At 69.8% G+C, this 56,373-nt stretch carries 50 protein-coding genes, 3 pseudogenes and 1 other annotated feature (1 of these 54 only partly in view); of the genes and pseudogenes, 16 read left to right on the top strand and 37 right to left on the bottom strand.

Annotated features, from left to right (window positions below):
* Positions 1-628, top strand: partial view of a VOC family protein gene (locus BN1197_RS04745; protein WP_052466022.1) — the 3' portion only. Its footprint begins 137 nt before the window's first position; 628 of the gene's 765 nt are visible here — the last part of the coding sequence; its start codon lies off the left edge, out of view; the stop codon is at positions 626-628.
* A 92-nt stretch (positions 629-720) separates the two neighbouring features.
* Here BN1197_RS04745 and BN1197_RS04740 read toward each other — a convergent pair whose 3' ends face one another.
* Positions 721-2,559, bottom strand: a complete 1,839-nt coding sequence (locus tag BN1197_RS04740; protein WP_082043639.1) for a bifunctional metallophosphatase/5'-nucleotidase — start codon at positions 2,557-2,559, stop codon at positions 721-723.
* 207 nt (positions 2,560-2,766) lie between these two features.
* Between BN1197_RS04740 and BN1197_RS17670 the strand changes: the two are divergent.
* Together BN1197_RS17670 and BN1197_RS04730 are read left to right on the top strand one after the other, a co-directional pair.
* A pseudogene (locus BN1197_RS17670) lies at positions 2,767-3,426 on the top strand (MarC family protein).
* A gap of 29 nt (positions 3,427-3,455) precedes the next feature.
* Positions 3,456-3,806: a DUF488 domain-containing protein gene (locus BN1197_RS04730; RefSeq protein ID WP_052466021.1), complete on the top strand. Its 351-nt coding sequence runs from the start codon at positions 3,456-3,458 to the stop codon at positions 3,804-3,806.
* Positions 3,807-3,848: 42 nt separating this feature from the next.
* Here the strand turns inward: BN1197_RS04730 and BN1197_RS04725 are convergent, their stop codons facing one another.
* The 11 genes from BN1197_RS04725 to BN1197_RS18095 form a co-directional block, all read right to left on the bottom strand.
* Positions 3,849-4,826 (bottom strand): aldo/keto reductase, encoded by a 978-nt coding sequence (locus BN1197_RS04725; protein ID WP_040156813.1) that lies wholly within the window; start codon positions 4,824-4,826, stop codon positions 3,849-3,851.
* 57 nt (positions 4,827-4,883) lie between these two features.
* Positions 4,884-5,858 (bottom strand): magnesium/cobalt transporter CorA, encoded by a 975-nt coding sequence (gene corA, locus BN1197_RS04720; RefSeq protein ID WP_040157172.1) that lies wholly within the window; start codon positions 5,856-5,858, stop codon positions 4,884-4,886.
* A gap of 106 nt (positions 5,859-5,964) precedes the next feature.
* Positions 5,965-6,723 carry a hypothetical protein gene (locus BN1197_RS04715; protein ID WP_052466020.1) on the bottom strand — a complete coding sequence of 253 codons (759 nt, stop codon included), beginning with the start codon at positions 6,721-6,723 and terminating at the stop codon, positions 5,965-5,967.
* 190 nt (positions 6,724-6,913) lie between these two features.
* Positions 6,914-7,825: a sulfite exporter TauE/SafE family protein gene (locus BN1197_RS04710; protein ID WP_040156810.1), complete on the bottom strand. Its 912-nt coding sequence runs from the start codon at positions 7,823-7,825 to the stop codon at positions 6,914-6,916.
* Positions 7,826-7,926: 101 nt separating this feature from the next.
* The gene (locus tag BN1197_RS04705) at positions 7,927-8,676 is read right to left on the bottom strand and encodes a sirohydrochlorin chelatase (protein WP_040156807.1); all 750 of its coding nucleotides are present in this window, start codon (positions 8,674-8,676) and stop codon (positions 7,927-7,929) included.
* Between the two features lie 2 nt (positions 8,677-8,678).
* Positions 8,679-10,067, bottom strand: coding sequence for a sulfate adenylyltransferase subunit 1 (locus BN1197_RS04700; RefSeq protein WP_052466019.1), 1,389 nt, complete (start codon positions 10,065-10,067; stop codon positions 8,679-8,681).
* Entirely contained in the window at positions 10,067-11,008 is a 942-nt protein-coding gene (gene cysD, locus BN1197_RS04695) for a sulfate adenylyltransferase subunit CysD (protein ID WP_040156805.1), read from the bottom strand. The genes BN1197_RS04700 and cysD overlap by 1 nt, the downstream gene beginning before the upstream one ends.
* Entirely contained in the window at positions 11,005-11,586 is a 582-nt protein-coding gene (cysC, locus tag BN1197_RS04690) for an adenylyl-sulfate kinase (protein ID WP_052466018.1), read from the bottom strand. The genes cysD and cysC overlap by 4 nt, the downstream gene beginning before the upstream one ends.
* Positions 11,583-12,395: a phosphoadenylyl-sulfate reductase gene (locus BN1197_RS04685; RefSeq protein ID WP_082043638.1), complete on the bottom strand. Its 813-nt coding sequence runs from the start codon at positions 12,393-12,395 to the stop codon at positions 11,583-11,585. Before BN1197_RS04685 ends, cysC begins: the two co-directional genes overlap by 4 nt.
* Entirely contained in the window at positions 12,392-14,098 is a 1,707-nt protein-coding gene (locus BN1197_RS04680; RefSeq protein ID WP_040156802.1) for a nitrite/sulfite reductase, read from the bottom strand. The genes BN1197_RS04685 and BN1197_RS04680 overlap by 4 nt, the downstream gene beginning before the upstream one ends.
* Before the next feature lie 102 nt (positions 14,099-14,200).
* Positions 14,201-14,281 (bottom strand): putative leader peptide, encoded by an 81-nt coding sequence (locus BN1197_RS18095; protein ID WP_390622702.1) that lies wholly within the window; start codon positions 14,279-14,281, stop codon positions 14,201-14,203.
* A 252-nt stretch (positions 14,282-14,533) separates the two neighbouring features.
* On the opposite strand from BN1197_RS18095, the gene BN1197_RS04675 reads away from it, so the two are divergent.
* Positions 14,534-15,928, top strand: a complete 1,395-nt coding sequence (locus tag BN1197_RS04675; RefSeq protein WP_040156800.1) for a sugar porter family MFS transporter — start codon at positions 14,534-14,536, stop codon at positions 15,926-15,928.
* A 34-nt stretch (positions 15,929-15,962) separates the two neighbouring features.
* Here the strand turns inward: BN1197_RS04675 and BN1197_RS04670 are convergent, their stop codons facing one another.
* Positions 15,963-16,406, bottom strand: coding sequence for a MarR family winged helix-turn-helix transcriptional regulator (locus tag BN1197_RS04670; RefSeq protein WP_040156798.1), 444 nt, complete (start codon positions 16,404-16,406; stop codon positions 15,963-15,965).
* Between the two features lie 75 nt (positions 16,407-16,481).
* Here BN1197_RS04670 and BN1197_RS04665 point away from each other — a divergent pair, with 75 nt between their 5' ends.
* Positions 16,482-18,308, top strand: coding sequence for an ABC transporter ATP-binding protein (locus BN1197_RS04665; protein ID WP_040157163.1), 1,827 nt, complete (start codon positions 16,482-16,484; stop codon positions 18,306-18,308).
* Between the two features lie 47 nt (positions 18,309-18,355).
* Here the strand turns inward: BN1197_RS04665 and BN1197_RS04660 are convergent, their stop codons facing one another.
* Entirely contained in the window at positions 18,356-19,051 is a 696-nt protein-coding gene (locus BN1197_RS04660) for an FAD-binding protein (protein ID WP_082043637.1), read from the bottom strand.
* A 139-nt stretch (positions 19,052-19,190) separates the two neighbouring features.
* Complete coding sequence (locus tag BN1197_RS04655) at positions 19,191-19,577, bottom strand: cupin domain-containing protein (protein WP_040156797.1); 387 nt, start codon at positions 19,575-19,577, stop codon at positions 19,191-19,193.
* Between the two features lie 82 nt (positions 19,578-19,659).
* Between BN1197_RS04655 and BN1197_RS04650 the strand changes: the two genes are divergently transcribed.
* On the top strand, positions 19,660-20,301 hold the full coding sequence (locus BN1197_RS04650; RefSeq protein ID WP_245851828.1) for a cation efflux transmembrane domain-containing protein: 642 nt from the start codon (positions 19,660-19,662) through the stop codon (positions 20,299-20,301).
* A gap of 444 nt (positions 20,302-20,745) precedes the next feature.
* On the opposite strand, the gene BN1197_RS04645 is transcribed toward BN1197_RS04650, so the two are convergent.
* Positions 20,746-22,119 (bottom strand): threonine/serine exporter family protein, encoded by a 1,374-nt coding sequence (locus tag BN1197_RS04645; RefSeq protein WP_040156796.1) that lies wholly within the window; start codon positions 22,117-22,119, stop codon positions 20,746-20,748.
* A gap of 253 nt (positions 22,120-22,372) precedes the next feature.
* Between BN1197_RS04645 and BN1197_RS04640 the strand changes: the two genes are divergently transcribed.
* A complete protein-coding gene (locus BN1197_RS04640) occupies positions 22,373-24,283 on the top strand; it encodes a methyl-accepting chemotaxis protein (RefSeq protein ID WP_040156794.1) in 1,911 nt (636 codons plus the stop codon).
* A 9-nt stretch (positions 24,284-24,292) separates the two neighbouring features.
* Here BN1197_RS04640 and BN1197_RS04635 read toward each other — a convergent pair whose 3' ends face one another.
* The gene (locus BN1197_RS04635; protein WP_052466016.1) at positions 24,293-24,853 is read right to left on the bottom strand and encodes a DUF4334 domain-containing protein; all 561 of its coding nucleotides are present in this window, start codon (positions 24,851-24,853) and stop codon (positions 24,293-24,295) included.
* A gap of 323 nt (positions 24,854-25,176) precedes the next feature.
* Positions 25,177-25,521, bottom strand: coding sequence for a hypothetical protein (locus BN1197_RS04630; protein ID WP_040156793.1), 345 nt, complete (start codon positions 25,519-25,521; stop codon positions 25,177-25,179).
* Between the two features lie 656 nt (positions 25,522-26,177).
* Between BN1197_RS04630 and BN1197_RS04620 the strand changes: the two genes are divergently transcribed.
* On the top strand, positions 26,178-26,882 hold the full coding sequence (locus BN1197_RS04620) for a 2OG-Fe(II) oxygenase (RefSeq protein ID WP_040157155.1): 705 nt from the start codon (positions 26,178-26,180) through the stop codon (positions 26,880-26,882).
* 218 nt (positions 26,883-27,100) lie between these two features.
* Here BN1197_RS04620 and BN1197_RS04615 read toward each other — a convergent pair whose 3' ends face one another.
* Together BN1197_RS04615 and BN1197_RS04610 are read right to left on the bottom strand one after the other, a co-directional pair.
* On the bottom strand, positions 27,101-27,985 hold the full coding sequence (locus BN1197_RS04615; protein WP_040156790.1) for a hypothetical protein: 885 nt from the start codon (positions 27,983-27,985) through the stop codon (positions 27,101-27,103).
* Positions 27,982-29,238, bottom strand: a complete 1,257-nt coding sequence (locus BN1197_RS04610; RefSeq protein ID WP_040156788.1) for a homogentisate 1,2-dioxygenase — start codon at positions 29,236-29,238, stop codon at positions 27,982-27,984. Before BN1197_RS04610 ends, BN1197_RS04615 begins: the two co-directional genes overlap by 4 nt.
* A gap of 83 nt (positions 29,239-29,321) precedes the next feature.
* Here BN1197_RS04610 and BN1197_RS04605 point away from each other — a divergent pair, with 83 nt between their 5' ends.
* Positions 29,322-29,855 (top strand): MarR family winged helix-turn-helix transcriptional regulator, encoded by a 534-nt coding sequence (locus tag BN1197_RS04605; RefSeq protein WP_040156786.1) that lies wholly within the window; start codon positions 29,322-29,324, stop codon positions 29,853-29,855.
* A 195-nt stretch (positions 29,856-30,050) separates the two neighbouring features.
* Here the strand turns inward: BN1197_RS04605 and BN1197_RS04600 are convergent.
* A pseudogene (locus tag BN1197_RS04600) lies at positions 30,051-31,670 on the bottom strand (FAD-dependent monooxygenase); the annotation flags it as partial.
* Between the two features lie 28 nt (positions 31,671-31,698).
* Positions 31,699-32,658 (bottom strand): MBL fold metallo-hydrolase, encoded by a 960-nt coding sequence (locus BN1197_RS04595; RefSeq protein WP_040156782.1) that lies wholly within the window; start codon positions 32,656-32,658, stop codon positions 31,699-31,701.
* A 148-nt stretch (positions 32,659-32,806) separates the two neighbouring features.
* Between BN1197_RS04595 and BN1197_RS04590 the strand changes: the two genes are divergently transcribed.
* Positions 32,807-33,478: an IclR family transcriptional regulator gene (locus BN1197_RS04590; RefSeq protein ID WP_040156780.1), complete on the top strand. Its 672-nt coding sequence runs from the start codon at positions 32,807-32,809 to the stop codon at positions 33,476-33,478.
* Positions 33,479-33,544: 66 nt separating this feature from the next.
* Here BN1197_RS04590 and BN1197_RS04585 read toward each other — a convergent pair whose 3' ends face one another.
* From BN1197_RS04585 to BN1197_RS04555, 7 genes and pseudogenes are all read right to left on the bottom strand, one after another.
* Positions 33,545-34,897 carry an MFS transporter gene (locus tag BN1197_RS04585; RefSeq protein WP_082043635.1) on the bottom strand — a complete coding sequence of 451 codons (1,353 nt, stop codon included), beginning with the start codon at positions 34,895-34,897 and terminating at the stop codon, positions 33,545-33,547.
* Between the two features lie 221 nt (positions 34,898-35,118).
* Positions 35,119-36,321 carry an FAD-dependent monooxygenase gene (locus tag BN1197_RS04580; RefSeq protein ID WP_040156779.1) on the bottom strand — a complete coding sequence of 401 codons (1,203 nt, stop codon included), beginning with the start codon at positions 36,319-36,321 and terminating at the stop codon, positions 35,119-35,121.
* Positions 36,322-36,416: 95 nt separating this feature from the next.
* Positions 36,417-37,127, bottom strand: a complete 711-nt coding sequence (locus BN1197_RS04575) for a TetR/AcrR family transcriptional regulator (protein ID WP_082043633.1) — start codon at positions 37,125-37,127, stop codon at positions 36,417-36,419.
* 115 nt (positions 37,128-37,242) lie between these two features.
* Positions 37,243-37,500 (bottom strand): annotated as a pseudogene (locus tag BN1197_RS04570) (GNAT family N-acetyltransferase); the annotation flags it as partial.
* A 213-nt stretch (positions 37,501-37,713) separates the two neighbouring features.
* Positions 37,714-38,628, bottom strand: coding sequence for an alpha/beta fold hydrolase (locus BN1197_RS04565; RefSeq protein WP_052466014.1), 915 nt, complete (start codon positions 38,626-38,628; stop codon positions 37,714-37,716).
* A gap of 63 nt (positions 38,629-38,691) precedes the next feature.
* Complete coding sequence (locus BN1197_RS04560; protein ID WP_040156777.1) at positions 38,692-39,279, bottom strand: TetR/AcrR family transcriptional regulator; 588 nt, start codon at positions 39,277-39,279, stop codon at positions 38,692-38,694.
* A 21-nt stretch (positions 39,280-39,300) separates the two neighbouring features.
* The gene (locus BN1197_RS04555) at positions 39,301-39,759 is read right to left on the bottom strand and encodes a DUF6326 family protein (RefSeq protein ID WP_040156774.1); all 459 of its coding nucleotides are present in this window, start codon (positions 39,757-39,759) and stop codon (positions 39,301-39,303) included.
* Positions 39,760-40,011: 252 nt separating this feature from the next.
* On the opposite strand from BN1197_RS04555, the gene BN1197_RS04550 reads away from it, so the two are divergent.
* The 3 genes from BN1197_RS04550 to BN1197_RS04540 all read left to right on the top strand — a co-directional run bounded on the left by BN1197_RS04550 (position 40,012) and on the right by BN1197_RS04540 (position 43,532).
* Positions 40,012-41,076: a sensor histidine kinase gene (locus BN1197_RS04550; protein ID WP_245851826.1), complete on the top strand. Its 1,065-nt coding sequence runs from the start codon at positions 40,012-40,014 to the stop codon at positions 41,074-41,076.
* Positions 41,073-41,720, top strand: a complete 648-nt coding sequence (locus BN1197_RS04545) for a response regulator (RefSeq protein ID WP_040156770.1) — start codon at positions 41,073-41,075, stop codon at positions 41,718-41,720. Before BN1197_RS04550 ends, BN1197_RS04545 begins: the two co-directional genes overlap by 4 nt.
* A 192-nt stretch (positions 41,721-41,912) precedes the next feature.
* Entirely contained in the window at positions 41,913-43,532 is a 1,620-nt protein-coding gene (locus BN1197_RS04540) for a methyl-accepting chemotaxis protein (RefSeq protein ID WP_040156768.1), read from the top strand.
* Positions 43,533-43,672: 140 nt separating this feature from the next.
* On the opposite strand, the gene BN1197_RS04535 is transcribed toward BN1197_RS04540, so the two are convergent.
* The gene (locus tag BN1197_RS04535) at positions 43,673-44,452 is read right to left on the bottom strand and encodes a hypothetical protein (RefSeq protein ID WP_052466012.1); all 780 of its coding nucleotides are present in this window, start codon (positions 44,450-44,452) and stop codon (positions 43,673-43,675) included.
* A gap of 779 nt (positions 44,453-45,231) precedes the next feature.
* Between BN1197_RS04535 and BN1197_RS04525 the strand changes: the two genes are divergently transcribed.
* Together BN1197_RS04525 and BN1197_RS04520 are read left to right on the top strand one after the other, a co-directional pair.
* Positions 45,232-45,771 (top strand): RNA polymerase sigma factor, encoded by a 540-nt coding sequence (locus BN1197_RS04525; RefSeq protein ID WP_040156764.1) that lies wholly within the window; start codon positions 45,232-45,234, stop codon positions 45,769-45,771.
* Between the two features lie 388 nt (positions 45,772-46,159).
* Complete coding sequence (locus BN1197_RS04520; protein ID WP_141397214.1) at positions 46,160-47,065, top strand: hypothetical protein; 906 nt, start codon at positions 46,160-46,162, stop codon at positions 47,063-47,065.
* 159 nt (positions 47,066-47,224) lie between these two features.
* On the opposite strand, the gene BN1197_RS04515 is transcribed toward BN1197_RS04520, so the two are convergent.
* On the bottom strand, positions 47,225-47,764 hold the full coding sequence (locus tag BN1197_RS04515; protein WP_040156761.1) for a TetR/AcrR family transcriptional regulator: 540 nt from the start codon (positions 47,762-47,764) through the stop codon (positions 47,225-47,227).
* A gap of 53 nt (positions 47,765-47,817) precedes the next feature.
* Here BN1197_RS04515 and BN1197_RS04510 point away from each other — a divergent pair, with 53 nt between their 5' ends.
* Positions 47,818-48,852: an FAD-dependent monooxygenase gene (locus tag BN1197_RS04510; protein ID WP_052466010.1), complete on the top strand. Its 1,035-nt coding sequence runs from the start codon at positions 47,818-47,820 to the stop codon at positions 48,850-48,852.
* A gap of 275 nt (positions 48,853-49,127) precedes the next feature.
* Here BN1197_RS04510 and BN1197_RS04500 read toward each other — a convergent pair whose 3' ends face one another.
* The 6 genes from BN1197_RS04500 to BN1197_RS04475 form a co-directional block, all read right to left on the bottom strand.
* Positions 49,128-49,703 carry a GNAT family N-acetyltransferase gene (locus BN1197_RS04500; protein ID WP_040156757.1) on the bottom strand — a complete coding sequence of 192 codons (576 nt, stop codon included), beginning with the start codon at positions 49,701-49,703 and terminating at the stop codon, positions 49,128-49,130.
* A gap of 206 nt (positions 49,704-49,909) precedes the next feature.
* A complete protein-coding gene (locus BN1197_RS04495; RefSeq protein ID WP_052466009.1) occupies positions 49,910-51,532 on the bottom strand; it encodes a methyl-accepting chemotaxis protein in 1,623 nt (540 codons plus the stop codon).
* 377 nt (positions 51,533-51,909) lie between these two features.
* Positions 51,910-52,650, bottom strand: a complete 741-nt coding sequence (locus BN1197_RS04490; protein ID WP_040156756.1) for an SDR family oxidoreductase — start codon at positions 52,648-52,650, stop codon at positions 51,910-51,912.
* A 207-nt stretch (positions 52,651-52,857) separates the two neighbouring features.
* A complete protein-coding gene (locus BN1197_RS04485) occupies positions 52,858-53,502 on the bottom strand; it encodes a DsbA family oxidoreductase (RefSeq protein WP_052466008.1) in 645 nt (214 codons plus the stop codon).
* 654 nt (positions 53,503-54,156) lie between these two features.
* Entirely contained in the window at positions 54,157-54,864 is a 708-nt protein-coding gene (locus BN1197_RS04480) for a multicopper oxidase domain-containing protein (RefSeq protein WP_245851825.1), read from the bottom strand.
* Between the two features lie 189 nt (positions 54,865-55,053).
* A protein-coding gene (locus BN1197_RS04475) for an IS3 family transposase (RefSeq protein WP_095999816.1) occupies positions 55,054-56,321 on the bottom strand; the annotation gives its coding sequence in 2 pieces (ribosomal slippage) (positions 55,054-56,024 and positions 56,024-56,321; 1,269 coding nt in all).
* Positions 55,906-56,037: a sequence feature (AL1L pseudoknot), on the bottom strand. Its footprint overlaps the gene before it by 132 nt.
* Positions 56,322-56,373 lie beyond the last annotated feature (52 nt).

Raw genomic sequence — 56,373 nt, 5'->3', positions numbered from 1 at the left:
CGGCTACACCGTGGCCCAGAAGGACGACCGCTACGTCTTCGGCATCGGCCCGGCCATGCCCGAGGCACACCACGACGAGGCCGCGATGTACTTCGCCACCGACGACATCGACGCCACGCTCGCGAGGATTCCCGAGCTCGGCGGCCGGGTCGTCATGGAGCGCACCGAGATCCCCGACACCGGCGCGATGGCCGTCGCCGTCGACCCGGCGGGCGTGATGTTCGCGCCCTGGCAGGCGGGTGGCACGGTGGGCTACGGCGCGGTCGACGAGCCGGGCTTCCCGTGCTGGCAGGACTGCATCACCAGCAACATCGAGAAGTCCTCGACGTTCTACGGCGAGCTGTTCGGGTTCACCTTCGAGCCGATGGGCCCCGGTGGCGTGGTTCTCGCCAAGCTCGGTGACGACGGTCATTTCACCGTCGGCCAGTGCCCCGACCAGGGCGAACCTCACTGGGTCACCTACCTGCTCGTCGATGACGTCGACGCGATGACCACCAAGGCCGCCGGGCTCGGAGCCTCGGTCGACACGCAGCCGACCGACCTCCCCTTCGGCCGGTTCGCGCACCTGAGCACGCCGGGCGGTGCGCCGTTCGGGCTCTTCACCGGCAACGACGAGCAGGGCTCCTGAGGCGCCCGTTCGGCACGGCCGACGCTTATCACGAGCACTTCCACATGACGACGCCCCGCACCCGAAGGTGCGGGGCGTCTCGTCTCAGCAGGTCACTTCTTGACGATGCGCTGCTCGGTCACCGGCGCGTACGGGCTGTGCGCGCCGAGGTAGGCAGTGAAGGCGTCGATGTCGAGACCACCGGTCACCTTGTTCTTCGCGCCCTTGAACGCGATGAACCCGTCACCACCGTCGGCGAGGAACGAGTTGGCGACGACCCGGTACGTCGCCTTCTCGTCGATGGCCTTGCCGTCGAGCTTGACCGAGCCGGGCACGATCGTGCCCTTGCCGGCCGCGTCGGTCGTGTACTCGTACGTGAATCCCTTGCTGACCTGCAGCACCTTGGGGTAAGAGCCCGACCACTGCTGACCGAGGATCGAGTAGATCTGCGCGCCGGTGAGATCCATCGACGTGTCGTAGTTGCCGAACGGCTGCACCGAGAACGCCTCCTGGTAGGTGACGACGCCGTCGCCCTCGCCCATCGAGGCCTTGTGCGTGAGGTCGGCACGAATACCGCCGGGGTTCATGAACGCGATGACGGGCTTGCCCTTGCTCGCGACGCTCGGGTCGGCGAGTTGCGCGTCGGCGATGAGGTTGCCCAGGGCGGTGGAACCGGTGGCGGCGCGATTGGCGGTGACGTCGGCGGTGATCGTGCCGACCTTCTTGCTCGCGATCGGCCCCACCTTCTTGGTGTACGCCGCGATGAGGGCCGTCATCGCCCGATCCTTGGGCACCGTGCGGGTGACGACGTGGTTGGCGGCCTTCGTGTTCTTGCGGTCGAAGTCCCGGGTACGCGGGTCGTAGGCGGCGTCGATCTGCGTGAACAGTTTGCCGTAGTTCGCGCCCTGGGTGACCGTGCGCCACTTGCCCGCCGGGTCCTTGATCGAGCACACGTAGGCCTGGTGGGAGTGCGACGACATGACGAGGTCGATGTCGGCGCTGAGGCCCTTGGCGATCGGCACGATGTCGCCGCTGATCGTCGAGCCGTTGCCGCAGCGGTAGTCCCACGGGCTCTTCTCGGGAGCCTGACCACCCTGGTGCACGAGCGCGACCATCGCCTTGACGCCCTTGCGCCGGAGCATGGCCGCGGTGCGGTTGCCGGCGGCGACCTCGTCCTCGAACGTCAGGGTCTTGATGCCGGAGGCCGAGACGATGTCGGGCGTCCCGCGCAGCGTGAGACCGATGAAGGCCACCCTGGCGCCCTTGTACGTGCGGATCGTGTACGGCGCGAGGTTCCTGCGCTTGGAGTCCTTGATGTTCGCGGCGAGGTAGGGGAACTTCGCGCCCCGGTACCGGTGCAGGGCGCACGACTGCTTGGCGCTGCCTTTCTCCTTCGGCGCGCAGCCGCCGCGCTGCATCCGCCACAGCTCTGTCCATCCGTGGTCGAGCTCGTGGTTGCCGACGGCCGATGCCGTGACACCCATCGCGTTGAGCGCCTCGACCGTGGGCTCGTCGTAGAAGGCCTGCGAGAGGAACGGCGAACCGCCGATGTTGTCACCCACCGACACCGTCCAGCTCGAGCCCTTGGCCGTGGCCCGGGCCCGCTTGAGGTGGGTGGCCAGGTACTCGGCACCGCCGGCCTCGATGGCCTTGCCGGCCTTGTCGTAGACCGTGCCGCCACTGCCGGCCGGAGGCTCGAGGTTGCCGTGGAAGTCGTTGATGCCGAGCAGCTGGATCGGGATGCGGGCGGACCGGCGCGATCGCGGACTCCGATCCGCGGCGGCCGGCTGCGCCGTCGACGCGGAGACGGAGGACGCCGAAGCGGGGGTGGGCGCCGCGTCGACCGAACCCGCGCCGGTTGGCGCGGCGATCGCCGGGGCGGCCGTGAGAGCGAGGGTCGTGGCGGCGGCGAGACCGCAGACGACGGCGGCGCGAGAGACGTGTGACGACATGGGTCCTCCGGTGCTGGGATCGAAGTCCGCTCCCGCTGCCACGCCGTGCCGGCCCGACCGGGGAACAGGGCTCTGGTGACGCTAGGCCTCGTGGTCGGTGCGTGGGTGACGTCATCGTGAACAGTCGGGCGACGGTGGGAGACACCTCGACCACCCGGCGTGGCCGGTCAGCGCGTGACCGTCTCGACATGCCGCCGCCGGATCCCGATGCCTAGGGTTGCGGCCATGGACGTCGCCATGCTCATCAAGGCGCTCGGCGGGTTCTTCGCCATCATGAACCCGTTCGTCGCCCTCCCGATGTTCCTCTCGCTCACCGAGGGCTACTCCCAGGCGCGGCAGCGCTCGATAGCCGTGCGGGTGGGCCTGTACTGCGCGGTCATGGCCGCGGTGATCTTCGTGACGGGCACGACGATCCTCCAGTTCTTCGGTCTCGACGTGAACGACTTCCGTGTCGCGGGCGGCCTCATCCTGCTGCTGATCGGGCTCGGGATGCTCAACGGCAACGAAAGGTCACAGGGCGGCACCGATGCCTAGCACGAACACCAGAGGACCCAGGCCGCGCGGGGTGACGTGTCGTTCTACCCGTTGACCTTTCCGATGCTGCTCGGGCCGGGCACGATCACGACGATCGTCGCGTTCACGGGTCAGGCGAACGGCGTCTCTCAGATGGTCGGCGTCGCCGTGGCCTTCGTGCTCGTCCTCGCGTTGCTGTTCGCCGTGCTGTGGTTCGCTCCGAACATCGGCAAGCACATGAGCCAGACGCTGCAGACGATCATGACCCGCCTCATGGGCATGATCCTCGCCGCCATCGCGATGGACATGATGATCGTGGGTCTGACCAATCTCATTCCGGCACTGCAGAACTGAGCGACGAGAACACCGACGGGAGGACAACCATGACGATCCGCGTCAAGAACGTCCGCGAGGAGAAGGCGAAGGCCGACGGCTACCGCGTCCTCGTCGACCGCATCTGGCCGCGAGGCATCAGCAAGGAGGATCTCGCGGCCGACCTCTGGCTCAAGGAGGTCGCTCCGAGCACCGAACTACGCAAGTGGTTCGGCCACGATCCCGACAAGTTCGACGAGTTCGCCCGCCGCTATCGCGCGGAGCTCGACGACAACGACGCCGTCGCCGAGCTGCGAAAGGTCGTCGATGATCACTCGACCGTCACCCTGCTCGAAGGCGCGCACGACCGCGAGCACAACCAGGCCGTCGTCCTGCGCGACTACCTCTCGGATTCCCGCTGACGCTCGTGCGGGTCTCGGTTGCCTTGTGGCTGAGCTCGCCGGTCAGAACCCCTGCGGCTCGCGCGGCGTGTAGGAGGCCTCGAGCGTGGCGAGTTCGTCGTCGGTGAGGTGGACCTCGAGTGAGGCGACCGCGTCGTCGAGGTGCGAGCGCTTGGTGACGCCGACGATGGGTGCGGTGACGGCCGGCTGCTGCCGCACCCATGCGAGCGCGACCTGGGCCCGCGAGACTCCCTGTTCGTCGGCGACGTGCGCGACGGCCTCGACGATCGCGCGGTTGGAGTCCTCCTCGTCGCGGTAGAGACCCGCGCCGAACTCGTCGTTCTGCGAGCGCGTCGTCGTCTGCTCCCAGTCGCGGGTGAGGCGGCCGCGGGCCAGCGGCGACCACGGCAGCACCCCGACCCCCTCGTCGAGGCAGAACGGGTGCATCTCCCGTTCCTCCTCGCGCTGCAGGAGGTTGTACTGGTCCTGCATGGCGACGAAGCGGGTCCATCCGTGCAGGTCGGCGGTGTACTGGGCCTGCGCGAACTGCCAGGTCCACATCGACGAGGCGCCGATGTACCGCGCCTTGCCCGCCTTGACCACGTCGTGGAGCGCCTCCATCGTCTCCTCGATCGGCGTGTGCGGGTCCCACCGGTGGATCTGGTAGAGGTCGACGTGATCGGTGCCGAGGCGGCGGAGGCTGTCGTCGATGGCCGCCATGATGTGCACCCGTGAGAGGCCCTGCTGGTTGGCGCCCGGCCCCATGCGTCCGTTGACCTTGGTGAGGATCTCGATCTCGTCGCGCCTCGCGATGTCGCCGAGCACCCGGCCGACGATCTCCTCACTCGTGCCGTCGGAGTAGATGTCGGCGGTGTCGAACGTCGTGATGCCCGCCTCGAGGGCTGCCTCGATGAACGGGCGGCTCTCCTCGGCCGGCATCGACCACGGGTGACCGCCACGGTCGGGCTCACCGAAACTCATGCAGCCCAACACGATCGGTGAGATGCGCAGTCCACTGGCGCCGAGACGAACAGGGTCCATGGTGTTCTCCTTCGGGCGGGGTACGCGCCGGCACCATTCCTGCCGACGAGGCGGGAGTCAGAGCCAGTCGGCGCGCCGAAACAGGGTGTACAGGCCGACGCAAGCGGTGACGATGACGCCGATGACGACGAAGTAACCGTACTTCCAATGCAACTCGGGCATGTTGTCGAAGTTCATGCCGTAGATGCCGGCGATCATCGTCGGCAGCGCCGCGATGGCGACCCACGCCGAGATCTTGCGCATGTCCTCGTTCTGCTGCACCGAGATCTGCGACAGGTACGCCGAGAGGATGTCGGAGAGCAGTTTGTCGTACCCCTCGGCGTGCTCCACGACCTGCATCAGGTGGTCGAGCACGTCGGCGAAGAAGGGCCGCAGCTTCTTGGGAACGAGCGAGCGGGTGTCACCCGAGACGAGCCGTCGCAACGGCAGCACGAGCGGCACCGCACCGCGCTTGAACTCGAGCACCTCGCGCTTGAGCTTGTAGATGTCGGTGCTCTGCACGTCACGATCGCCGTCGAACACGGCCTCCTCGATGTCGCTGAGGTCGGCCGCGAGGTCGGTGTCGATGCGCAGGTAGGTGTCGACGATGAGGTCGAGCACGGCGTGCATGACGGCGAGCGGACCGAGCCGCAGCCGCTCCGGGCGCCGTTCGAGCGTAGCGCGCAGACCGGCGAGCGGATTGGCCTCGCCGTTGCGAACCGTCAGCACGAACCGGTCGCCGACGAACATCATGAGCTCGCCGGTCTCGACGTCACTCGTGGCCTCGACGTACCGCATCGTCTTGAGCGAGACGAAGATCGACTCCTCGTACACGTCGATCTTGGGCCGCTGGTTGCCGGTGAGGGCGTCCTCGACCGCGAGCGGGTGGAGGTGCAACTCGTCGTCGAGCTCGGCGAACTCCTCGTGCGTGGGGTCCTTCACCCCGATCCAGAGGAACCCGTTGCCCTGCTCGCGCAGCTTCTCGAGCTCCTCGCTGGGGTCGTTGCACGAGTAGCGGACACCCTCGAGGTACACGGCCTTGTCGACGATCACGAGGCTCATTGTGGTCCGGATCGGCCCTGCGTGCCGCATCGTCGTCGGGTCGACGACGATCCATGACGAGGTGCGCGTGACAAGGTCGCCGCCAGTGAGATCGAGCTCAGGATGCGCCGATCTCGGCGTCCTCGCCGCCCAGACCCGAGGGGGCGACGAGGCCGGCCGCGCGCAGCCGCGATCGGACGAGTTCGCGCAAGCTCTCATCCCGCGCGAGCCGTCGCATCACCCGTTGCAAGTCGTGACCACGAGAATCACTCGTCATGTATTGATACAACAGCGGCAACACCTCGTCCTGCGTGGTGAGCGGCGTCGGGTGCCGCCCGTCCAACGCGAGCAGGCCGCGACGGGAGACGTAGAGGGCGTAGACGGCCGGAGCCTTCGCGCGATCGAGGGTGAGGCGCGACCGGTCGCGCTCCATTTCCACCCGGGTGTACGTGGGCTCGGTCTCGTCGAGGGCCCGCAGTTGAGCACGGTCGAGCAAGGACGCGACGACGGGAGTGCACGATCCCGGCGAGTGGAACGGTGCTGCCGGGACGTAGCCGGGGCGACTGACGTGCGCGCTGTGGCCGACCGCGATGTTCGTCACCGTGCCGGTGAGGAACGGGATCGTCGTCGAGACCGATCGGGTCGAGAACTTGCGATGCATGACCGCCGGCGAGGCATTGGAGCCGATCGCGACGACGATCGTGCGCCGTGACAGCGGCGCCTCACCGGTCCCGCGGAGGACGGCCTCGAGCCCGTCGGGGGAGGCGTCGAGCGCGACGAACCGGTCACCGGTCAGCACCCCGCTCGTGTGCGCGGGGCGGCCGGGGTACAGCCAGGGGCTGACGCCGAAGTCGTCGTCGGTCGGATCGAAGGACATCGGTGCCATGATGCGCGCGCTCGGGGACACGGTCCAGGAGCAGAGGGCGAACCGGCTCGCTACCGCCTCAGGGGTATGCGCCGTCGCAGCGCGGGCCGATGAGGACGGGCATGAGGACGAGTCTCGTGGCGGCCGGGGAGGCGGGGAGGTCGTGGTGGGCGCGCGCGGCATGACGCCGGGACAACCGGGATCAACCCTCGTTCACGGAGGCAGGTTGGAGGGTGGCGGTCGGGATCGTCCGGCTCTTGAGGTGGGCGCGGACGGAGTAGGCGACCGCGGCGATCCACAGGACGGCGATCACCCCGAGGACCGTGGGGAGAACGCCGGGCACGGCGCTCACGACATCGCTCTCGAGGATCGTGCGGGCGTTGGTGAGGACGATGACGCCGCCGACCGCCGATCCCAACACCCGCGGAGGGACGAGGCGCACGAGCCAGGCCGCGATCGGGGCGGCGACGAGTCCACCGGCCAGAAGCGCGAGGGCCATGCCCGGCACGACGACCTGGTGTCCGATGCCGACGAGGAACCCGGCGCTCGCCGCGACGGAGACGAGGAACTCGCTCGTGTCGATCGAGCCGACGACCTTGCGGGGCTCCATGCGTCCGCTGGCGAGGATCGCGGGAGTTCCGATCGGCCCCCAGCCACCGCCGCCGGTGGCGTCGACGAATCCGCCGACGAGGCCGAGCGGCGAGAGGAACCGGCGCCCGAGCGGCCGTCCCTCGCGGTGCCGTGGCAGGTCGAGGAACGTGAAGCGTGCCAGCACGTAGAGGCCGAGGGCGAGCAGGATGCCCGACATGATCGGCGCGGCGGCCTCCGTCGACACCCACGACAGAAACGTCGCGCCCGCGAACGCACCGACTGCCCCGGGCACACCGATGCGGCGCACGACCCGCCAGTCGACGTTGCCGAACCGGTGATGGGAGACCCCGGAGGCCAGTGTCGTGCCGACCTCGGCGAGGTGCACGGTGGCCGACGCCGCTGCGGGGTTGGTGCCCGCGGCCAGCAGCAACGTCGTCGACGTGACGCCGTAGGCCATGCCGAGACTGCCGTCGACGAGTTGGGCTCCGAAGCCCACGAGGGCCAGGACGATGAGAGAACGCATGAGCACCTTCTCTGAACGGGAAACGGGAGGTGGGGGAAACGGGAACGGGAGGCGGGATCGGGGGGCGGGTCGGGTGGAGGCGCCTGTTTGAGCGGTGGGGGTCAGGCGGCGGCGGTGAGGCCTCGGGTGTCGTGGGCTCGGTCGAGCACGAGTGAGGCGAGCGACGGGTCGTCGGCGAGTGGCCGCGCGACGTCGGTGACACCCGCGTCGGCGGCCTGCGAACAGCCGGCGTCCAGCAGACGACCGGGAGCGAGGAACCACGGGACGACGCCGACACTCCGTGCCCCGGCGGTGCGCAGCCGGGCGAGCGCCTCGTCCAGCGTGCGTCGTCCGGCACCTCGCGTGACCGCCGCCGCGGCGACCGGAACGCCGAGACGGTGCCCGACGCGAGTCGCGACGTCGTCGACCTCGGCGTTGGCGCGCCGCCGTGACGAGCCGGTTGCGAGCACGACGAGCCCGTCGCGTCCGCGGCCGAGCAACTCCGCGCCACGACGGGCGACGGCGGCGTCGAGCAGCGGCGACGGCCCGAGCACGGGAGTGGTCGTGAAGTGCACGTCGCTCCGGGCGTCCTGCACGGCGGCGAGGCGGCCGGGCAGGTCGAACCGGGCGTGGAACGCCTCGGCGAGCAGCAGCGGGACGACGACGACCTCGCCCCGCAGATCCGCGGTCACGTCCTCGAGCACCGGGGACGAGAACTCGAGGAACGCGAGCTCCACCCGATCCCAGAGCGGCGGTTCTCCGTTCGACGGCACCGACGCGACCCGTGATCGGACCGCGTCGGCCAATCCGCGCAGCGCTCGGGCCGAGCGCGGGTCACGGCTGCCGTGCGCGACGAGCAGCAGGGTCGACATCGTCAGATCCTCGGATCGAAGCTGCGCAGCAGCGGGTTGCCGGTCATCCCGGCGGCGAGCGTGGCGCCGGAGCTCGGGTCGATGACGAGGAATCCGCCGGTGCGGGGATCGTCGACGTAGTCGTCCACGGCGACCGACTCGGCGAGCCGGATGCCGACGCGGACGATGTCGTTGAGCTGTGCCTGTTCGGTGGTCTCGGTCCAGGTCTGCTCGTCGACGTCCCATCGCAGCCCGGTGGTGGTGAGCATCCCGCGCGCCACCTTGGTACCGGCTTTGATCAGCACCCGCTGGTTCGGTGACGAGGGACGCTCGGCGAGCCAGCACACGACCCCGTCGATCTCCGAGACGACCTGCGGCGCGGACGCGGGATGGGCGAGCACCTCGCCGCGTCCGATGTCGAACTCGTCGGCGAGCAGTACCGTCACCGACTCCCCCGCCGTGGCCTGCTCGACCGGACCGCCCGGCGAGTCGATGCCCGTGACGGTCGAGGTGACCCCGCTGGGCAGGGCGACGACGACGTCGCCGACGGAGAGGGTGCCGGTCGCGATCCGGCCGGCGAGGCCGCGGTAGTCGGGGTGCTCGGGCGTCCGGGGCCGGATGACGAGTTGCACCGGCATGCGGAACGGCGCCGCGGCCGTGCGCGGCGTGGCGTCGACCGCCTCGAGCACATCGAGGAGGGCGGGCCCGGTGTACCACGCACCGGCGGGGTCGTCGGCCTCGTCGGAGTCGACGACGTTCTGCCCGGTCAGCGCGCTGACGGGCAGCACCTCGACGTCGGCCAGGCCGACGTTGCGCGCGACCCGGCGGGCGTCGGCCGCGACCTCGTCGAAGCGCTCCTGCGACCACCCGACGGCGTCCATCTTGTTGACGGCGATGACCACGGCGGGCACCTTGAGCAGAGCCATCACCGCGAGGTGGCGTCGTGTTTGTACCGATACACCGTTGCGCACGTCGACGAGCACGACCGCGGCCTGGGCCGTCGACGCTCCCGTGACCGTGTTGCGCGTGTACTGGGTGTGACCCGGGGTGTCGGCCAGCACGTAGCTGCGCGTGGGGGTCTGGAAGTAGCGGTAGGCCACGTCGATCGTGATGCCCTGCTCGCGCTCCGCGCGCAGCCCGTCGGTGAGCAGCGCGAGATCGACCTGTTCGGAGCCGCGGCGACGGCTCGCGTCGGTGATCGAGTCGAACGTGTCGGCGAGGATCGACTTGGTGTCGAACAGCAGCCGTCCGACGAGCGTGGACTTTCCGTCGTCGACGCTGCCGGCGACGACGAACCGCAGGTGGGTGCGCGGCGACTCGAGGAGCTCCGTCGCGTCGGCCGCCTCGACGGAGGCGTCGACCGTGGTCGGCTCGCCGGTGGCGACACCGGCGTGGGTCTCGGTGGTGCTCATCAGAAGTAGCCCTCCTTCTTGCGGTCCTCCATGGCGGCCTCCGACAGGCGGTCGTCGGCGCGGGTCGCACCACGCTCGGTGAGGCGACTGACGCTGATCTCGGCGATGACGGCCTCGATCGTCGTCGCGGTCGAGTCGACGGCTCCGGTGCACGAGCCGTCGCCTACGGTGCGGTACCGCACGGTGCGGGTCTCGAGGTGCTCGTCCTCCTTGGGGCTGCCCCAGGGGCCGGGCGTCATCCACATGCCGTCGCGGCGCCAGACGGGTCGCTCGTGGGCGTAGTAGATGCTCGGCAGCGCGACGTCCTCGGCAGCGATGTAGCGCCAGATGTCGAGCTCGGTCCAGTTGCTCAGCGGGAACACGCGGGTGTGCTCACCGGGAGCGTGTCGCCCGTTGTAGAGCGTCCAGAGCTCCGGTCGCTGGGTGCGCGGATCCCAGCCGCCGAACGCGTCGCGGATCGAGAAGATCCGCTCCTTGGCTCGGGCACGGTCCTCGTCGCGACGTGCTCCGCCGAGGACGGCGTCGAATCGCCGCTCGTTGATCGTGTCGAGCAGCGGGACCGTCTGCAGCGGGTTGCGGGTGCCGTCGGGGCGTTCGGTGAGACGCCCGTCGGCGATCCAGTCCTCGACCGCGGCGACGACGAGCTCGTGCCTGCCGTCGGCCACGACCCGGTCGCGGAACTCGATGACCTCGGGCAGGTTGTGGCCGGTGTCGACGTGGAGCAGCGTGATCGGCAGCGGCGCGGGCGCGAGCGCCTTGCGGGCCACGTGCAGGAGCACCGCGGAGTCCTTGCCGCCGCTGAACAACAGTGCGGGGCGGTCGAACTCGGCGACGACCTCGCGCACGATCTGGATGGCCTCGGCCTCCAGGGCACGCAGGCTCGCGTCCATGAGGCGGTCGTTGTCACGAACTTGTGTCGATACATCTGTGAGCGTGGTCATCGCAGTCCCTTCTCGTGCAGCAGGGTGAGCACCGCCTCGACGTCGGCGGCCAGGTCGGTGCCGCTCGTGTCGAGCCGGAGGTCGGGGGCGGAGGGGTCCTCGTAGGGGTCGTCGACGCCGGTGAGGTGGGCGATCTCGCCCGCGGCCTGCCGGGCGTAGAGACCCTTGACGTCGCGGCGGGCGCACTCGCTCACCGGCGTCGAGACGTGGATCTCGACGTACGGCACCCCGGCACGCTCGTGGGCGGTACGCACGGCCTCCCGCGTCGAGCGGTAGGGGGCGATGACGGGCACGATCGCGAGCACGCCGTGCCGGGCCAGGGTGCGGGCGAGGTAGCCGACCCGGGTGACGTGCGCATCGCGGTCGGCCCGCGAGAACCCGAGCCCCGGTGAGAGGTTCTCGCGCAGCTCGTCGCCGTCGAGCACCTCGACGGGCCGCCCGTTGTCGAGAATGCGAGCGAGGGCCGTCGCGATGGTGGACTTGCCCGCTCCGGACAATCCGGTCAACCACACGGTGGCGCCGGGAGCAGCAGCGTGGTGAAGCCGCGGGGGAAGGATCTCGGTGGTCGTGGCGGTCATGCCGTCCTCTCGGTTCGCAGGGCGTGCACGGGCCGCGGCTCGCTCACGTTGATTCCGCATTCGGTCTTGGCCGTGCCGCTCCAGCGGCCGGCCCGGGGGTCCTCTCCGGGGAGCACCTTGCGAGTGCACGTGGCGCAGCCGATGGAGGGATAGCCCTGGTCGAGCAGCGGATTGCGGATGACGTCGTGCTCGTCGGCGTATCGCTCGACGTCGGCGTCGCTCCACGCCGCGAGCGGAGCGAGACGCACGCGCTGCCGGCGTTCGTCGAACGCGATCTGCCGGGTGCCGGCACGTGTCGGCGACTCGGTGCGTCGTGCCCCCGTCGCCCACGCCTCGTATCGGTACAAGGCCTCCTCGAGCGGGGTCTCCTTGCGCAGCAGGCAGCACAGGTCGGGGTTGGATCGGTACAAGTCCACCCCGTACGCCTCGTCCTGCTCGGCCGGGCTCTGATCGGGACGCAGATCGTGAACGACGAGGTCATAGCGCTCGCGCACCGCGTCCCGTGTCGCCAGGGTCTGCGCGAAGTGGTAGCCGGTCTCGAGGAACAACAGGTCCGTGCCCGGCGCCACCTGTGAGACCAGATGCGCCAGCACCGTGTCCTGCATCGACGCCGTGATCGCCCACCGCGGACCGAACGTCTCGGCCGCCCATGCGATCACCGCGCGAGCGTCCACGTCGCCACCGAAGCGACGCGCGCCCTCGACCGCGAGCGCCCGCAACTCCTCGACGTCCCGCACGGACTCCCGGTCGGCCACCAGGGTCAGCCCCGGTCGCGCGCCGCGGGGCTCCTCATTGTGCTCGGTGCTCATCGCAGGACGTCCTCGTCGCTCCTCGCCACCCACTGCGCGAACCGTTCGCCGTCGCGACGGTCGCGGTCGTAGGCGCGCACGAGGCGCTCGACGTAGTCGCCGAGTTCGGCCGAGGTGACCTTGTGCCCGCGCAGCTTGCGGCCGTAGCCGGCGTCGGGGCCGAGCTCCCCGCCGAGGTGCGCCTGGAAGCCCTCGACCTGGTTGCCGTCGGCGTCCTGCACGATCTGGCCCTTGAGTCCGATGTCGGCGACCTGGATGCGCGCGCACGAGTTCGGGCATCCGTTGATGTTGATCGCGATGGGATGCTCGAGATCGATGTCGGCGAGCCGACGCTCGAGGTCGGCGACGAGCTCGTGGGCGCGGCCCTTGGTCTCGACGATGGCGAGCTTGCAGTACTCCAGACCCGTGCACGCGATCGTGCCGCGACGCCACGTGCTCGCGCGAGCGAACAGGCCGTGCGGCTCGAGCGCCTCGACCAGCGCGTCGACACGCTCGGGCTGGACGTCGAGCACGACGAGCTTCTGCAACGGGGTGAACGCCACGTGCCCCGATCCCGCCACGCGAGCCGCGTCGGCCACCGCCTGCAGCGCGCTGCCGCTGACCCGCCCGGCGATCGGGGCGAACCCCACCGCCACCCGGCCGTCCTGCTGTTCGGTGACGCCGACGTAGTCGATCGGGTGCTCCGGCGCCTGGGCCGGCGGACCGTCGAGGAGTCGCCGGTGGAGGAACTGGGTCTCGAGCACCTCCCGCACCTTCTCGGGCCCCCAGTCGGCGACGAGGTACTTGAGGCGTGCCTTGTTGCGCAGACGCCGGTATCCCCAGTCGCGGAACAGCTCGACGACGGCGTGCCACACCTCCGGCACCTCCGCCAGCGGCACCCACGCGCCGAGCCGCGGCGCGAGGTGAGCGCTCGTGGAGAGTCCGCCGCCGACGAGCACGTCGAATCCCGGCCCGTACTCGGGGTGCTCGACCCCCACGAACGAGACGTCGTTGATCTCGGGCACGGCGTCCCACGCCCACGACACCGAGGTCTTGAACTTACGCGGCAGGTTGGCCAGCGAGGGGTCCTCGCGCAGCATCTGCTTGATCTGCTCGACGGCCGGCGTCGGGTCGAGGATCTCGGTCGCGCTGCGCCCGGCCAGCGGCGAACCGATGACGACGCGCGGGCAGTCGCCGCACGCCTCCTGCGTCCACAACCCCACCGATTCGAGCCGTTCCCAGATCGCGGGGACGTCCTCGATCTCGACCCAGTGGAGCTGGATGTTCTGCCGGTCGGTGATGTCGGCCGAATCCCGCGCGTACCGCGTCGACACGTCGGCGATCGCGTCGAGCTGGTCGATGGAGACGACCCCGCCGTCGACCCGGATCCGCATCATGAAGTGCCGGGCGTCGAGCTCCTCCGGGGGCACCTGGGCGGTGCGTCCGCCGTCGATGCCCGGCGCCCGCTGGGTGTACAGGCCCATCCAGCGAAACCGGCCCCGCAGGTCGTCGGGCGCGATCGAGTCGTAGCCCTGAACGGCGTACGTGGAGACGATGCGTTCGCGGACGTTGAGGGGGTTGTCGGCCGCCTTGAACTCCTCGTTGTGGTTGAGGGGCTCACGGTCGCCGGCCGCCCACTGGCCCTCGCTCCTGCGGGGCTTTTCGGGCTTTCCGGACTTTTCGCCGCGGTTGGAGGGTGAGGTGCGTTCGCGCGTGATGGTCATGGTGCTCCCGGGGTCGGGACGCCGCCGGCGCGAGGGCAGGCGTCGTCGAGCCCGCGGAGCCGGGGCGCCGGACGTGAATGAGGTCGGTGTCGGCGCGTCTGCTCAGCGGCAGACGTATGCGCTCGCGACGCGCATGAGATCGACGTGGCGGCGGGCCACGAGACGCGCGGATCGACCTGTCATGCCTCGACCATGGCATGGCACCCTCCGCGATGCACGCCTCGAGCCATGACATCTCGAATAACGAGATGTTTTGCAGGTACTGGGGTGGAGTTATGTGTCGTGGCGGTCCGAGAGCCGGGCGCCGGCGACGATCACGTCGCGTCAGAGCGAACGGGTACACCACCCGTCCCGACCCGAGTCTGCTTTGCGCAAGCCGAGATTCGCGCGTCGCTCGACCCCCCACGAACGCCGTCCCGGGTCTAGCGTGCCGCCATGAAAGCCCTCGTCGTCCGCAGCGCGATCGTCGCGTCCCTCGGTGGTCTGATCTTCGGATTCGACACCGCCGTCATCTCCGGCGCGGAGGAGGCGATCCAACAACAGTTCGGCCTGTCGGACGGCATGTTGGGCTTCACCGTCACGACCGCCTTGCTCGGCACGATCCTCGGGGCGCTCAGCGCGGGGCGCCCGGCCGACGCGCTGGGGCGCAAGAAGGTGCTGGTCATCATCGGCGTCCTCTACGTCGTCGGCGCCGTCGGCTCGGCACTGGCGCCCAACGTGTGGCTGCTGCAGCTCTTCCGGTTCCTCGGCGGTATCGGCGTCGGCGCCTCCTCGGTCGTCGCCCCGATCTACACCGCGGAGGTCGCACCGCCCGCACACCGCGGCCGGCTCGTCGGGCTCGTGCAGTTCAACATCGTCCTCGGCATCCTCGTGGCGTACGCCTCCAACGCCGTGATCCGCGGTCTCATCGACGGCGAGCACGCGTGGCGCTGGATGCTCGGCGTCATGACCGCGCCGGCGGTCGTGTTCCTGCTGCTGCTCTTCACCGTGCCCGAGACGCCGCGGTGGCTCATGTCGGTACGACGCGGCGAGGAGGCCCGCGCCACCTCGCTGAGGCTGTGCACCACCGAGGCCGAGGCCGACACGCAGATCGACGAGATCCGCTCCTCGATCGCCGCCGACGAGCAGGCGCTCAAGGTGCCGTTCTTCACCCGGGATCACCGTCGGGTCATCCTGCTCGCGGTCGCCATCGCGTTCTTCAACCAGATGTCGGGCATCAACGCGATCCTCTACTACGCCCCACGGGTGATGCAGCAGGCCGGCGCGACGACGAACACGGCGTTCATCATGAGCGTCGGCGTGGGCCTGATGAACCTCGTCGCCACGATGGCCGCCCTCACCGTCATCGACCGGCTCGGCCGGCGCCGGCTCATGCTCGTCGGTTCGATCGGGTACCTGCTCAGCCTCGGGTTCCTCGCGGCCGTGATGTTCTACTACGAGAGCCGCGGGTTCACCGGCACCTCCGCGACGCTCGTCCTCGTCGGCCTCATGGCGTTCATCGCCTCCCACGCCTTCGGCCAGGGGTCGGTGATCTGGGTGTTCATCTCCGAGATCTTCCCCAACCGGCTGCGCGGTCGCGGCCAGTCCCTCGGCTCGCTCACGCACTGGGTGTTCGCGGCGGCGACGTCGTGGGCGTTCCCACCGATCGTCGGCGCCCTCGGTGGCGGTGTCGCGTTCTCGATCTTCTTCGTGTTCATGGTCGGCCAGCTCGTCTGGGTACTCAAGGTCATGCCCGAGACCAAGGGCGTGCCGCTGGAGGAGATGGAGGCCCGGCTCGGCGTCCACTACGACCGAGGCGACACGGCCGGCGAGGCTGCGGGCGGACGCTGAGGCCCGAGGGGGCACCGCCCGCTCGGTGTCGCGTTCAGGACTCCAGCAGCAGGTCGAGAAGCCGACCGAGTTCGGCGCGGTCAGGGTCGCTCAGCGCGCCGAACACCTCGCTCGCATGATCGGCACGCGCCCGCTCGGCGACGGCCGCGAGCTCGTGCCCGGCCTCGGTGGCGACGACGATCGTCGCGCGGCGGTCACCCGGGTCGGGCTCACGACGCACCCGCCCGTCGGCCTCGAGCGCGTCGACGACATCGGTGGCCGAGCGCGGGGCCACGTGCAGGATGTCGGCGAGCGCGCCGATGCGGACTCCGTTCTCCCGCACGATGATCCGCAGCGCCCGCGCATGGTGGGGCGTGATGCCCCACGGCTCGAGCGCGGCGAGCCAACCGCGGCGCAGCCGCCGGCTCACGGCCAGTACGCGATCGGCGAGCGCGGCCCCCTCGGGGGTTTGACCGGGGCTGAGCGGTGTCGGGGGCATGAGGGAACAGTACCGGCTCTCCTGGTGTTCACCTCATTGTGAGGTAACCACATCAACCAGGAAGGGGTGCTGCGCATGACAGTCACCACCCCCGCACCCACCGGGACGCGCGGCACCGGAGGCGGACGAGCCCAGCGGATCGATCCGCGCGACCGCGCCCAACTCGCCGCCGCCCCCGTGCCCCTACGCCGTCTCGCGCGTCTCTTCGCGCCCTACCGTCTTCGGCTCGGCGTCGTCGTCACGCTCATCGTCGCGACGTCCCTCATCTCCCTGGCCCAGCCGTTCCTCGTGCGCGAGGTCGTCGACTCGGCCATCCCGCGCCAGGACGTGCGTCTGCTCGTCCTCGTCGTCGTCGCGATGATCGCCGTCGCCGTGGTGACGTCGTTGTTCGGTGTGCTGCAGACGTGGATCTCGAGCAGCATCGGCCAACACGTCATGCACGACCTTCGCACGGCGGTGTTCGCCCACCTGCAGCGTCAATCGCTCGCGTTCTTCACGCGCACCCGCACCGGTGAGGTGCAGTCGCGCATCACCAACGACATCAACGGGATGCAGGGCGTCGTCACGACCACCGCGACCTCGATCGCGACCAACCTCACGACCACGGTCGCCACCGCCGTCGCGATGGTCGCGCTGTCGTGGCGTCTCTCCCTGTTGTCGCTGCTCGTCATGCCACCCGCGATCTGGCTGACCCGTCGCGTCGCTCTGCTTCGCCGACGGATCACCGCCGAACAACAGGCCGCTCTCGCAGATCTCGCCACGCAGATCGAGGAGGGGCTCTCGGTCAGCGGCGTGCGCCTGACCAAGACGCTCGGCACGTCGGGCCGCACCGCCGATCGGTTCACCGCGACGTCGCAGCGGCTCATCGACCTCGAGATGCGCTCGAGCCTCGCCGGTCGCTGGCGCATGGCCACGATGCAGATCATCGTCGCGACGATCCCGGCGCTCATCTACCTCGTGGCCGGGTTGCCCGCCACGTCCGGCGGAATGACCATCGGCACCCTCATCGCCTTCACGACCCTGCAGGCCACCCTGTTCCGGCCGCTGCTCGGGCTGCTCAACGTCGGCGCCCAGGTCGTCTCGTCGATGGCCCTGTTCTCGCGCGTGTTCGAGTATCTCGACCTCGTCCCGGACGTCCCCGCGCCGCAGCATCCGGTGCGTCTCGATCCCGCCCGCATTCGCGGTGACGTGGCGTTCGAGGACGTCTCGTTCCGGTACGAGGGCAGCGAGACCGACGCCCTCTCGGGCGTGAACCTCGCGGTCCCCGCGGGCGGTTCGCTCGCGCTCGTCGGCCCCACGGGCTCGGGCAAGTCCACGCTCGCCTCACTGGTCTCCCGCCTGGCCGACCCGAGTCGCGGCCGGGTGACGATCGACGGCATCGACGTGCGCGACATCGCACCCACCGACCTCGCCTCGATCGTCGGCGTGGTCTCCCAGGAGACCTACCTCGTGCACGCCTCGATCCGCGACAATCTCCTGCTCGCACGCCCGCAGGCCACCCACGCCGAACTCTGGGCAGCCCTCGCCACGGCCCAGATCGCCGACCACGTCGCCGGCCTGCCGGACGGACTCGACACCGTCGTCGGTGCCCGCGGCCATCGCTTCTCCGGTGGTGAGCAGCAGCGCCTCGCGGTCGCCCGCACGGTGCTGCGCGACCCGCGGGTGCTCGTGCTCGACGAGGCGACCTCGGCCCTCGACACCCAGACCGAACACGCGCTGCAGGAGGCCCTCGACCGCCTCAGCCACGGTCGCACCACCATCACCGTCGCCCACCGGCTCTCCACGGTGGCCGGTGCCGACGAGATCGCGGTCCTCGACCACGGCCTGGTCGTCGAATACGGTGCTCCCGCAGAGTTGCTCGACAACCGCGGCCGCTACGCCGCCCTGGCCCGAGCGGCCTGAGGCGGTTTCGACCGCCGAGCCACGTCGTGCGGACGGAGCCGCGCGGGTCAAGCGGCGGAGGAGTTCGACCGGTGCTCTCGAGCGAGGTCGGACGCGGCGGTCAACGACATGCGTTCGCCGACCTCGATGCCGGCGAGACGTGCGAGCTCCGGGTCGGTGACGGGGTCGGTGAGGTCGCCCTGCCGCAGCAGGAACGAGACGTCGAGCACCACGTACCGGCCGGAACCGTCGGGCATGCGCTGGCGCAGGAACCGGGAGCCGTCCTCACCGAAGTCGCAGTCGATCATCGCGAGCCTGCGGGCGGTGCCGCGCACCCGATCCCACGTGCGCACGGCGGCGACGGTGTCGCCGACGCTCTGCCCGAACCCGTGCAGGTTCGCGACGGTGGCCGCGCCGACCGTGCCGGCGAAGCCCGCCAGCCGCTCGATCCCGACCCATCCGCGCTCGACCGCCGTGGCGACGAACGAATCCCACTCCTCGCCGGCCGCGACCGTGACGAGCACCCCACCGCAGAACGCGAGATCGTCGTCGTCACAACCACTCTCGTCGACCGTGATGCCGTGGGTGGCCACCTGCACCACGCAGCCCTCGAAGTCGGCGACCTCCGGGGAGTCGACGGCGTCGACGACGCGCAACGGCGCACCGGAGGCGTCGACCTCACGAACGGCGTCGAGCAACTCCCGCTCGTCACGGGCGACGATGCGCTGGTCTGGCCGGGCCTGAGCCCCCATCGATGCCGACATGTTCCACCATCCTGAGCGACGTCGTGAGATTCAGATCACAGTACGCGCTCCACGGGTGCGTTGGGCAGGGGCCGGGTCGTCGGATTCGGCGGGGAACGCCCGACCGCGGTTCGGGGTTCACGCGGAGCGCGCCGCGCCCCTACGCGCGGGGCGGCAGGAGCATCGTCACGGTGAGCGTCGCCGGCTCGGTCGCCCGCACGGCGTGCCGCAGCATCGGGGTGAGGTGGACGAGCCGGCCCGGTTCGAGGACGAGTGCTCGGTTCTGCACGGTGAACTCCACCGAGCCGCGCAGCACCTGGATGATCACGGGGTGGCGCGCCGCATGCTCCGGGAGGACGTCACCGGCGGCGAAGTCGAAGGTGACGACCTTCGCGTCACCCGTGTCGAGCACCGCCCGCGCCCCTGGCCTGCCTCCGCGCGAGTGCGCGGCGGTGAAGAGGTCGTCGACGAACGTGGCGACACCTTCCTCGCCCCCGGCATCGGCGCCCTGCTCCACGTGACCGGCCGTCGGATCCTCGGTGTTCATCTGCCGCGCCTCCTCGTCGCCGCCGGCGTGCGCACGGCAATGCTCACGTGTGCACGACGGACTGCCTCATGAACGGATCTCCATGATGACCGACCCCGACGACAACCCGATCTTCGAACCCCGCGCCGTCCGACGGGCGGTGGCGATCGCGGCGGGGCTCAACTTCGGCTACTTCTGGGTGCAGGTCGTCGTCGCACTTGCGATCGGCTCGGTGGCGCTGTTCGCCGACTCCGTCGACTTTCTCGAGGACACCGCCGTCAACCTGCTGATCTTCGTGGCGCTGGGCTGGCCGCTCGCGCGCCGCGCCCTCGCCGGCCGGGTCATGGCGGCGATCATCCTCGTGCCCTCGGTCGCCGCGGCGTGGATGGCGTTCGTGCGTGCGCAGAACCCCGAGCCCCCCGACGTCCTCTCCCTCGTCGTCACGGCGGGCGGAGCCATGCTCGTCAACGCGATCTGCGCACTCGTGCTCTCACGCATTCGCGCCCACGGCGGCTCGCTCACCGCCGCCGCGTTCCTCTCTGCCCGCAACGACGTACTCGTCAACCTCACGATCATCGCGATGGCGTTCGTCACCGCCTGGACCGCCAGTGGCTGGCCCGACATCGTCCTCGGCATCGTCATCCTCGTCCTCAACGCCACCGCCGCGAAGGAGGTCTGGGAGGTCGCGACGGAGGAACGCCTCGCTGCCAAGGCCCTCGCCGACGAGGAGATCGACGACGACTGACGCGATCCGGAGCTCGGCATGAGCCCGCCGGTCTCCCCCGCTACTCCGACATACCCGGCAAACTCGGCGTTCCGGCCCGTCCACGCCCGGAAACTACGGCTGTCTCGGCGCTGTGGAAGCGGTCGCGCGCGAGGGCGTGGGAAAGTTCGCGCAACAAAGACCGGTCACCGCGTCGATGCCGCCGACCCCGTCCCGCATCGCCGCTGGTCACAGGGCTGCGCCCGCACACGGCCTTCGGAGTGACCGGTCTTTGTTGCGCGACATCGCGGACGACCTCACGCGCCGCATGCGGCGCGGACGCTATGTCGACCTGGTCGGGGTGGCAAGTAGCTCGCCGACCTCAGCGACGAGCTGCGCGGCGTCGACGGAGGCAAGGCCGGGAGCAGAGGGCGCTCGCAGAACCACACACCGCGAGGGTGCGTGCGGGGGGCCGGGATCCACCCGTCAGGTCTCCTCGGCCGCCGTCTCGGTGACCAGTGCGTCGGTGACGTAGGGCCGCCGAAAGGTGGGGGCGCTGAGCCAGCGGGCGGTCATCACGGCGTCGTCGACGTCGGGGCCGGCAAGACGGCGACCACGGATCTCCGGAGTGCGCAGATGCGCGAGGATCTGCGCGGCGAGGTACTGGCCGAGCACGGCTCCCGCGCCGGTGGACAGGGCCACGCCCGCGGCCTGTAGGAACGAGTCGGAGGCGCCGTCGCGATCCAGGGCGATCGAGACGAACCCGATGTAGACGAGCATCCCCGGCAGCAGCGGCGCGAGCACGACACCGAGTGCGCCCGCGGACGGGATCCGGGTGAAGGGGGCGACGAGCACCGTGATCGCACCGAGCGTGGTGGCGGCGGCCGCGGCGGCGACGAGGCGGCTGAAGTCGGCGATCTGAGCGCCCTGATAGATGGGGTAGACGATCGAGGTGAGGACGATCACGGCGGGGATGCGGCGCCACCGCAACTGACTGGCGATGCAGAACCCGACCGAGATGACGACGGCGGCGGTGGTGGCGTGCACCAGGCCGGGAGAACCGTCGGGCAGCCTCTCGATGTTGAGTCCGACGTCGAGCCGGTTGGCGAGGTTGGCCATGAGGATCACGCCGACGACCTGCCCGGCGGTGTTGAGCGCGAGCTCGAGAATCCGACCCGCGGCGGTGATGTACCAGCCGGTGAGCAGGTCCTGAGCGGCGCCGAAGGTGGCGGCACCCGCCAACCTGCTGACGAGGGCGGCGGTGATGACGAGGCCCGGCATCTGACCGGGCGACAGGAGTTGGGTGACGACGGCCGCCGCCACCGCGGCCGCGCCGGCGAGGACGTGACTGAAGAACCCGGGCAGTTCGGCGCGGGCGAGCCGGGCGGCGAGGAGCTCGATGACGACCGACGTGATCGAGGCCAGCACGCACGCGGTGAGGTGGCCACCGAGAAGCCAGGCGAAGCCCGCGCTCATCAGTCCCCAGCCCGCGAGTTCGATGGGTGGGGTGTGGCCGAGTCGTGTGCTCCCGATGGCCTCGAGACTCGCCAGACCGTCCTCGATGGGCAGGTCTCGCATGATGACGGCCTTGACGACCTGCTCGGTCTGCGTGACCGCCTCGAGGTTGAAGGTGGCGGCCCCGACGCTGTGCACCTGTGTGATCGGAACGGAGTCGGGCCGGGTGAGGCTGAGGCCGAGCTCCCCCATCGTCACGGTCGCGGTGGCGCCCGGGTAGCCCATCGCCCGGGTGATCGCGAGCAGGACGCTGGTGACGTTGGCGCTCGGAGAGCCGTTGCGCACCATGAGATCTCCGGCGCGCAGAGCAAACGTGAAGACGGTCTCCGCCGTGGGCGTGCTCATGGGTGAATCCCTCATGGATGAATCCGGTCGAGTGAATGTGCTGGTCGCAGTGCGTGCAGTGGCGACTGCTCGCCCCCGGCACGGTACGACCGCGACCCGGCGGGAGTCGACGCGGGACGTACCCCTGAGCAGGGCTGAGCTGCAGGCCGTCGAGGCGATCGGTTTATCGAGCACAGCAGGCCGGTTCGTTCAGACACCGGCATCCGGTGTCGATGACGCAGCCGAGATTCACTTCGACAACTAGGACTGAACCATGCCCGCAGCACCCACCTGGCTCCGCCAAGGAGTCCTCATCAAGATCATGGCGTTGTCGGTGGCGCTCGTCGTGGCCAGTGTCGTCGCGGGTCTTGTCACGAGTTCGGCCGTCGCGGAGCGTGTCACCGAGGAGGCGGAGGCGGAGATCAGCGCGATGCTCCAGTCGTGGGTGACCCAGGATCTCGAGACCCAGAGCGAGACCGCCTCGATGCTGGCGTTGCAGGCGAGTGAGAACGCGGCCGCTCGTGCGGCCTTCGCCAAGGGTGACCGTGAGGCGCTGCTGAAGATCTCGGCTCCCGGGTTCGCGCGTCTCAAGAAGGAGTTCGGCGTCTCTCAGATGCAGTACCACACTCCTGATGCGCACTCGTTCCTGCGCGTGCACAAGCCGGAGAAGTTCGGAGACGACCTGTCGGGCTTCCGCAAGATCGTCGTCGAGGACAACCAGTCGAAGAAGCTCGTCGGCGGCACCGAGGGTGGCGTGGCCGGCCTCGGCGTTCGGGCCGTCGCACCGGTCACCGAGGCGGGCAAGCACATCGGCACCGTCGAGTTCGGCCTCAACCTCGGCGAAGGGTTCGTCAAGCGCCTCACCGCTCAGATGAAGTCGCCCGTGGCGCTGTACGGCCCGCCGCAGGGCGCGGCCAAGGATGCCCCCGCCGAGGCCATCGCCTCGGCACGGCCGCCGTCGCTCAAGGTCGACGACGCGGCCGTCGCCGAGGCCATGAAGGGCAACGCGGAGCATCTCGACGAGACGGTCGACGGAGTGCCCACGCACGTCATGTACCAGCCCATCGCCAGTGCCGACGGCACCCCGGTCGCGGTGCTGATCCTCGCCAAGGACACCTCCGCACTGGCCACCGTCAAGGCCGAGGGTCAGCGCCTGGGCCTCATCGTCGGCCTCGTCGTCCTCCTTCTGGGCCTGATCGCGGCCGTGGTCGTGTCCCGCCTCATCGCCGCCTCCGTCACCCGGCCGATCCAGCAGATCAGCGACGTGCTCGACCAGGTGGGCGAGGGTGACTTCTCGGTGCGTGCCCCCATGACCGGCGACTCGACCGTGCAGGGTCTCGCGCGCCGGCTCAACGTCACGCTCGACCAGATCAGCGAGGCACTCGGCCATGTGCGCGACGCCTCTCGGCGGCTGCGTGAGGCCGTCGCGTCCGGCCGTAAGGCGGCCACGACCAGCGGCGAGAGGGTCGAGGAGCTGTTGAAGCGCGCCCAGGTCGTGCAGTCGCGGGCCGCCGAGGTCTCCGACAACATCACGGTCGTCGCCTCCGGCTCGGAGGAGATGACGGCCTCGATCCGCGAGATCGCCACCAGTGCGTCGGAGGCCGCGAGCGTCGGCGGCCAGGCGGTGGCGCAGACCGAGTCGACGAACTCGCAGGTCGCATGTCTGGGAGAGAGCTCGGAGGAGATCGGCACCGTCGTCAAGCTCATCTCGAGCATCGCCGAGCAGACCAACCTGCTGGCGCTCAACGCCACGATCGAGGCGGCTCGCGCGGGTGAGGCGGGCAAGGGGTTCGCGGTCGTCGCCGGCGAGGTCAAGGAGCTCGCCGAGCAGACGGGCTCTGCGACCGAGGACATCTCCGGTCAGGTGGCGAGGATCCAGCAGGAGGCCGAGACCGCCGTTCTCGCCATCGAGGGCATCCGGCAGGTCATCAGCCAGGTCAACGCCCACCAGACGACGATCGCGTCGGCCGTCGAGGAGCAGTCCGCTACCACCGCCGAGATCACGCGCAACGTCAGCGATGCCTCGGCCGGCGTGGACTCGATCTCGCAGAGCTCGAACGAACTGCTCGCGTCCTCACAGGCCGCCGCCGAGACGTCGGCAGCGGCAGCGGCTGCGACGCTCAACGCGGACCGCATCAGCGAAGAGGTCGAGCAGGTCCTCAGCCGGTTCCGTATCGACGCGTGACCCGGTTCGTCACCCCGGATTCGATCGGCGGAGGACGAAGAAGAAGGGTTGCGTCATCCCGCGCATGTCCATGACGCCGAGGAGCGTGTCGTCGTCGATCCGGCGAAAGTGATCATCGATCGGCTGGGTGTCGTACGTCATGGTCGCCGTCGCCACGCCCCGGTGCTCGGTCATGCGCAGTCGTGCCGTGGGGCGGGGTGTGCGCAGCAGGGGGAGGATGCCTCGAAGCACGCGTGCCGCCAGGGGGTTCTTGGCGAGCGGAGCGATGCGCAGCACCAGACCCATGGGGACGAACCGCGGGTCGAGCGCATACGTCCCGTTCCTGCCGTCCATCACGAGGGCCTCGGCGTCGTCGGCGTCATCGAACCGCTTGCCGTGCCATCCCGCGCGTTCCAGCAGTCCGTCGAATCGGTGACCCGTGGGGTAGCCGGCGCCGCGCCACGACCCCCGCATCTCGGGAATCGTGACCGCGGGCAGGGAGTCGAACCGATCCAGCGCCTCCGCCGTCGTGCACCTCGCCGAGGCAGAAGGTGCGGTGCGATCGGCTCCCTGTGAGCGGCGGATGCGCATGACGGGCTCCCTTCGGGGTGGCGGGTTCTCCGTGGCTTCTCCTCCGTCCCAGCCTGGCGGATCAACATGCGCGCTGCACCCACGTCGGCGGAGTCCGCCACCAATTCTGGGACCTCGGCGACGGCTTCCACGCACGACTGAACGTCGAGTTTCCGGTCCCCCGGACCGACGATCCCCGGTCACGAGTGGCACCTCGCCTGCAAGTTCTCGAACTGGATCGAGGCGACGGAACGGGGCTGAGGTCGCGTCTTCACCAAGAGCTGACCCACCTGCTCGATCGCGGCCCGCACGGTCGCTGTCCGGCAGATATCAGCTGATGTTCCTCACCGTCGATGCTGCTTCGACGGCTCACGCCCGGCCGCGGCAAGGACCGGCGAGACGAGGCTCAACGAGTCTCGCGACGCCCCCCGTCCGACCACCGGGCGGAGACCGATCGTGGTCAGAGTGACCGGGATGACCAGCAGCCCGGCACCACTCAACGTGGCCGGGACACCGGCCCACCCGATGATCGCTCCGCCGACGAGCATGCCGACCGCCGAGGCTCCCCCTTCGGCGATCTGATCCGCGGCGAAGGCCGCGCGGCGGCTCGGCCCCGGCGCGGGGTCGTTCGCCAGGAGGCGGTTGTGCGCGGCGAGGTCGCCGTTCTCACCGCCCGCAGCAGCGGCCAACCAACCCTCCTGGCCAGGTGCATCGCGCAGCTCTACCGCACACCGGAGGAGAGCCTCACCCCTGCGCCGTCACCCATGCGGTTCACCCTGAGCGCCGTCACGCGCACGCCGCCACCGGCGATCCTGAACACCCTCGTCCCGCAACTGGCGACCCGTATGGGCCTCATCCCTGCCGGAGGCCACACGGCACAGCCATAGACCCGCGCCACCAGAAGTTGTCGATCTCCTGTGGAACCCGTGCACGGTTGGGCAGGTGAGGGTCTGTCGCTCTAACGGTGTAAGTGGCCGGATGATCACCAGACCCGACCGCTGCCCAGCAGGTGACAGCTGAAATTCCTGACCATGGGCGCCGCTTCGAAGGTGGCTGCCAGGCGGGCCGCGGCAGCGAATCCCTCGGAGCGATGTCGCGAGTCGTCTCGAGCGCGAGACCCGCAGGTCCTTCCAGGCCTACGACACGGACGTCGAGCAGTCCCGTCTCGACCATTTCCTCCTCCAATTCCTCGGGGGTATGGAAGTGCCCGGCGGGAAACCGCACGGTGGGTGGTGGAGTGCCACGACGACGGCTGAGACGACCACCTGGCCACCCCGGCCTCACCGAGTGACGATGGGGTCATGGAGGAATGTCACACGCTTCCTGCGACGGAGGGGTCAGGGTGATGACACGAGACCGCGTGGCCGACTGCGACTGGTCGGCGGTCGCCGAGGAGCTGGATCGCTATGGCGGGGCGCTGCTCCCGCAGCTCATCGAACCCGCCGAGGCCGCGGACCTGCGGGGCCTCTACGACCGCGACGAGTTGTTCCGCAGCGCAGTCGACATGTCCCGGCACCGCTTCGGGTCGGGTGAGTACCGCTACTTCGCCGAGCCCCTGCCCGCGACCGTGGCGGAGCTCAAGCGCGCGCTGTACCCACGCCTCCTGCCCATCGCCCGGGACTGGTGGACCCGCCTCGGCCGCGAACCGCTGTGGCCCGACACCCTCGAGGAGTGGCTGGAGATGTGCCACGCCGCGGGACAGACCAAGTCCACCGCCATCCTGTTGCGGTATGAGGCCGGGGACTGGAACGCGCTGCACCGTGACCTCTACGGTGACCTCGTCTTTCCCCTGCAGGTCGTCATCAACCTCAGCACGCCCGGCGTCGACCACACCGGCGGCGAGTTCTTGCTGGTGGAGCAACGGCCGCGAGCCCAGGCCCGAGGAACCGCCACGCTCCTGCCCCACTGCCACGGCTACGTGTTCACCACGCGCGAGCGCCCCGTGCCCTCCCGGCGCAGCTGGTCGGCCGCACCGATCCGGCACGGCGTCTCCACGATCCGGTCGGGCCGGCGGTACACACTCGGGCTGGTCTTCCACGACGCTGCCTGACCACGCGGCGACAGCACGACGACCTGGGCACGGCCGCCGGTTCGCACCCGCCCCCTGGAACTGCGATGTGCCTCAGGCGACGCCCTCACGCCTCCGGACCCGCGCCGTTCGTCAATCGCGTGAGACCGTCGGTCAACCCCGGGAGTCGTAGGTGCGCCGGCGTGACACACCGCCGGGCAGATCGGCGAGCGAGTCCCCGCCGGTGGGGTGCACGCTGGTCACGCACCCTTCTCTCGCGTCGCCGTGTCGCGGTTCAGGAGACCGAGTTCGGTGAGCTCTTCGAGCGGTTCGGAGATGCTGCACGTGCCGTACGAGCGGAACGATTCGCGCACCCCGCGGGCCGCCTCCGCGTCCAGCGAACGAAGTCGCTCCGCGAGGGAGGCGCCGTCGCGCTCGGCGAGGATCTGCGCCACCTCGTCCGCCTCGGCACCGGAGCGAGCGGCGGCCGTCGCGACGAGCATGTTGACGACGCCGTGTTGTTCGAAGCCGGTCTCCGGATCGGTGTTGCGCACTGCGTGGTGCAGGCCGGCCGTCGCCTTGAACGGCAGTCCCGCCCGAACACACGCGACGATCGCCTCGGCCAGCTCGGCCTCGTCGGGATAGAGATGCGCCTCCACGCCGCCGGTGCGGAACTTGGCGCGGTACGGCGATTCCGCGAGCCGGGCCAGGAGTTCCCGGCGCCGGCCGTCACGGGGCACCTCGACGTAGACGTCGAGCCCGCCCCCGGCGACGTCCATGCCGGCGAGCGCGGTGTCGAGAGCAGGGACGACCTCCGCGGCGGCCATGTCCTGCGGCACCGCCACCTCCAGGGCGCGCAGTACCGCGGGCGGCAGCAGCGCGACCGTCGTGACGACCGCCTGCACTCCATCGGGCGCCGGCACCGTCACCGACAGCTCGAACGATCGCTGCGCCATGCCCTGCATGAGCGGAGGCAGCTCGATGAGCTTCACCGCACCGAGCACGAACGGCCCGACGAGCGCGCCGTGGGCGCTGCGCACGTGCGTGCGGTGGTCGGGGACGGCGCGATCGAGCGGCTTGTTGCCGGGCGGGAAGATCGCGGCGTCGTCGCACAGGCCGCGGAACAGCTCCGGGATCGCCGTCATGCGCCCTCACCCTTCGCATCGGCGGGACCGCCGACCCACGACCACGGGTAGACCCCGTCGTCGGAGGCGAACGCGCCCTCCCCCAGGTCCAGGGGCCGGAACGTGTCGACCATGACCGCCGTCTCGTCGAAGTACTCGGCGCCGAGGCTCGCCTCCATCGCCCCCGGCTGTGGGCCGTGGGCGTGGCCGCCCGGGTGCAGCGAGATCGAGCCGCGCCCGATACCGCTGCCCTTGCGGGCCTCGTAGTCGCCGGCCGTGTAGAACATGACCTCGTCGGAGTCGACGTTGGAGTGGTAGTAGGGCACCGGGATCGACAGCGGGTGGTAGTCGACCTTGCGGGGCACGAAGTTGCAGACGACGAAGTTGTGCCCCTCCCACACCTGGTGCGTGGGCGGGGGCTGGTGCACCCGGCCGGTGAGCGGCTCGTAGTCGTCGATGTGCATGAGGAACGGGTAGAGGCAGCCGTCCCACCCGACGACGTCGAGCGGGTGGTGCGCCTGGACGTGGACCGTGCCGCCCACGCCGCCGGAGCCGTGACCGCGGTGCTTGACGTACACCTCCGTCGGCGCGGCCGGGTCCTCCCCGACGTCCTCGGCGAGCAGCGGCTCGGTCGGCACGACGTAGTCACGCTCGCAGAACGGGCTGTGTTCGAGGAGCTGGCCGTACTTGCTCAGGTAGCGCTTCGGCGGCGTGACGTGGCTGTTCGCCTCGACGAAGTACAGGCGCAGCGGCTCGACGTAGCCCTCGTCACCCTCGACGACCGGGATCCAGCGGTGCGTCGTCGCCCGCGGGATGACGGCGTAGTGGCCCTCGCGGACCTCGAAGGCGCCGAACACCGTCTCGAGCCGGGCGTTCCCGCGCTCGACGTAGACGAGTTCGTCGCCGATGGCGTTGCGGTACCAGGGGCTCCTTTGATCCGCGGCCACGTAGGTGAGCCGCACGTCGGCGTTGCCGAGCACGAGCCGGCGACCACGTACGGCGTCGACACCCTTCTCGGAGCCGGCCGGGAACAGGTCGTGCAGCTTGAAGTGGAGTGGCTTGAGCGGGTGGTTCGGCGTCAGCGACATGTCGCCGACCTCCCACTCGCGGTAGTCGACCACGGCCGACGGGATGCCGCGGTGGTAGAGCAGCGACGAGTCGGAGGAGAAGCCCTCCTCGCCCATCAACTCCTCGTAGTAGAGGTTGCCCTCGGGGTCGCGGTGCTGCGTGTGCCGCTTCGGCGGCACGTGCCCGATGTTGCGGTAGTACGCCATGTCGGCCCTCTCGCCGTATTAGTTCACAGATGTACTATCGGAACCATAGCGAGGACGACGGCGAGAGACCAGGGGGTAATCCGATGAATCGACGAGCGGCGCAGGAGACCACCTTCTGGTCGTTCGTCGCCCGGGCACGCGAACGCCTCGCCCAGGAACACGGCTACCAGGACGTCCTGGCCACCGAGTTGCTCCTCAAGCTCAACCGGGCCTCCGGGATCGTCACCTACGACCTCGAGGCGAGCGTGCACCGACCACGAGGGCGTGCGTGGTCGGCGTTCCGGATCCTCTACGTGCTCTGGCTCGCCGGGCCACTCGAGGCGAAGAAGGCCGCCGAGCTCGCGGGGCTCAGCCGGGCCGCGCTGTCGAACCTCGTCGGGCCGCTCGTCGCCGACGGCGTCGTGCACCGCGAGCGCGACCCCGACGACGGCCGCGCCGTGCGGCTTTCCCTGACACCCGCCGGCACCGACGAGATCGCCGCAACGTTCCGCATTCAGCACGAGCGCGAGATCGCCTGGGCCGGAGCGCTGTCGCGCCAGGAACAGAAGACGCTCATCGCCCTGCTCGACAAACTCGTCGCCGATCGCGACGATCTCGGACCACGACGGCGGAGCTGAGGCGTTCGTCTTCGTCGCGATGCGCGCCTCAGGCTGGGAGCGATCAGCGGCGCAGGGCCGCACACGAGACGGTCGCCCTGCCGCGCGGTGAGACCGGCGGATGAACGAGGCGACGAGATGGTGCCGAGTCCTGACACCGCAGCGTCGCCCTGGCAGGGTGAGGGCAGGGCCCTGCACCGACGGCGTCGCCGCCGATCACGCGGCGGGAAGCAGGCGAGCGAGGGTGGGAGCCAACAACTCCACGGAGTCGAGGACGGCGGCGAGGTGCGCGTCGGGACGCAGTACGAACACCTCGCCGGGGCGCGCCTCGAGCGCAGCGGCGACGGCGCCGCGCGGGTCGACGTCGGCGAGAGCGTGGACGCCGAGCGGCATCCCAGCTTCGGTGGCCGCGCCGAGCGCCTCTCGTACCGCGGCCGGGTCGACGCCCTCGCCGCAGAGCACGGTCACGCCGCTGCGAGCCAACTCGCGCAGCCGTACCGACGCTCCGTCGACCGTCACCTGGACGTCGGGCACGAGTACACCCGGGCACACCGCCGGCGCCTCGCCCCGCGGCGGGCGGCCACCGAAGGGTCGCGTGCCGCAGGCCGTCGTCAGCGGCGAGTCGACGTACCAGAATGGCTCGGCCAGTCGCCCGGAGTCGACCCGAGCACGGGCCGAGTCCTGCGAGCCGGCGGCCTCGAGGATCTCGCGGCGCTCGCACCACTCCTGTTCGTTCTGCGGCACGAGGAAGCGCATCGTCGCCGTCGTGACCTCGATGTTCTCGGCCGCCGCGGCGTGCCGCTCGTCGTGATAGCTGTCGAGCAGCTCCTCACCCGCCCAGCCGCGCACGACGAACGCGAGCTTCCAGGCCGCGTTCTCGGCGTCCGGCACCCCGGAGTTGAGCCCCCGCGCACCGAAGGGCGACACGAGGTGCGCCGCGTCCCCGGCGAGCAGCACGCGCCCGATGCGCATGCGGTCCACCTGCCGCGAATGGAACCGGTACAGGCTCTTCCAGACGATCTCGTAGTCGCGGTCGCCGATGACGTGGCGGATCCGTTCGTCCAGGGCGCCGGAGGCCTCTTCGACCGACAGGTCGTACTCCGGCGGCACCTGCCAGTCGATGCGGAACGTCGAGTCGGGGCACGGGTGGATGAGCACCTGCCGGCCCGGGTTCCACTCGGGGTCGAAGTAGAACCGGCGTTCGAAGGCCCAGTCGGGCAGGTCGGTGCGGATGTCGCAGATGAGGAACTGGTCGGTGAACGTCTTTCCCTCGAACGTCAGCCCGAGGCAGGTGCGCAACGCCTCCGATCGCGCCCCCGAACAGACGACGGCGTAGGAGCCGCGCACCTCGGCCACGCCACCCTGCCCCTCCACCCCGGGCGCGAGTTCGCACGACACCGTGACCCCGTCGTCGTCCTGCTCCAGGCCGACGACCCGGTGCCCCCAGCGCACGTCGATGAGCGGGTGGGCCGCGATCTTCTCGTCGAGCAGCTTCTCGGTGCGGGCCTGGCTGATGTTGACGAACGGTGGGAACGGGGACTCGCCCCGGTCGACGAAGCCCTGCCGGAACAGTTCGCTGTCGCGGTAGAGCGTCACCGCCTCGGTCCAGGTCAGGCCCTCGGCGGCGATCTGGGCACCCACGCCGACGTGCTCCCAGATGTCGAGGACGTCGCGCTGCTGGCAGATGGCCTTGCTGCCGATCGGGTCTCGCTCGGGGCGCGCGTCGAGCAGGACGACGGGCACCTCCCAGGCGGCGAGGAGCAGCGCGGCGGTCTGGCCGACGGGGCCGTTGCCGATCACGAGGACCGGGCCGAGGTGGTGCGTCATGACGTCGTTGTCCTTCCGCGGTGGGAGTCGGGATCGATCAGTTCTGGAGCTGGTCCCAGACCTCGCGGTCGCGCTCGGCCGTCCACACGCGCGGCCAGTCGACGCCGTCGAGCTCGTCCCAGACGCGCTGCACGTCGAACGGCAGGCAGTGCTCGAAGATCGGCCAGTGACCGAACTGGGGAGCCAGCGCCGTGTGGGTCGCGTCGAAGGCCTCCTTGAGGGTGCCGCCACGCGCGTGGACGGCCTCGACCTCGCGGATCATGACCCTGATGAACTCGCGGGTCTGCTCGATGGCGCCGTCGACGGCCTCGCGCCCCCGCGTGACGCCGCCGCGGCCGCCGATGAGGAACTCGGCGCCGTAGTCCTTGAGGCGGTCGAGCGTCGCTCCCGACCAGTCCCAGTGGAACGCGTCGCCGGTGTAGAGCGCGGCCTCGGCCTCGACGAGGTCTCCCGCGAAGAGCACCTTCGGCTTCTCGACCCAGGCGACGATGTCGCCCGCGGTGTGGCCGCGGCCGCAGTACTCCAGCACGAGGTTCCCGCGGTCGCCACCGAGGTCGATGACGTGACGGCCCGAGAACGTCTCGGTGGGGTGCGTCAGGCCTGGGATGGACTCCGGCTCCTTGAACAGGCGCGGCATGCGGCCGAACTCGCTGTCCCAGTCCTCCTGGCCGCGCTCGTCGATGAGCTTCTTCGTCGTCTCGTGGGCGATGACGTGCTCGGCGCCGTACGCGGCGGCACCCAGCACGCGCACCGCGTGGTAGTGCGAGAGCACGAGGTGGGTGATCGGCTTGTCGGTGTGCTCGCGGAGCAGGTCGATCCACTCCTGCGCGGCGACGGGGGTCGCGAGCGCCTCGAAGCAGACGACGAAGTCCTCCCCCTCGATGGCGCCGATGTTGGGGTCGCCCTCGGCGGTCAGCGCGTACACCCCGTCCGCGAGCAGCTCGAGGGTGCGCTTCTTCTCGCCGAGGTCGGCCGAGGAGGCGAAGGGCTTGGCCATGGGGTTCACTCCGTTTCCCGCGTCGAGTTGACCACGGTGGTGGGCGATTCTATTATCGAACACTGCGTGCGATATTCGATTCGGGCGCTCACTCTATTGGCGACGGCGGAGCCGCACAAGGCCCCCGTCCACGGCGTCGAGGAGATCCATGCCGGCCAAACCCGCCCGTTCCCAGACGCTCGATCGGGGCCTCACGATCCTCGAACTGCTCGTCGAGGCCGGCCGCCCGATGACCGTCGCGCGCATCGCGGACGCCTCCGGCCTGCATCGTTCCATCGTGTACCGGTTGCTTCGCACGCTCGAGGATCACCGGCTCGTGGTGCGGGACGAGCACGACGCCTACCACCCCGGCCTGGCGCTCGCCGAGCTGTCCCGCGGCCTGACGCGGGATCTCGCCCAGATCGCCACCGCGCCCCTGCAGCGCCTCGCCGACGCGACCGACCTCGCGGCCTTCGTCGTCGTCCGCGAGGGCGGGGAGGCCGTGGTGATGCTCGTCGTCGAGCCGACCGCCCCGGGTTTCATGTTCACCCAGCGCATCGGCGTGCGGCACGACGTCCGTCTCGGCGCTCCCGGTCACGCCCTGCGGGCCTTGCAGCTCCCGGCCGCCGACGACGACTCGGACGTGGTCGAGACCCGCGAGCGAGGCTGGGCGTTCTCGACCGGGCAGGTGCTCGAGGGCGTGAGCTCGATCGCGGCTCCGCTGCGCGGCTACCGGCTCGACGCCGCCGTCGCGGTCACCTTCGTCGGCGAACGCGACACCGAGGCACTGGCAGCCACGCTCGTGCGGACGGCGAAGGACATCCACGACAAGCTGCGCTGACGACCCGAACCGGGTGACCGGGGCCGGGCCGGCGGAGTGACGACCTCCGCCGGCCGGGCCCATCGGTCAGTGACCGGACATCGTGTGCAGCGGCTCGTTCGTCCGGTCCGTGATGAGGAAGATCGAGCCCAGGCTGATGAGCGACATCACGAGCAGGTAGGGCGCCACGGCGACGACCGTGCCGAACGTCGTCGTGAGGTACTGGGCGATCATGGGCGCGAACGCCCCGCCGAAGACGGCGCCGATGGCGTACGCGAGCGAGACGCCCGAGAGGCGGATCTTCGCGGGGAACATCTCGGCGAACATCGCCGACTGCGGCCCGTACGTGAGCCCCGAGGGCACGCCCATGAGCAGCAGTCCGATGCCCGTGCCGAGCTCGGTCCCGCCTGCGATGAGCCAGAACTGGGGAAGCATGAGCACGGCCATGAGGACGTAACCGATCTTGTAGACCTTCGTGCGTCCGATCCGATCGCTCCAGATCGCGCCGATGATCGTGAAGACGAGCCACACGACCGCCGCAGCGAAGACCCACCTCAGCATGTGGTCGCGGGACAGGCCGTGCACCTTCGTCGCGTAGGCGAGCACGAAACCGCCGACGATCATGTAGCCGAGTGCGTTGTTGCCGAGAAAGCTCGCCGCGGCGGTGAACACCTCCTTGGGGTGGCGGCTCAACAGCTCACCGAGCGGTGCCTTGGAGCGTTCCGCGGCCTCCTCGAGTTCGGCGAAGACCGGCGATTCGGAGACGCGGGAGCGCACGTACTGGCCGATGAACACGAGGACGATCGAGAAGACGAACGGGATCCGCCAGCCCCAGGCGTCGAAGGCCTCCTTGCCGAGCAGGCCGTTGACGGTGCCCATCATGATCGTGGCGAGCATCATGCCCAACGGCACGCCCACCTGCGGGTACGCGCCGAAGAGGCCACGCTTTCCGCGCGGGGCGTGCTCGACGGCGAGCATCGCCGCACCGCCCCACTCGCCTCCGGCCGAGAGGCCCTGGAGGCAGCGCAGGATGATGAGCAGGATCGGGGCCGCGACGCCGATCGACGCCGCGGTCGGCAACAGGCCGACGAGCGTCGTCGCGACCCCCATGAGGCCGAGGGTGAGGACGAGCACGGCCCGTCGCCCGAACCGGTCGCCGACGTGGCCCATGACGATGGCACCGAGGGGGCGAAAGAAGAAGCTGACGCCGATCGTCGCCAGTGAGGTGAGCTGCCCGAGCTCGCCGAGGCCGCTGAAGAAGAGTTTGCCGAAGAGCAGAGCGGCGATCTGGGCGTAGATGAAGAAGTCGTACCACTCGATCGTCGTGCCGACCATGGTGGCGTAGGCGACGCGGCGGTACTCCTCGGGACTCGTGAGGGGCGCGCCGCTCTCGTCGTGGTAGACGTCCGGTCGGTCGTCGGGGATCTGGCTGCGTGACATCGTTGTCCTCGCTGTTCGCGGGCGGTCGTGCGCGCGATGCCGCTCGCGCAGGTGTTTCGTACGCCGCCGCCCTCGTCAGCCCACGATTCGAATATCGCACACGTGTTTCTCAATGCGATCCACGTAAGGTACGGAGCGGACCGCCTCCGCACAAGAGGGAGCCGCCGGATTCGCCGCTGTTCGGCGTTCGGACAGACGCTCGCGGTGTCCGACTCGGGCGTCTACGCGGCGTCGGCGGGCAACGAGAGCCGGGACGCCTTGTCCAGCCGCTTGGCGACCACGCCGAGCACCGCATCCTCCATGCGGAGGAGCCGCAGCACACGGAGGGCGAACAATGTCGCTGCGACGGCACGGCGGTGAGGCAGCACCATCCGCGTGATGTTGCTTCTCCCGAGCGACTGATTCGTCTCGACCAGCGGAGTCAACATCGCATGAGCTTCGGTGAACGCGGCCGCCGGGTCATCGGGTCGGCGGCCGAGGAGCGTCATCGTCACGTAGGCGCCGAGGAGCGCCAAGGTCGTGCCCTGCCCCGAGGCAGGGGAGGCGCAGCCCGCGGAGTCGCCGACCAGCACCACACGCCCCTCGTGCCATGCCGGCAGATTCACCTGGGTCAGGGTGTCCATGTAGAAGCCCGGGGCATCCTCGAAGGCCTGGAGAACTCGTGGCAACTGCCACACCGGGTCCGGCAAGACGCGGCGCAGCAGCGCGACCCGCCGCTCATGCACTTCGGGAAGTTCCCCGTCGAACGAGAAGAGCACCATGGCGCGGGCATCCTCCCGAACGGCGGTGCGAAACGTCATGACGGTGGCGCCGGGCCGAACGAAAGTCGTCTCCTCCCGATCCAACCCCATGGCGTCGGGCATCTGGGTGACGGCGATGGCGTACCCCATCGAAGCCAGGGGCGAGACACCACCGTCGATTCCGGCCAGGCCCCGGATTCGAGAATGCAGCCCGTCGGCTCCCACCACCACGTCATAGCGCCCCTCGGAGCCGTCCGCGAATGTGACCTTCACGCGATCCGTCTTCTGCGACAGCGATTCCACACGTCGACCGAAGTTGGCCTCTCCCGCTGCGTCGGCCAGGATGCGGACGAGATCTCCCCGCTCGATCTCGACATCCTCGCGGCCACGGCCGCCGAGCGTGTCGCCCTTCATGGCGGCGACCACACGGCCATCCGCGCCCACGACCGATCCGGCCCGCACCCCACAATCAGCGGCCCGGACGGGCTCCAGCAGACCCAGCCGGTCGATCACGTCGACGGCACTTCCTCGGATGTCCACCTTGTAACCGCCGTCGCGCAGCCCTTCGGCCTGCTCGACGACGTCGACACTCCAGCCTTGCCGACGCAGCACCAATGCGCTGGTCAGGCCCGCCACACCCGCGCCCACGATCAAGGCGCGACGATAACCGTGAACGTCGTTCATGGTTGTGAGACTAACAGTGACTGACATTCACAGTAAAGGCTTCAGCAGGCGCTCAAGGCGCCAGCAGGATCAGCACGGCAGGCCGGACCCGATCGCTACTCGACCGACGAAGACTCTGAGTCCCGGTCGACAGCCCCGTCCGCGCATCGGTCTTGCGCCGCCGTCAGACCGAGCAGCACCAGGTCCACCGCGTGGTGAAACTCGCGTGCGGGATCCGAGAAGTCCCGGCCTTCGAGCCACGGGAATCGCTCTTCGAGTAGGGCTGCCAACCAGTTGCCAACGGGCGCGGCGTCGTTCGTGCCGCTGGGGATCGCGGCGTAACTCCGCACGAGCGCCTCGAGGACGAGCGCGAGGCGCATCCCGTCGACTCCCGGAACACCGTCCACGGCTGCCACGAGGGCGTCGATCCAGGCGAGGGCGTTGGGCGTCAAGGGCATGCCGGCGGGGCGCAGATCGGCGAGCCACGGATGGGCCTCATACCGCGCGTACATGTTGCCGCACCACTCTCGGCACTTCCCTTCCCAGCCGCGGCGACGCAGCGGCGGCGGATCACCGAGGGCCCCGTCCGTCATGAACCTCTCGAGGACGTCCTTGGAGTCGATGTAGCGATACATCGCGGTCGTCGTCATGTCGAGACGTTTGGCGACGCTGGCCAGGGTGACGCCACTGATCCCGTGCTCGTCGGCAAGATCCACGGCCGCGGCCTGGACGTCGAGGACGCTCCATCGCCTCTTGGGCCCCCGCGCCCCCGGGGATTCGACCCCCCACAGGCTCCTCAGACCTCGGTCGGCGCCTTCAGTGTGCATGTGATGCACAGTAACTCGATGCCGACGGTGGACGCCGTCGACGTGATGACGACCGGGCAGCGTCGAATTCTGACCTACCTGCTCGGGCCGCCACGGAGACCCGGATGCGCGGGATTCAGTCCTTCGCGGTCGAGGGCCGTGCTCCGTAGACGAGGGGGATGTACTCGGCGTGCCGGTCGATCCAGGCCTTGATGAACGGGCAGATGGGCAACACCTTGCGGGTGGCCTGGTCGCGGACGTCGTCGAGGGCGAACCGTGCGAGCGCGCCTCCGACACCCTTGCCCTCGAACTTCGGGTCTACCTCGGTGTGGGTGAACACGATGAGTTCGTCGGTGAGCTGGTACTCGGCGAAGCCGGCCAGCTCGCCTTCGAGGTGCGCCTCGTATCACTTCTCGGCCTCGTTGTTCGTGAGTTCGATGTCGCTCATGCCTCGCTCCTGCCGTTCGACGGATCCCGGCGACCGGAGTCCGTTGCGACGTCATCAGCCGTTGCAGGGAGTCCAACACAGTTGCACCCGACCCGCGATCGGTGCGGAGCGTCGCGCAGGTCGGACGGTCGCGGAGGTCGCCAGCACCCCGACCCGAAATCACAGGGAGTTGTGTGAGTCCAAGAAGGCCAGAAGTGCCTGCCTCACCTCGTGGGGTCGCTCCAGGGGAAGCAGGTGCCCGGCGCCCGGAATGACGACGAGGTTCGCATCGACGCCGGCCAGGGAAACGGCGCGTTCCATCTCGTGCTGTTTGACCATGACGCTGTCGGCGCCGCGCAGCCACAGCGTGGGGCAGGCAAGGGCCGGGATCTGGTCGAGCAGGTTCCACGTGAGCCGCAACGGACCGACGGCGTCGGTCTGCCAGTCGTCGAGGTCGCTCTCGTGGAAGCGGGCTTTGCCGTCGACCTCGTCTTTGAGGATCCCGACGAGCCGGTCCGGTGCGGTCGGTCGGGAGCCGCCCACGTACAGGCTGCGGAGGGTCTTCATGAGCGCCGGCCGCCTCTTGCGCACGAGCCATCGGTTGAGGAGTCGGCGGGTTCCGGGGGTGCGGATCCACAGCCAGGTGAGGACGTGGCGGTCGAGCTTGTCGCCGAGCCCGCCCGGCTCGAACAGGGCAGCGCTGATGACCTGTTCCGGGTGACGGGCCGCGTACCCGATGCTCAGGCCGCCGCCCATCAACAGCCCGACGAGGTTGAAGCGCTCCAGGCCGAGCGCGAGGAAGGTCTGCTCGAGGATGCCCAGCAGTCGGTCGTTTCCGAGGTGCCCCGGCCAGGGCCTCGACCGTCCGTGCCGAGGGGCGTCGATGGCGTGGACGCGATAAGAGCCGGCGAGCTCGAAGAACACCTGGTCCCAGACGAAGCGTGCCTCGTCGTACATCGCCCCATGCAGGAGGACGACCGAGGGGTGCGACGGCGCGCCCGCCGAGTAGACGGACACGGGATTGCCGTCGACACGGATGACCCGGTGTTCGACGCCCGGGGTCGCCTCGACCCCGGGCAGTGGCTGCGGTCCCATCAGACCTCCAGGCTCGACGTTGTTGTGACCAATTCTCTCCGCTCGGTCACTACGCGGCAAGCCCTAGGGAGTCTCGAGTGCGCGCGTCAGAACCGCCAGGGCCTCCAGCGCTCCGGCGATCTCGTCGCGATCCAGCGGACCCAGCACCTTCGCAGCGGTCAACAGGCCGAGGGTCGCGGCGGAGAGCGCCAGGGCCAGGCCGGCGGCATCGACGTCCTCGGAAAGCCGCTGTTCGCCCTGCAAGGCGCGGATCCACTGCTCGAGGGCGTCATGCCGGTCGCGATACCGACCGTCGGCGATCCGGTCCACGTGGGCACCGAGAACGCCGACATCGTCGGTGTACGCCGCGCACAGCAGCGGTTCGTCGAGCAGCGTCGTGGCCCAGGCGCGATACGCCTCGCTCAGCGACACGAGCCCGTCTCCGAGTGATTCGGTCACCCGCCGTTGCAGCCGCGCGTGGGCCTGCGACAGCACCTCGCCGAGCAACGCGTCCTTGCTCGCGAACTCCCGGTAGATCGCGCCTTTGGCGATCCCCACCTCGTCGGCCAGGCGTTGCATGCTGAGGCCGTCGAATCCACGAGCCAGGAGCAGTCGCTCCGCCGCGGCCAGAAGCCGTGCACGCCGATCGGGCAGCAGGGGTCTCGGGCTCACGACGTCAGGGTAGACAGCCCGTCATCGCAGCGAGGTCGTGCGGGGCCACGTCCAGGCGGTACGCAGGACGAAGGCGAGGAGGAGCACCTCGATCCCGATGGAGAGGCCGTAGAAGTAGGTCCACGACTCGCCGACGGCGTTGAAGATCGAGAAGGGCACGTAGAGCGATGCCACGACGAGGTTGAGGATGCGGCTCGCTCGGGCCGGCAGCGCGGCCGAGAGCACGATCATGAGGCTCGGGAGCGTCAGCAGCGCGAGGAAGACGGTCATCAACGTCTGACTGATCTCGAACTCGAAGACGACGCCGGCCATGATGTCCTCGAGCGCGCCGGGCTTGTACAGCTGGAAGTGGTCGACGTAGATGTAGAGGAACATGAAGCTGGTCCAGGCGGCCGCGAGCTTCGCTCGGGCCGGCACCGGTGGGTCGTGAAGGGCTGTCGTTGCCGTGGTCGGCGTCGTGGAGCCGGTCGTGGTGTTCATGAGTCTCTCCGTTCTCAACGGTGTCGATGCGGGCTCGTCGCCCTGCCTCATGAACTCTCCCGCCCGGCGCACTCCGGCGGATCGGCATCGAGGCCCGCGTCGAGTCGCACCTGTGGCCGGTCTCGGGTCGTACTTTCGGCCGGTACGACGAGCGGCGCCGGTCTCTACGCTGGATCCGTGATCCCTGTTCGGCGCTCCATCTGGCACGAGCCCCGACCAGCCGATGCTCCCTCACCGGGGACGATCGACTGGTTGCTCGTCGGTGGCTTCGGGGCGTTGGCACTGGTCGAAGGCATCACCCGTCCGGAGGTGGCCTGGCGACCGTTCGTCACCGTGCTGACGGTGGCGCTCATGCCCGTTCTGCTCTGGCGGCGCAGGCGTCCGCTGACGGCCGTGCTGATCGGCTGGGCCGTCGCGGGTCTGCTGTCCGTTCTCCGGTTGACGCTGCACGCAGACGACCTGGGTCTCTCCTCGATGATGGTCATCCTGATCCTGCTCTACTCCCTGGTGCGTTGGGGCTCGGGGCGAGAGGCGATCCTGGGCCTGGCGTTCGTGACTGCCGTCGTGGGGCTGGGCATGTATGCCGCCTCCGCAGGCTGGGCCGACACCTTCGGGGGGAGCGCCTTCGTCCTCCTGATCGTCGCCGTCGCCGCGGCGTTCCGGTACCACGCCGACCTGTGGGATCGCCGCCGGCTCGAGACGCGCAATCAGGAACGCCTGGCACTGGCGCGTGAACTGCATGACACCGTGGCCCATCACGTGTCGGCCATCGCGGTGCAGGCGCAGGCCGGCGGCGTGATTGCGCGCCTGCAACCCGAGAAGGCGGGTGAAGTCCTCGCCGAGATCGAGTCCGAGGCATCGCGCACCCTCGCGGAGATGAGGTCCATGGTGCGAGTGCTGCGTGAGGGGGACGTCATCGAGTACACGCCGCAGCCGGGCATCACGGACCTTCTTGTTCTGGCACGCGCCGACGAGACGCCCGTCATCGAGGTGTCACTGACAGGTTCGGTGACCGGGCTACGTCGACCGGTGGACGCCGCGACCTATCGGCTCGCGCAGGAGGGCGTGACCAACGCCATCCGTCATGCGCAGGGCGCCTCCCGCATCGAGATCGACGTACGCCGAGAGGGCGACGTGGTCCGGCTACGAGTCACCGACGACGGGCGAACCGGGCCCGGAACAGGTGGGGAGCCCGGATTCGGTCTGGTGGGCATGGTCGAACGCGCCCAGCTCCTCGGCGGATCCCTGTCCGCAGGGCCGGGTCCCGACGGCGGCTGGGTGGTCGAAGCGGTCCTCCCGGCGGAAGGTCCGGCATGAGCATCCGCGTCGTGGTGGCCGATGACCAGGATCTGGTCCGGACCGGACTGGTGATGATCCTTGGTGCGCAACCCGGCCTCGAGGTGGTCGGGCAGGCCGCGGACGGACTGGCCGCTCTCGACCTGGCGACCCGGCTGCGACCCGACGTCCTCCTCGTGGACATCCGGATGCCCGGGCTCGACGGCGTCGAGGTGACGCGGCGCCTGGCGGGGCCGGACGTGGCCGACCCCATGGCGGTCGTGGTGATCACCACCTTCGACCTCGATGAATACGTCCTCGGTGCACTTCGCGCCGGCGCCCGCGGCTTCCTGCTCAAGGACGCCGGCCCCGAACTGCTCGTCCAGGCCATCCACGCGGCGGCCGACGGCGACGCGCTGATCGCCCCCAACGTCACGCGTCGGCTCCTGGCCACCTTCGCCGATCAGACGCCGGCCGCACCGACCCAACCGATCGACCCGCTCACCGATCGCGAGGAGCAGGTGCTGGCGCTGGTCGCCCGGGGTCGCACCAACGCCGAGATCGCCACCGAGCTCTTCATCGGTCTCAGCACGGTCAAGACCCATATCGCCTCGTTGATGGCCAAACTCGAGGCCCGCAACCGGGTGGAAGTCGCGATGTGGGCCTACGACACCAAGCGGGTGTGACAGGTCGGCTCGTCGATCTTCGAAGACTCCTGACGGACGACCGCGCGTCGGAACGTCACGCTCCCCGGGAATCACCGGCCGGACAGTCGGGTATCGATCTCGCCCGTAATACTCGCGGCCCGCGCGAATCAACCGATCAGGGGTCCGAGAAGTCCACGCCGAGAACGTGGGCCACCGTGAGAGGCCTCGACAATGAGCGAAACACCCACCACGTCCTCCCAGCGCTCACGCGGCAGGTCGTTGAGCACCATGGCCAAGGTGTTGGGCGTCGTCGCCCTCGTGGCCGTCACGACCTTCATCGCCGGCGTCGTGGGGGCGGCGTCGGTGCAGCGGACGGCCGGCGCAAACGAGGCGATGTTCTCCCGGGACGTCGACGGCATCGCCGAGGCGTCCGCACTGAAGGCGCAGAACCTCGCCATGCGACTGAGTTTCGCGAACGCCTCCCTGACCGCGGACCCGGTCGCCAAGGCCGAGGCCGTCAAGGCCCGGGACGCCGCGGCAGCCGAGATGGTCGCCGCCGCCGAGGCCTTTGCCCAGCGCCCCGACCTCACCGACGAGGAGAAGGCGACGGCGACGACGGTCGCGAACGACGTCAAGACCTACCTCGAGCAGGTCGGGGCGGTCATCGCACTTTTCGATCAGGGCAAGACCGCCGAGGGCAACGCGCTCGACGCTCGAACGACGTCGAAGACGGGCCCGAAGGTCTCCGAGGGCCTCGACAAGATCATCGAACTGAAGAAGCAGACGGCGGAACGCGAGAAGTCGCAGGCCGCTGCCGCCGCGGCCATCGCGACGTGGCTCATTGTTCTCGTCTCTCTCGTCGGCATCGTCGCGGCCCTTCTGCTGGGGCGGCGGATCGCGGGCGGCATGGTCCGAGGTCTGAAGGCCATCCAGCAGGTGGCGGAGAACGCCGCCCGAGGAGACCTCACCGGTCGCACCGGCGTGGCCTCCGGCGACGAGACCGGCGCGGCGGCGCGGGCCCTCGACGCTGCTCTGGGCGAACTGGGATCGATCATCGCCCAGGTCCGGCAGACGGCGGACCAGGTCGATGCCGCGGCCGACACCGCCCAGGCGGCGAACACTCAGATCCTCGACGGTGCCCGGCAGACATCCCGGGCGGTCGGAGACGTCTCCGGGTCGGCGAGCGAGGTGTCGAACAACGTCCAGACGGTGGCGGCCGGCACGGAGGAGATGACCGCCTCCATCCGGGAGATCGCCAAGAGCGCCAACGATGCCGCCGGCGTGGCCGCGTCCGCGGTGAACGTGGCCGACCAGACGAACGCCACCGTCGCCAAGCTCGGCGAGAGCTCGATGCAGATCGGCGAGGTCATCAAGGCGATCACCTCGATCGCCGAGCAGACGAACCTGCTCGCGCTCAACGCCACCATCGAGGCCGCACGCGCTGGTGAGGCGGGCAAGGGCTTCGCGGTCGTCGCCAACGAGGTCAAGGACCTCGCGCAGGAGACCTCCAAGGCGACCGAGGACATCGGCCGACGGGTCGAGGCCATCCAGGTCGACACCGAAGCCGCCGTGACGGCCATCAGCGAGATCGCCGGCATCATCTCTCAGATCAACGACACCCAGGCCACGATCGCCAGCGCCGTGGAGGAGCAGACCGCGACCACCAACGAGATGGGCCGCAACGTCAACGACGCCGCTTCATCGAGTTCGCGCATCGCCCACGGTCTGACCGACATCTCGGGCGCAACGCAGGAGTCACTGACGCTGGCCGAACGCGCGTCGTCCTCCATGGACGAGATGCGCCGGCTCAGTGCGGAGCTGCGGGAACGGACGGCCGCCTTCTCGGTCTGACGCGACCGTTCCTGGGACCGTCGAGTCCGCACACCGTCGCGGCCGCCGAACGGGTTTCCTCGGGTTCTCCCGACGTTGCCTTGCGGCAACGGGGTCATGCGCCGTGGCCGGCTGCCGCTGTCGACGTATCAGTGTTGCGTTCAGACCAGTGAGCGGCAGCGCCCGTGCTCGTCCACCACTTCCACGACAGGGTCGCCTTCCGCCGGCGCAATCAGACGGAGTCGGTCTCGCCCTTGACCGTCCCGCAGCACGATCCGCGCGGCGCCGGCGTCGTCTCGGGTGAGGAGGAGGCGTGAGCGGCGCGCCGCCCGCGGATCTCCGACGTACTGGCGGCTCACTCGGTCACGTGCGGCTTCGTCGTCACCGGCGGCCTCGTAGTCGTCGACGAAGTCGACCAGGGACCAGCTCGGTTGGTCGACGAACTCGATGAACCGCTGGGACACGCCGCCTTGTTGTGAAAGTCCCAGGCGGAAGCTCTCGTTCTGTTCGAAGTCGTCGAAGGACAGGTATCCCGTCTGTGACGCCCCGCTGTCGCCTTCTCCGGAGCGTCCTGCGAACTGGAGCCCGCCGCACTCCGTGCCCTCGTCGTTGACGAACAGCAATCCAGCACACGGATACCGCCCCGGGTGCCGACGCAGTTCTCCTCGCATGGGCGCGGTGCTGCCGTGCGTGGAATTGCCGATGATCATGCGCAGCCGGCCGTCGTCTTCGACGACGTTGATGCGCTTGACCGTGAGCTCCTCCACCACCCGGGCGCAGGGAGTCTCCGGTACGGGTGGAGCGGCGGTAGACGAGTCGGATGAGCCGGCTCCGGCCAGGCGAAGCGCCTCCTCAGCCTGCCGCACCGCCTCTTGCGCGACCCGCAGTGCCTCACGGGCGACGGTGAGCGCATCACCCTGGTCGTCGTTGCGTTCGGTCATGCACTCCACTATCTCGACGCGGCCGGGTCATCACATCAGGGTCCTCATCCGGGATCATCCGGATCGAGGGAGGTCATGCGACATTGACGGTCCGTCCGTCGGAAGCACGATCGTCTGTCTCCGCGACCTTCGAGTGGATCGGCCTCCCGCGACACGCGGTGTCCACGCCGACGGAGTCCTGAACCGTCGGCGGCGGATCCAGGTCTTCTCGGCACCGTGGTGCGTTCATGGCCTGGTCATGACACTGAAAGGGTTCCCTTGGTGGGCGCTGAGATCGCGACATCGACGCGAGAGCGAATCCTCAGGGGCCTCTTCGGCGGCGGCCCGATCCTGTGTCGTGTCGGCGGTCCGGCCACGGCCGGAGAGACCTTCTACGTGCAGAGCACCGCTGGGACGCGCGAGGCACGCGACCGCCACGCCGTCATCGTGCCCACGGCAGCAAGGGCGGGTTACGACCGGGTTCTGCGCATCGCGTGGACCGCGGCCGACCTGCGCGGCGCGGCATCACCCGAAACGGACGCCGGTGGCGGGATGCAGGTCACCGCGACCCTCATCAGCACCCACCCGCAGTCCACCGAGTACCAGGGCGAGGCCCAGCAGGTCGAGTCCATGCCTTCACCCTGGTCGACCGGCCCGTCCGACGCCAGCGTTGGGTACGAATTCGCGCGCACCACCGGCGGGGGCGCGACGCACCTGGCACGCTCGCTCACATGTCCATCGAGCCGCCCGTCCTCGTCCGCGCCTGACACACCGGCCTGGCTGCCGGACAGGTCCTGGACATGATCACCCCGACCGAACGCGAGGAGCGGTTCCGCACCGCCTATCTCGCGACCTACGACGACCTGCTGCGGTACGTGCGGCGTCGCCTCGATCGCGGCGCCGAGGACGTCGTCGCCGAGGCGATGACGATCGCGTGGCGCCGCGTCGACGATCTGCCCGCCGATCTCGGCGACGGCCGCGCGTGGATCTTCGGCATCGCCCGCAACTGCCTGCTCAACCAGCGGCGAACCCATCGGCGCACAGAGACCCTCGGCGTGCGCCTCGCCGACGCCGGGCGCACCGGTGCCACCGACGACGTGGACCTCGTCGTCTCGCGCGTCGACCTGGCCCGCGCCTGGGCAGGTCTGTCCGCCCGCGAGCAGGAGGTCCTCGCGCTGGTCGTCTTCGAGGATCTCGACTCGACCCGCGCCGGGCGAGTGCTCGGCATCTCGCCCGTCGCCGTCCGACTCCGACTCTCTCGCGCGCGTCGCGCGCTGCGGCTCCGCCTCGAGGGCGCCGCAACCGACGCCCCACCCCAGACCCAGGAGATTCGACCGTGAACGACATCCTCGACGACCGCGCCCTGGACGCGGCCCTGCGCACCCTCGACCCCGCTCCCGACCTCGTGGACGACGACGCCCGCCGACGCGACGACCTCCTCGAGGCGATCCTCACGACACCCTCGGCGGAGGACGCGCGACCCGACCGCGACCGCGGCCGCGCGGCGGTGTTCGCCCGCCGGCGGCGGGTGCGCTCACGGCGCGCGACTGTCGCGCGCTGGGCGATCCCCTCCTCGAGGCGATCCTCACGACACCCTCGGCGGAGGACGCGCGACCCGACCGCGACCGCGGCCGCGCGGCGGTGTTCGCCCGCCGGCGGCGGGTGCGCTCACGGCGCGCGACTGTCGCGCGCTGGGCGATCCCCGCGACCGCCGCGGCGGGCGTCGCGGTGGCACTCGCCGTCACGGGCCGCCCCGGCGACGACCGGCCCGCCTACGCCTCCTGGACGGCGCAGCCACAGGCCGTCGACCCGGCGGCGCTCGCGGCCGACGAGGCCGCCTGCCGCGACAGCCTCGCCGAGAGTCTGCAGCGCCTGCAGGACGGTCCCGCGAGCGAACGTCCGACGACCGACCCGTCGACCGCCCGGACCGTGGCCGCGGAGCGACGCGGTGACTTCGTCCTGCTCGCGATGGTGACCTCCGACGGCAGCACGCAGGAGTGCTTCTTCGACGCGGGTGACCCCGGACGCGTGCGGGGCTCGACCGGCGGGGTCCGCACCGCCTCCTCCCCGGCTCCGACGACTCTGGCCCCGGGCGGGCTGGACATCTCCGATGGGGGTCAGGCGTCCGGGCCCGAGGGCACGTACTCGTTCGCCGAGGGCCGGGTCGGTGCCGATGTTCGCGCCGTCACCGTGCACGCCGAAGGTCGAACCGTGCAGGCCACGGTGTCGAACGGCCATCTGCTCGCCTGGTGGCCCGCCGCGGCCACCGGACCGCTGACCTCGCAGCCGATCATCAGCTACGACGTGACCCTGCAAGACGGACGGGTCATCGCCAACGCACCGAACGCCGACGGGATCCGTCCGCCCGGCCCGCGCCAGGTCGGCGGGATCGAACAGGGCGGCGGCGCGGGCGAGGACGGCGCGGCCGTGAGCACCGTCGCCGGACACGTCGGCACCGAGGTGGTCGGCGTCGTCGTCCACGCCGGTGACCGGAGCATCCCGGCCACCGTGACCGACGGCGTCTTCCACGCGCAGTGGCCGGGCGGGTCCGCCTCCGACGAGCTCACCTACGATCTGACGCTGCGCGACGGCACCGTGCTGCCCCGCCAGAAGGCGGCGCCGTCGCGCGAGTAGGCAGGCAGGTCAGGCTTCCGCCGGTGGCGATCAGGGCGATGCGCATCAGTGTTCCTCCGCCGGGGCCGGGCCGCGAGGGGTAGACGCCCGCGGCGTGCCCCGACGCTACTCGCCGGGCGATCCCGCGGCATCCGGTCTCGATCTTCCGACCGGGCGGCCTCAGCGCAGCAGGCGCTCGAGGGCCCTCGCGAGTTCGGCGACGTCGACCCGGCGCGACGGGACCGTCACGGCGTGCACGAGAGCACCCTCGAGCAGATCGACGACCGCGCGGGAGGCCGGCGCGGGATCGGGATGGCCGGCGGCCGCGAGCTGCTCCTCGATGAGGGCGAGGAACCGGCGGTGTCCGGCCTCCAGGGCCGGGGCGGCCGTCTCGTCGAGCAGGAGAGCGAGGCGCGCTCGGGTCGCCCGCACGTGCCCGGCCGACGTCATCCGGGCGACATAGCGCGCGGCGTGGTCGACCAGCTCGGGGACGGAGACGTCGTCCGTCGGTGGCTCCTCGGCGAGGACGGCGAGGTCCAACTCCTCGAGTCGGCCGACGATCGCCTCGAGCAGCGCCGCGCGACTGCGAAAGCAGTTGGACGTGCTGCCCGCCGGAAGCCCGGCCTCGGCGTCGACCGCACGGTGGGTCAACCCTCGCAGCCCGTCCCGTGCAAGCACGGTCACGGCGGCGTCGGCGACGAGCCGGGGACGAGGAGTCACCCTCACACACTACAGGTGTTGTGGAACTACAGATGTAGTCGTAGGCTCCGGCCATGCCCACCATCACCATCGTCGGCGGCGGGGTCGCCGGGCTCGCGCTCGCGGCGACCCTCGATCCCGCGGACTTCGACGTGACGCTCATCGAGCGGAACCCGGGCTTCGGCCGAGTGCCGACGGCGTTCGGCATCTGGCCGTTCGCCCTCGCCGCGCTGGAGCGGATCGGCCTCGACGGCGAGGTACGTCGCGCCGGACTGCCGCTCACCTCGGGCGTGATCAGTGCGGGCAGCACCCACCGCCCGGTCACGATGACGAGCCGGAGCCCCGGTCTGTGGCTGCTCCCTCGGCCGTCGCTGTTGCGGGTCCTCGACGAGGCCGTGCCCGTCGGCGTCGTTCGCGAGCGCCGCGAGGTCGACGACCCGACGGCTCTCGACGGTGACCTCGTCGTCGCTGCCGACGGGGTGCGCAGCGTCGTGCGCCGCCGGATCTGGGGCGACGAGCCCCGCGACACGGGCGTCGTCGCCGTCCGAGGCGTCCTGCCGACGGCGCCCGACGGTCCGCAGGACCGGATATGCGAGTTCTGGGGCGACGGAGCGCTGTTCGGCGTCGGACCCAACCGGCTGCCCGAGGGGATCGGCACGAACTGGTACGCGTCTGCTCGTCGCCGAGAGGAGAGCCCGGAGGCGTCGCTCTCCTGGGCCCGGGAGGCGTTCGCCGACTTCCCCGAGCCGGTCCGAGCGACCCTGGGCGGCGCCGACCCGATGCGAACCGTGGTCAACACCATCCTCGAGTCGCGCCATCCGCGGCGTCTCGTGCGCGATCGCTACGTCCTCGTCGGTGATGCCGCGCACGCCATGTCGCCCAATCTCGGGCGCGGCGCGTGCGAGGCGATGGTCGACGCGATCACCCTCGGTCTGGCGCTCAACGAGCACGGACGGGACGGCCTGCGCCGCTACGAGCGCAGCCGCCTGCGGCCGGGCCAGCGCATGAGGGCGGCTTCGGCGCTCGCGCGACGGATCGCGCTCTCGGATCGGGCGGGGCGCGTCGTCGTCGGAGCGGTCGGCGCGCTCGGCCGACATCTGCCCCGCTGACAGCGGCGATGCCCGCAGGGAGTGAGTCGCGCAGGCAGACGATCGCCAACGAATGGTCGTGAACGCTCCGGGCCACGCCGAACGAGGGACCTCAGGGGGCGAGGCGCGTACGGAGCGCCTCGGCTCCGATCCCTTCGAGTCGAGTCAGCGCGGCGGCGCGGCCGGTCAGGGCGAGAGCCAACGACTCCGCCGGTCCGCGCACCACCGGGTCGCGACCGCGGGCCCAGGCGGCATCCGCAGCCTCCCGATGCAGTCCGCTCTGCCGGGGTCCACGCTCAGCCGGTATGGCGGGACCGCCACTGCGCACGGGTGATCTCGTAGATCACGTCGCCCTCTTCGGCACCGGGCAACGGCTCGTGCCTCTGTCGATGTTCGGTACGCACGTGACGCATGCCGATGGCACGCATCACTCCGCGGGACCCGGCGTTCACCGCGAGCGTCTCGGCCCAGATGCGCCTCAGCCCGACGGTGTCGAAGCCGTGGGCGAGGAGGGCGCGAGCCCCCTCGGAGGCCAGCCCTTGGCGCCACCTGCGGCGCACGACGCGCCACCCGATCTCGGTCTCATCGACGCGCGGGTCGCTGTCGGGATCGCTGTCCGAGCGCCCCAGATCCCACCAGCCGAGGAACTCGTCCCCCTCGAATCCCACCCACCAACCGAGGCCGGCCGTGTCGGCGCGGGTCTCGGCGCAGCGCGGCCCCCAGAAGTCGTCGATCTCCTGCGGAGTTCGCGCGCGCCCGAGGAGGTGGCGCATCACCGCAGGGTCGGAGTCGAGCTCGTGCAGCAGCGGCAGATGCTTCGGACGCATGGGGCGGAGTTCGATGCGCTTCGTGCGCAGAACGGGACGGGCCATGGATGTCATTCTCACGGCGCTGAACGACGGGCGCTTCTGGCCGGCCCGAGGTCGGATTCGGAAGGCGGAGGCGACGTGACGCAATGATGTCGCCGCATCTCGCAGCGGCAGGTGACCGTGCGCGATGGCTGAACGGGCGCCGCCGGCCACGGAAGCTGTTCCCCTCCGGTGACCGGCGACGCCCGTCCGACGTGCGCGAGTGAGCCTCAGACGATGAAGGCCCGTACGCTGCGGCGCAATTCGTCGCTCATCGTGCCGAGTTCGTCGAACGACACGTTCATCGTCGACACCGTGTCGTTGGACTCGCGAACCGTCGTCGCGATGCCGTCGATGCTCGTCGAGATCCGCGAGCTACCCGTCGCCGCGTCGGTGACGTTGCGGCCCATCTCATTGGTCGTGGCCGTCTGCTCCTCCACGGCGGAGGCGATGGTGGCCTGGGTGTCGTTGATCTGCGCGATGATCGTCGCGATCTCGCTGATGGCGGCGACAGCGGCCTCGGTGTCGACCTGGATCGCCTCGACGCGATGGCCGATGTCCTCGGTGGCCTTGCCGGTCTCCTGGGCGAGGTCCTTGACCTCGTTGGCGACGACGGCGAAGCCCTTGCCGGCCTCTCCCGCCCGCGCGGCCTCGATCGTCGCGTTGAGGGCGAGCAGGTTCGTCTGCTCCGCGATCGACGTGATCGTCTTGATGACGTTGCCGATCTCGACGCTCGATTCGCCGAGCTTGGCGACGGTCGCGTTCGTGCGGTCCGCAACCGTCACCGCCTGAGCGGCGACTCCGGCGGCGTCATTGGCGGACTTCGCGATCTCCCGGATCGAAGCGGTCATCTCCTCCGTGCCGGCCGCGACCGTCTGCACGTTGGTCGAGACGTCGGTGGCTGCGGACGAGATCGAGGACGCCTGGTCGGTCGCCCGCTGCGAGCCGGCCGCGACCGACTTCGCGGAGGTGTGGAGCTGATCCACCGCGTCGGCGACTCTGTCGCTCGTCGAGGACACGACTCGGATGAGGCCGCCGAGCTGTTCGAGGGAGGCGTCGAGTGCCTGGGCGGCGCGGCCGGTCTCGTCGCCCGATGTGACGCCGGTGCGCTGGGTGAGGTCGCCGCGGGAGGCTGCGGACGCCGCTTCCTCGATGCGGCGCAGACCCTTGGTGATGCCCGAGCCGACGGCGCGGGCGGCGAGCAACGCGATGATGAGGCCGATGATGCCGATCACGATGATCGAGATGATGACCGTCCGCGTCGTGCCGTGCGCGTCCTTGACGGCCTGCTGGGCCGTCTGCGTCTTGAGCTCGGAGATCTTGGCCAGGTCCTGCGTCGTCTGCTCGGAGACCGGGCCGAGGGTCTTGGCCCGCTTCTCGTTGGCCTCGGCCGCCTTACCCGCAGCGAAGAGGGCGTCGATCTCCTTGACGCTCGCGTCGTACTGCTTGATGTTCTCGGCCGCGGTCGTCGCGACCGCACGTTCGGCATCCGTCAGGTCGTCGCGCTGCTTGAACGCGTCCGCGGTCTGGATGAGCTGACTCATCAGTGCGGTGCGCTCCTCGTAGAAGGGTGTCTTCTTCGCCGGGTCCGTCTGCAGTGCGGCGCTCGCCCCGAGGTAGCGGATGCTGATGAAGTCGAATCGCATGCTCTCGGCCTGCCTGATGCCGTCGACGTCGCGGCTCGCCATCTGGTCGTTGAGCGCGGAGATCGAGTTCGCGCCCGCGACGCCGGCCGCTCCGACCCCGAGCGTCGTCAGCGCGACGAGTCCGACGACACCGGTGATCTTGGCGACGGTGCCCATCCGGGCCAGGCGGGACGGGCGCTCGGCCCGCGAGTTCTCGACGTCGGTCATGTGGTCCTCTTTCATGCAGCTCAGCAGTCGCCGGCCCATGCCTGCTCAGGGCCACCTCGCCTCCTATCGACCGAACGAGGCGACGCCTCCAGAGAATTGACCCTTCCCTCCGCCGTCGCCGGCCCCGCCCGGTCGGCTGGAGGAGTTCGAAAGTCTGCCGCGAGACGCAGCTGCTGTGCGCCATCTCGGACTCGACATCCTCCCTCGCGCGCCAGCCCTCGACACACGATCATCACCGAGAAGATGACCACCGACATTCAGACCCGTACGGCCTGATCGACACGCCCACCCGAAGGATCAATCTCGTACAACGCCCCCGCGGTCTTGACCCCGGCGGTTGGAAATGCAGGTCTCGGTGGGTCGCGTCCGTCGCAGCGTCACCGGTGCCGGTTCTCCTCGTGGGTCGCGAGCCATTCGTCGTAGGTGGGGCCGCGGCGCGGGACGTCCGCGTCGGGAAGCATCCCGCGGGCCATCATGCTCGGGCTGGCGGGCACCCCCCGCACCTCGCGCCGGTCTCCGCGGGCGGCGAGGAGGCGGCGGGCCTGATCGAGGGTCCGTTCCTCCCGCGGTCCCGCGATCTGGCTCATCGCCGGTGGCTCGGCCGCTGTCGCCGCGTCGAGCACCACCTCGGCGACGACGACCGTGTCGACGGGCTGCGACGGCGCGTCGAGGATCGACAGGCCGTCCTCGTCCTCCGTGAGCATCACTCCGACGAAGTCGTGGAACTGGGTCGACCGGACGATCACCGGCCCGGGGCACCACCGCCGCACCGCTGCCTCGTGGGCGAGCTGCGTTCGATAGAACGGGAAGTCCTGCGTGCGGTCGATGCCGACGATGGACACCGCCACCGTGCGCGCAATCCCGGCCGCGGTCGCGGCCTCACCGAGGGTGCGGGCCGCCTGCTCGTACCAGTCGGTGGCCTCTCCCTCCTCCAGCGTGGGCGGCTTGCCGCAGTCGATCACCACCTCGCACCCGGACAGGGCCTCCGTCAGGCCCTCACCCGTGAGCACGTCCACCCCGAGCGACCGCGCGATCCGGGCCACCTCGTGGCCCTGCTCCGCGCGGGCCACCACGGCGGACCCGAGGGTCCCGGTCGCTCCGACGACCGCGATCTTCATCTCGTTCCCCTTCTCTTCGTCGACATCGTCAATGGGTCGTGCTGGTCCGCGCGGACCACCGCCGCGGGTCGGCCGCTCCTGCCCGGCGTCATCACAACCCCGGCGCGGTGCATGGTCGGCCGGATCCGCGCCCCACACGTGCGCACACCGGCCGACGCCCACCGCAGATCGGGCGGTGCAGCGATGCGACTCAGGCGACGGCGTTCCTCACGAGCTCGTGGGCCCAGGAGTCGTCGTAGGCCTGCAGGCGGAGGAAGCCGGTGTCATCGTCGTTGCTCCATTCGGCCTGGACGCCGGGGTTGGCCAGGGTCGAGCCGGAGGCTTCGAGCTGGGGGCTGCCGGCGACATCGAGCTCGGGAGCCTGCTTCCAGTCGTCGAGACCTCCTGCATCCCGCGGCCCGCCGCGATGTCCTCGGCCAAGGCTTTCTCGTCGACGTGCTCGAGGCCCGCGGCCACGTCGAGGATCACCGAGGTGAGGCTGATACACCGCGATTCCGCAAAGAAGGCGCGGCGGAGGGCAGTGTCGAGTTCGTCCGCGGCGCGGTTGCCGCTGCGCGCCGCGGTGGCGCGGACGGCCGCCAAGGCGGGCAGGGAGGTCACCGGGAAGGTCGAGTCAGGAGAGGCCCACGGCTGCCAGCCGAGTCGGGTCCGCAGACCGGCGATCCCGGCCATCTCCACATCGAGCAACGGCTTCGAGGTCCCCTCCTCGTTGAACAGTTCCAGCGGGAAGCTGCGGTGCTCGATGTCGAGGCTGCAGTCGTTCTGCTCTGCGACGGCGTGCAGCGTGTCCAATGCCAGCGTTGCCCACGGGCACACGATGTCGGACCACACGCGAACGTTCAGGGTCGTCATGTCTCGCTCCTTCTGTCGATCCGTCGAGTTGTTGCAGGTTCCGGTCGCGGACTTCGGCCCCGAAACACCCCGCGTCCGCCGCCCCGGGGCGTCGGCGACGGACTGCTCATCTCGCCCCTCATGCCGGTCGCGGGTCAACCGTTCGGGGACGGCAGGTCCGGTCGGTCGCCTGCTCGGCGACCGTCTCGGGATGGCGGAGGTCGAACACCGGCAGTTCGGAGCGGTTCCGGGAACTGCGTTGAAGTTGTGATGCGCGGCGCGTAGGGAGTCGCCCACTTCAAGAGGCGCCGAAGCCCCGCGGGCCGTCGGTTGATAAGCCACATATACGCCCGAGAAGAGGTCCCCGCATCCGCTAGCGCCGCGGTCGAGGAACGGCCGGCGATTCTCAAGCGGTACCTCGAGGTCGCTGCCGGCGCGCGGCCGCACGTGGCGGTGGATCGTCGGGACCCGTTATCGACATTCCAGGCCGTCGCCGCCGTCACCCCATCTTCCGCGTCGACGGCTTCCCCCTCGCCCGACCATCAGGGCGACCGGCGAGGCCACCCCGCGTGCATGCGCGATTGGGGACCATAAGGTGCCCAGCAGACACGCCCCAGCTGCAGAGCGCCGGCTAACTCTCAGAATCGACGGACGTTCTCCTTGTCACCACTGGGCTCATTCGGGTTCGTTCCCGCTGTCCGTCCCGAGGAGGAAAGGCGTCGTCACGCCCTCGTACATCAGATGGGTCATCAACCCCTCACGGGCGTGAGGCAGGTTGTGGCAGTGGTCCATCCACACTCCTGGGTTGTCCGCGACGAACGCGACCTCGAAGCTCTCGCCGTCACGGACGTTCAACGAGTCGACGCGCCAAGGGCTTCCGGTCGAGCCGATTCCGTTGCGCGACAGGATCGTCGCGTGGTGGCCGTGCAGGTGCATGGGGTGGACGTCACCGCTGTCGTTGGTGATCCGGAAGACGACGACATCACCCTCGCGCACCACATACATCGGGACGTCAGGGACTATGCCCCCGTTGATCGTCCACCAGAGGCCGGGCCGACCGTCCAGGAGACCGACACGGCGCCCGATCCGGTAGTCGAAGACCCGGTCAGGCTTTCGTGGATCGAAGCCGAGCGGGGCCGCGGTGCCGTAGCCGAGCAGGTCGACCTCGTCACGCGGAGCGCTCGTTGAGGGCGCGTCCACCTCGCTTGGCGCGACAGCGATCGAGATCCCGGGTAGTTGCACCCGCGCACCGCCGGGCGGGACGACGACCTCGAGGTCTGCGCGGGCGCCGGCGGTCAGCGTCAGTGAGCGCCCGGTGACCTGGCTTGGTCCGAAGAGATCCTCCCCGTCGATGGCGAGGATCCGGTATGCCGCACCGCTCACCCACACCTGCGTGGGTCCGCTGTCGGTGTTGACCAAGCGAACCCGGACCCGGGACCCCGAGGGAGCTGAGACGACCTGGTCACCGGAGCGCCCGTTGATGGTTCGCCGACCGTCATACGCGTGGACCAGGACCATCGCATCCATGCCCTGATCGGACGCCGCCGGGTCGGACGGTGGATCGCCCCGGGTTCAGTGGAGAGCGGGTTGTGCCGCCCCGGCGGGTGCCGGGGCGCTGGCGTGTTCAGCGTAGAACAGGTCTTCGTACTCGATGGGTGGGATGTCGCCGCAGTGTGAGTGAAGGCGGTCGTTGTTGTACCAGTCGACCCACTCCATGGTGGCGAGTTCGACGGCATCCAGACCGCTCCACGGCCCACGTTTCCAGATGAGTTCCTTCTTGTAGATTTTGTTCAACGCCTCGGCAGCGGCATTGTCGTAGGAATCGCCGGTCGATCCGACCGAGGGTTCGATTCCGGACTCAAGGAGCCTCTCGGTGTAACGAATAGAGACGTATTGGCAGCCGCGATCCGAGTGGTGCACCAGGCACGACAGGTCTCGCTGGTGTCGGCCACGTTCCCACAAGGCGTGTTCCAGGGCGTCCAGCGCCAGATCGGTCCTTAATGAGTTCGATACCCGCCACCCGGTGATCCGGCGGGAATACAGGTCCATCACGAAAGCCACGTACACGAACCCGGCCCATGTGGCGACGTAGGTGATGTCGGCTACCCACCGGTGGTCCGGCGCCGGCGCGGTGAAGTCCCGCTGGAGCCGGTCGGCCGGGCAGGCCTTCGCCCGCGCGGGTCTGGTGGTCCGGGTGGTGCGCGCGTTCGGCACGCCAGCCAGGCCCAACGCTCGCATGCGACGTTCGATGGTGCATCGTGCGACCGGCTCACCGGGCCAGGCCCGCAGATAGGCCTTCCACATCTTGCGGACCCCGTACACGCCGAAGTTCTTCTCGTGCAGCTCCTGCAGACGTTCGTCGATGACGGCATCACTTGTGGCCCGCTTCGAGACAGGCCTACTCTTGCGGGCATAATAGGAGCTTGGGGCGATCGCGATTCCAGTCTCTTTCAGGACCTCGCAGATCGGCTCGACCCCATGCTCGTCGCGGTGCGCGGCAATGAACGCATCGACGTCTACGGTCGGCGGTCGAGCTCCGCCTGAGCGAAATAGGCACTCGCCTGGCGCAGAATCGTATTCGCGCGCCGCAGTTCGCGGTTCTCCTTCTCCAACTCTGCGATCCGGGCCGCGTCCGTACTCGTTGTGCCGGGGATCTCTCCGTCGTCGATCCGTTCGCGTTTGACCCAGTTCCGCAGCGTGTCGCCGTTGATCCCGAGCTGCTCACCGGTCAACCGGCACGCACGCGAGACCGCCAAGCCGGGCTCGGCGGCGATCCGGTCGCGAACCAACCGGATCGCTCGTTCACGCAACTCGTCGGGGTACCTCTTCGGTGCAGGCATGACTCCATCCTCCTGGGGAGATCAAGCCCTCCACCCTTCCCGGGGCGATCCA

Source organism: Mobilicoccus massiliensis, assembly GCF_000826525.2.
In the GTDB taxonomy this organism is placed as follows: Bacteria; Actinomycetota; Actinomycetes; order Actinomycetales; family Dermatophilaceae; genus Mobilicoccus; species Mobilicoccus massiliensis.
The sequence above is the reverse complement of the archived record's forward strand: the minus strand, read 5'-3'. Positions and strand labels throughout refer to the sequence as shown.

Bases quoted from the DNA above. Each gene is read 5' to 3' on its own strand.
- BN1197_RS04740 (WP_082043639.1), bottom strand. From the start codon at position 2,559: ATGTCGTCACACGTCTCTCGCGCCGCCGTCGTCTGCGGTCTCGCCGCC.
- BN1197_RS04730 (WP_052466021.1), top strand. From the start codon at position 3,456: ATGACGATCCGCGTCAAGAACGTCCGCGAGGAGAAGGCGAAGGCCGAC.
- BN1197_RS04725 (WP_040156813.1), bottom strand. From the start codon at position 4,826: ATGGACCCTGTTCGTCTCGGCGCCAGTGGACTGCGCATCTCACCGATC.
- BN1197_RS04715 (WP_052466020.1), bottom strand. From the start codon at position 6,723: ATGTCCTTCGATCCGACCGACGACGACTTCGGCGTCAGCCCCTGGCTG.
- BN1197_RS04710 (WP_040156810.1), bottom strand. From the start codon at position 7,825: ATGCGTTCTCTCATCGTCCTGGCCCTCGTGGGCTTCGGAGCCCAACTC.
- BN1197_RS04705 (WP_040156807.1), bottom strand. From the start codon at position 8,676: ATGTCGACCCTGCTGCTCGTCGCGCACGGCAGCCGTGACCCGCGCTCG.
- BN1197_RS04700 (WP_052466019.1), bottom strand. From the start codon at position 10,067: ATGAGCACCACCGAGACCCACGCCGGTGTCGCCACCGGCGAGCCGACC.
- cysD (WP_040156805.1), bottom strand. From the start codon at position 11,008: ATGACCACGCTCACAGATGTATCGACACAAGTTCGTGACAACGACCGC.
- cysC (WP_052466018.1), bottom strand. From the start codon at position 11,586: ATGACCGCCACGACCACCGAGATCCTTCCCCCGCGGCTTCACCACGCT.
- BN1197_RS04685 (WP_082043638.1), bottom strand. From the start codon at position 12,395: ATGAGCACCGAGCACAATGAGGAGCCCCGCGGCGCGCGACCGGGGCTG.
- BN1197_RS04680 (WP_040156802.1), bottom strand. From the start codon at position 14,098: ATGACCATCACGCGCGAACGCACCTCACCCTCCAACCGCGGCGAAAAG.
- BN1197_RS18095 (WP_390622702.1), bottom strand. From the start codon at position 14,281: ATGACAGGTCGATCCGCGCGTCTCGTGGCCCGCCGCCACGTCGATCTC.
- BN1197_RS04675 (WP_040156800.1), top strand. From the start codon at position 14,534: ATGAAAGCCCTCGTCGTCCGCAGCGCGATCGTCGCGTCCCTCGGTGGT.
- BN1197_RS04670 (WP_040156798.1), bottom strand. From the start codon at position 16,406: ATGCCCCCGACACCGCTCAGCCCCGGTCAAACCCCCGAGGGGGCCGCG.
- BN1197_RS04665 (WP_040157163.1), top strand. From the start codon at position 16,482: ATGACAGTCACCACCCCCGCACCCACCGGGACGCGCGGCACCGGAGGC.
- BN1197_RS04660 (WP_082043637.1), bottom strand. From the start codon at position 19,051: ATGTCGGCATCGATGGGGGCTCAGGCCCGGCCAGACCAGCGCATCGTC.
- BN1197_RS04655 (WP_040156797.1), bottom strand. From the start codon at position 19,577: ATGAACACCGAGGATCCGACGGCCGGTCACGTGGAGCAGGGCGCCGAT.
- BN1197_RS04650 (WP_245851828.1), top strand. From the start codon at position 19,660: ATGATGACCGACCCCGACGACAACCCGATCTTCGAACCCCGCGCCGTC.
- BN1197_RS04645 (WP_040156796.1), bottom strand. From the start codon at position 22,119: ATGAGCACGCCCACGGCGGAGACCGTCTTCACGTTTGCTCTGCGCGCC.
- BN1197_RS04640 (WP_040156794.1), top strand. From the start codon at position 22,373: ATGCCCGCAGCACCCACCTGGCTCCGCCAAGGAGTCCTCATCAAGATC.
- BN1197_RS04635 (WP_052466016.1), bottom strand. From the start codon at position 24,853: ATGCGCATCCGCCGCTCACAGGGAGCCGATCGCACCGCACCTTCTGCC.
- BN1197_RS04620 (WP_040157155.1), top strand. From the start codon at position 26,178: ATGACACGAGACCGCGTGGCCGACTGCGACTGGTCGGCGGTCGCCGAG.
- BN1197_RS04615 (WP_040156790.1), bottom strand. From the start codon at position 27,985: ATGACGGCGATCCCGGAGCTGTTCCGCGGCCTGTGCGACGACGCCGCG.
- BN1197_RS04610 (WP_040156788.1), bottom strand. From the start codon at position 29,238: ATGGCGTACTACCGCAACATCGGGCACGTGCCGCCGAAGCGGCACACG.
- BN1197_RS04605 (WP_040156786.1), top strand. From the start codon at position 29,322: ATGAATCGACGAGCGGCGCAGGAGACCACCTTCTGGTCGTTCGTCGCC.
- BN1197_RS04595 (WP_040156782.1), bottom strand. From the start codon at position 32,658: ATGGCCAAGCCCTTCGCCTCCTCGGCCGACCTCGGCGAGAAGAAGCGC.
- BN1197_RS04590 (WP_040156780.1), top strand. From the start codon at position 32,807: ATGCCGGCCAAACCCGCCCGTTCCCAGACGCTCGATCGGGGCCTCACG.
- BN1197_RS04585 (WP_082043635.1), bottom strand. From the start codon at position 34,897: ATGTCACGCAGCCAGATCCCCGACGACCGACCGGACGTCTACCACGAC.
- BN1197_RS04580 (WP_040156779.1), bottom strand. From the start codon at position 36,321: ATGAACGACGTTCACGGTTATCGTCGCGCCTTGATCGTGGGCGCGGGT.
- BN1197_RS04575 (WP_082043633.1), bottom strand. From the start codon at position 37,127: ATGCACACTGAAGGCGCCGACCGAGGTCTGAGGAGCCTGTGGGGGGTC.
- BN1197_RS04565 (WP_052466014.1), bottom strand. From the start codon at position 38,628: ATGGGACCGCAGCCACTGCCCGGGGTCGAGGCGACCCCGGGCGTCGAA.
- BN1197_RS04555 (WP_040156774.1), bottom strand. From the start codon at position 39,759: ATGAACACCACGACCGGCTCCACGACGCCGACCACGGCAACGACAGCC.
- BN1197_RS04545 (WP_040156770.1), top strand. From the start codon at position 41,073: ATGAGCATCCGCGTCGTGGTGGCCGATGACCAGGATCTGGTCCGGACC.
- BN1197_RS04540 (WP_040156768.1), top strand. From the start codon at position 41,913: ATGAGCGAAACACCCACCACGTCCTCCCAGCGCTCACGCGGCAGGTCG.
- BN1197_RS04535 (WP_052466012.1), bottom strand. From the start codon at position 44,452: ATGACCGAACGCAACGACGACCAGGGTGATGCGCTCACCGTCGCCCGT.
- BN1197_RS04525 (WP_040156764.1), top strand. From the start codon at position 45,232: ATGATCACCCCGACCGAACGCGAGGAGCGGTTCCGCACCGCCTATCTC.
- BN1197_RS04510 (WP_052466010.1), top strand. From the start codon at position 47,818: ATGCCCACCATCACCATCGTCGGCGGCGGGGTCGCCGGGCTCGCGCTC.
- BN1197_RS04500 (WP_040156757.1), bottom strand. From the start codon at position 49,703: ATGGCCCGTCCCGTTCTGCGCACGAAGCGCATCGAACTCCGCCCCATG.
- BN1197_RS04495 (WP_052466009.1), bottom strand. From the start codon at position 51,532: ATGACCGACGTCGAGAACTCGCGGGCCGAGCGCCCGTCCCGCCTGGCC.
- BN1197_RS04490 (WP_040156756.1), bottom strand. From the start codon at position 52,650: ATGAAGATCGCGGTCGTCGGAGCGACCGGGACCCTCGGGTCCGCCGTG.
- BN1197_RS04485 (WP_052466008.1), bottom strand. From the start codon at position 53,502: ATGACGACCCTGAACGTTCGCGTGTGGTCCGACATCGTGTGCCCGTGG.